Origin of the sequence: Kitasatospora purpeofusca, from assembly GCF_042691725.1 — a bacterium.
Lineage (GTDB): Bacteria > Actinomycetota > Actinomycetes > Streptomycetales > Streptomycetaceae > Kitasatospora > Kitasatospora purpeofusca_B.
Genome location: NZ_CP170483.1, coordinates 4,254,073 through 4,310,643 on the forward strand (window position 1 = coordinate 4,254,073; position 56,571 = coordinate 4,310,643).

At 71.5% G+C, this 56,571-nt stretch carries 52 protein-coding genes, 2 tRNA genes, 1 other RNA gene and 1 pseudogene (2 of these 56 cut by a window edge); 26 read left to right on the top strand and 30 right to left on the bottom strand.

From position 1 onward, the window contains the following. The 4 genes from ACFCLZ_RS17875 to ACFCLZ_RS17890 form a co-directional block, all read left to right on the top strand. Positions 1–831, top strand: the 3' portion of a protein-coding gene (locus tag ACFCLZ_RS17875) for a metallophosphoesterase (RefSeq protein WP_380285907.1). It extends 114 nt beyond the left edge of the window; the window shows 831 of its 945 coding nt (coding positions 115–945); the start codon falls outside the window, past its left edge; its stop codon occupies positions 829–831. Between the two features lie 101 nt (positions 832–932). Continuing rightward, positions 933–1,006 (top strand) — tRNA-Pro (locus tag ACFCLZ_RS17880). 199 nt (positions 1,007–1,205) lie between these two features. Further along, positions 1,206–2,087, top strand: a complete 882-nt coding sequence (locus ACFCLZ_RS17885) for a YDG/SRA domain-containing protein (RefSeq protein WP_380285908.1) — start codon at positions 1,206–1,208, stop codon at positions 2,085–2,087. 251 nt (positions 2,088–2,338) lie between these two features. Continuing rightward, positions 2,339–3,643 (top strand): YDG/SRA domain-containing protein, encoded by a 1,305-nt coding sequence (locus tag ACFCLZ_RS17890; protein ID WP_380285909.1) that lies wholly within the window; start codon positions 2,339–2,341, stop codon positions 3,641–3,643. Positions 3,644–3,647: 4 nt separating this feature from the next. On the opposite strand, the gene ACFCLZ_RS17895 is transcribed toward ACFCLZ_RS17890, so the two are convergent. Then, positions 3,648–5,081: an amidase family protein gene (locus tag ACFCLZ_RS17895; protein WP_380285910.1), complete on the bottom strand. Its 1,434-nt coding sequence runs from the start codon at positions 5,079–5,081 to the stop codon at positions 3,648–3,650. A gap of 97 nt (positions 5,082–5,178) precedes the next feature. On the opposite strand from ACFCLZ_RS17895, the gene ACFCLZ_RS17900 reads away from it, so the two are divergent. Further along, entirely contained in the window at positions 5,179–5,784 is a 606-nt protein-coding gene (locus ACFCLZ_RS17900) for a TetR/AcrR family transcriptional regulator (RefSeq protein WP_380285911.1), read from the top strand. Between the two features lie 7 nt (positions 5,785–5,791). On the opposite strand, the gene ACFCLZ_RS17905 is transcribed toward ACFCLZ_RS17900, so the two are convergent. Beyond that, a complete protein-coding gene (locus ACFCLZ_RS17905; RefSeq protein WP_380285912.1) occupies positions 5,792–6,649 on the bottom strand; it encodes a LysR family transcriptional regulator in 858 nt (285 codons plus the stop codon). A gap of 102 nt (positions 6,650–6,751) precedes the next feature. Between ACFCLZ_RS17905 and ACFCLZ_RS17910 the strand changes: the two genes are divergently transcribed. From ACFCLZ_RS17910 to ACFCLZ_RS17945, 8 genes and pseudogenes are all read left to right on the top strand, one after another. Next, a complete protein-coding gene (locus tag ACFCLZ_RS17910) occupies positions 6,752–6,994 on the top strand; it encodes a hypothetical protein (RefSeq protein ID WP_380285913.1) in 243 nt (80 codons plus the stop codon). Between the two features lie 108 nt (positions 6,995–7,102). Next, positions 7,103–7,732, top strand: a complete 630-nt coding sequence (locus ACFCLZ_RS17915) for a ScbR family autoregulator-binding transcription factor (protein WP_380285914.1) — start codon at positions 7,103–7,105, stop codon at positions 7,730–7,732. Between the two features lie 181 nt (positions 7,733–7,913). Continuing rightward, positions 7,914–8,006, top strand: a pseudogene (locus ACFCLZ_RS17920) (MFS transporter); the annotation flags it as partial. A gap of 77 nt (positions 8,007–8,083) precedes the next feature. Further along, entirely contained in the window at positions 8,084–8,215 is a 132-nt protein-coding gene (locus tag ACFCLZ_RS17925; RefSeq protein ID WP_380286203.1) for an MFS transporter, read from the top strand. A gap of 396 nt (positions 8,216–8,611) precedes the next feature. Further along, positions 8,612–8,956 carry a hypothetical protein gene (locus ACFCLZ_RS17930; protein WP_380285915.1) on the top strand — a complete coding sequence of 115 codons (345 nt, stop codon included), beginning with the start codon at positions 8,612–8,614 and terminating at the stop codon, positions 8,954–8,956. A gap of 185 nt (positions 8,957–9,141) precedes the next feature. Further along, a complete protein-coding gene (locus ACFCLZ_RS17935) occupies positions 9,142–9,786 on the top strand; it encodes an ABC transporter ATP-binding protein (protein WP_380286204.1) in 645 nt (214 codons plus the stop codon). After that, positions 9,783–12,002, top strand: coding sequence for an FtsX-like permease family protein (locus ACFCLZ_RS17940; protein WP_380285916.1), 2,220 nt, complete (start codon positions 9,783–9,785; stop codon positions 12,000–12,002). Before ACFCLZ_RS17935 ends, ACFCLZ_RS17940 begins: the two co-directional genes overlap by 4 nt. A 198-nt stretch (positions 12,003–12,200) precedes the next feature. Continuing rightward, the gene (locus ACFCLZ_RS17945; RefSeq protein ID WP_380285917.1) at positions 12,201–12,848 is read left to right on the top strand and encodes a DUF4937 domain-containing protein; all 648 of its coding nucleotides are present in this window, start codon (positions 12,201–12,203) and stop codon (positions 12,846–12,848) included. Here ACFCLZ_RS17945 and ACFCLZ_RS17950 read toward each other — a convergent pair. Further along, on the bottom strand, positions 12,823–13,230 hold the full coding sequence (locus ACFCLZ_RS17950) for a hypothetical protein (RefSeq protein ID WP_380285918.1): 408 nt from the start codon (positions 13,228–13,230) through the stop codon (positions 12,823–12,825). The genes ACFCLZ_RS17945 and ACFCLZ_RS17950 overlap by 26 nt on opposite strands. Positions 13,231–13,298: 68 nt before the next feature. Continuing rightward, entirely contained in the window at positions 13,299–14,528 is a 1,230-nt protein-coding gene (locus tag ACFCLZ_RS17955) for a serine hydrolase domain-containing protein (protein ID WP_380285919.1), read from the bottom strand. A gap of 247 nt (positions 14,529–14,775) precedes the next feature. Between ACFCLZ_RS17955 and ACFCLZ_RS17960 the strand changes: the two genes are divergently transcribed. After that, the gene (locus tag ACFCLZ_RS17960; RefSeq protein WP_380285920.1) at positions 14,776–15,504 is read left to right on the top strand and encodes a helix-turn-helix domain-containing protein; all 729 of its coding nucleotides are present in this window, start codon (positions 14,776–14,778) and stop codon (positions 15,502–15,504) included. A gap of 449 nt (positions 15,505–15,953) precedes the next feature. On the opposite strand, the gene ACFCLZ_RS17965 is transcribed toward ACFCLZ_RS17960, so the two are convergent. Beyond that, complete coding sequence (locus ACFCLZ_RS17965; protein ID WP_380285921.1) at positions 15,954–18,659, bottom strand: AAA family ATPase; 2,706 nt, start codon at positions 18,657–18,659, stop codon at positions 15,954–15,956. A 151-nt stretch (positions 18,660–18,810) separates the two neighbouring features. Here ACFCLZ_RS17965 and ACFCLZ_RS17970 point away from each other — a divergent pair, with 151 nt between their 5' ends. From ACFCLZ_RS17970 to ACFCLZ_RS17985, 4 genes are all read left to right on the top strand, one after another. Continuing rightward, positions 18,811–19,218 carry a nuclear transport factor 2 family protein gene (locus tag ACFCLZ_RS17970; RefSeq protein ID WP_380285922.1) on the top strand — a complete coding sequence of 136 codons (408 nt, stop codon included), beginning with the start codon at positions 18,811–18,813 and terminating at the stop codon, positions 19,216–19,218. A gap of 80 nt (positions 19,219–19,298) precedes the next feature. Next, positions 19,299–20,717, top strand: coding sequence for an MFS transporter (locus ACFCLZ_RS17975; RefSeq protein WP_380285923.1), 1,419 nt, complete (start codon positions 19,299–19,301; stop codon positions 20,715–20,717). Positions 20,718–20,863: 146 nt separating this feature from the next. Then, positions 20,864–22,756 (top strand): prolyl oligopeptidase family serine peptidase, encoded by a 1,893-nt coding sequence (locus ACFCLZ_RS17980; protein WP_380285924.1) that lies wholly within the window; start codon positions 20,864–20,866, stop codon positions 22,754–22,756. 39 nt (positions 22,757–22,795) lie between these two features. Further along, positions 22,796–23,317 (top strand): hypothetical protein, encoded by a 522-nt coding sequence (locus tag ACFCLZ_RS17985; protein WP_380285925.1) that lies wholly within the window; start codon positions 22,796–22,798, stop codon positions 23,315–23,317. A gap of 22 nt (positions 23,318–23,339) precedes the next feature. Here ACFCLZ_RS17985 and ACFCLZ_RS17990 read toward each other — a convergent pair whose 3' ends face one another. From ACFCLZ_RS17990 to ffs, 10 genes are all read right to left on the bottom strand, one after another. Next, positions 23,340–24,143: an SURF1 family protein gene (locus ACFCLZ_RS17990; protein ID WP_380285926.1), complete on the bottom strand. Its 804-nt coding sequence runs from the start codon at positions 24,141–24,143 to the stop codon at positions 23,340–23,342. Between the two features lie 622 nt (positions 24,144–24,765). Beyond that, the gene (locus ACFCLZ_RS17995) at positions 24,766–26,313 is read right to left on the bottom strand and encodes a hypothetical protein (RefSeq protein ID WP_380285927.1); all 1,548 of its coding nucleotides are present in this window, start codon (positions 26,311–26,313) and stop codon (positions 24,766–24,768) included. After that, complete coding sequence (locus ACFCLZ_RS18000) at positions 26,306–26,860, bottom strand: SigE family RNA polymerase sigma factor (RefSeq protein WP_380285928.1); 555 nt, start codon at positions 26,858–26,860, stop codon at positions 26,306–26,308. The genes ACFCLZ_RS17995 and ACFCLZ_RS18000 overlap by 8 nt, the downstream gene beginning before the upstream one ends. A 291-nt stretch (positions 26,861–27,151) precedes the next feature. Continuing rightward, positions 27,152–28,276 (bottom strand): aspartate-semialdehyde dehydrogenase, encoded by a 1,125-nt coding sequence (locus ACFCLZ_RS18005; RefSeq protein WP_380285929.1) that lies wholly within the window; start codon positions 28,274–28,276, stop codon positions 27,152–27,154. Next, on the bottom strand, positions 28,273–29,553 hold the full coding sequence (locus tag ACFCLZ_RS18010; RefSeq protein ID WP_380285930.1) for an aspartate kinase: 1,281 nt from the start codon (positions 29,551–29,553) through the stop codon (positions 28,273–28,275). Before ACFCLZ_RS18010 ends, ACFCLZ_RS18005 begins: the two co-directional genes overlap by 4 nt. Before the next feature lie 313 nt (positions 29,554–29,866). Next, positions 29,867–30,619, bottom strand: coding sequence for a DUF5063 domain-containing protein (locus ACFCLZ_RS18015; protein WP_380285931.1), 753 nt, complete (start codon positions 30,617–30,619; stop codon positions 29,867–29,869). Continuing rightward, positions 30,612–31,211 carry a recombination mediator RecR gene (recR, locus tag ACFCLZ_RS18020; protein ID WP_380285932.1) on the bottom strand — a complete coding sequence of 200 codons (600 nt, stop codon included), beginning with the start codon at positions 31,209–31,211 and terminating at the stop codon, positions 30,612–30,614. Before recR ends, ACFCLZ_RS18015 begins: the two co-directional genes overlap by 8 nt. A 180-nt stretch (positions 31,212–31,391) precedes the next feature. After that, positions 31,392–31,730: a YbaB/EbfC family nucleoid-associated protein gene (locus ACFCLZ_RS18025; protein WP_350558752.1), complete on the bottom strand. Its 339-nt coding sequence runs from the start codon at positions 31,728–31,730 to the stop codon at positions 31,392–31,394. A 70-nt stretch (positions 31,731–31,800) separates the two neighbouring features. Continuing rightward, positions 31,801–33,978 carry a DNA polymerase III subunit gamma and tau gene (locus tag ACFCLZ_RS18030; RefSeq protein WP_380285933.1) on the bottom strand — a complete coding sequence of 726 codons (2,178 nt, stop codon included), beginning with the start codon at positions 33,976–33,978 and terminating at the stop codon, positions 31,801–31,803. A gap of 60 nt (positions 33,979–34,038) precedes the next feature. Then, an RNA gene (gene ffs, locus ACFCLZ_RS18035) (signal recognition particle sRNA small type) lies at positions 34,039–34,135 on the bottom strand. Positions 34,136–34,265: 130 nt separating this feature from the next. Here ffs and ACFCLZ_RS18040 point away from each other — a divergent pair. After that, positions 34,266–34,350, top strand: a tRNA-Ser gene (locus ACFCLZ_RS18040). 286 nt (positions 34,351–34,636) lie between these two features. After that, positions 34,637–35,914: a hypothetical protein gene (locus ACFCLZ_RS18045; RefSeq protein WP_380285935.1), complete on the top strand. Its 1,278-nt coding sequence runs from the start codon at positions 34,637–34,639 to the stop codon at positions 35,912–35,914. A 118-nt stretch (positions 35,915–36,032) separates the two neighbouring features. Here ACFCLZ_RS18045 and ACFCLZ_RS18050 read toward each other — a convergent pair whose 3' ends face one another. The 3 genes from ACFCLZ_RS18050 to ACFCLZ_RS18060 form a co-directional block, all read right to left on the bottom strand. After that, complete coding sequence (locus tag ACFCLZ_RS18050) at positions 36,033–37,259, bottom strand: tyrosine-type recombinase/integrase (protein ID WP_380285936.1); 1,227 nt, start codon at positions 37,257–37,259, stop codon at positions 36,033–36,035. 10 nt (positions 37,260–37,269) lie between these two features. Then, the gene (locus ACFCLZ_RS18055; RefSeq protein WP_380285937.1) at positions 37,270–37,575 is read right to left on the bottom strand and encodes a helix-turn-helix domain-containing protein; all 306 of its coding nucleotides are present in this window, start codon (positions 37,573–37,575) and stop codon (positions 37,270–37,272) included. A 363-nt stretch (positions 37,576–37,938) separates the two neighbouring features. Further along, a complete protein-coding gene (locus ACFCLZ_RS18060) occupies positions 37,939–38,481 on the bottom strand; it encodes a helix-turn-helix domain-containing protein (protein WP_380285938.1) in 543 nt (180 codons plus the stop codon). Positions 38,482–38,687: 206 nt separating this feature from the next. Between ACFCLZ_RS18060 and ACFCLZ_RS18065 the strand changes: the two genes are divergently transcribed. Beyond that, on the top strand, positions 38,688–38,987 hold the full coding sequence (locus tag ACFCLZ_RS18065; RefSeq protein ID WP_380285939.1) for a DnaB-like helicase N-terminal domain-containing protein: 300 nt from the start codon (positions 38,688–38,690) through the stop codon (positions 38,985–38,987). 701 nt (positions 38,988–39,688) lie between these two features. Here ACFCLZ_RS18065 and ACFCLZ_RS18070 read toward each other — a convergent pair. After that, positions 39,689–40,165, bottom strand: coding sequence for an NUDIX domain-containing protein (locus ACFCLZ_RS18070; RefSeq protein WP_380285941.1), 477 nt, complete (start codon positions 40,163–40,165; stop codon positions 39,689–39,691). 87 nt (positions 40,166–40,252) lie between these two features. Then, positions 40,253–41,170, bottom strand: a complete 918-nt coding sequence (locus tag ACFCLZ_RS18075; RefSeq protein ID WP_380285942.1) for an FkbM family methyltransferase — start codon at positions 41,168–41,170, stop codon at positions 40,253–40,255. A gap of 103 nt (positions 41,171–41,273) precedes the next feature. Here ACFCLZ_RS18075 and ACFCLZ_RS18080 point away from each other — a divergent pair, with 103 nt between their 5' ends. Further along, a complete protein-coding gene (locus ACFCLZ_RS18080; RefSeq protein WP_380285943.1) occupies positions 41,274–41,774 on the top strand; it encodes an ATP-binding protein in 501 nt (166 codons plus the stop codon). On the opposite strand, the gene ACFCLZ_RS18085 is transcribed toward ACFCLZ_RS18080, so the two are convergent. Genes ACFCLZ_RS18085 through ACFCLZ_RS18100 form a run of 4 tightly spaced genes read right to left on the bottom strand, consistent with a single transcriptional unit; the run spans position 41,732 to position 45,706 of the window. After that, positions 41,732–42,622: a hypothetical protein gene (locus tag ACFCLZ_RS18085; protein WP_380285944.1), complete on the bottom strand. Its 891-nt coding sequence runs from the start codon at positions 42,620–42,622 to the stop codon at positions 41,732–41,734. The genes ACFCLZ_RS18080 and ACFCLZ_RS18085 overlap by 43 nt on opposite strands. Beyond that, positions 42,619–43,854, bottom strand: a complete 1,236-nt coding sequence (locus ACFCLZ_RS18090; RefSeq protein ID WP_380285945.1) for a glycosyltransferase — start codon at positions 43,852–43,854, stop codon at positions 42,619–42,621. Before ACFCLZ_RS18090 ends, ACFCLZ_RS18085 begins: the two co-directional genes overlap by 4 nt. Next, a complete protein-coding gene (locus ACFCLZ_RS18095) occupies positions 43,851–44,555 on the bottom strand; it encodes a hypothetical protein (protein WP_380285946.1) in 705 nt (234 codons plus the stop codon). Before ACFCLZ_RS18095 ends, ACFCLZ_RS18090 begins: the two co-directional genes overlap by 4 nt. Then, entirely contained in the window at positions 44,552–45,706 is a 1,155-nt protein-coding gene (locus ACFCLZ_RS18100; protein ID WP_380285947.1) for a glycosyltransferase, read from the bottom strand. The genes ACFCLZ_RS18095 and ACFCLZ_RS18100 overlap by 4 nt, the downstream gene beginning before the upstream one ends. A gap of 143 nt (positions 45,707–45,849) precedes the next feature. On the opposite strand from ACFCLZ_RS18100, the gene ACFCLZ_RS18105 reads away from it, so the two are divergent. Together ACFCLZ_RS18105 and ACFCLZ_RS18110 are read left to right on the top strand one after the other, a co-directional pair. Continuing rightward, positions 45,850–46,821: a multiprotein-bridging factor 1 family protein gene (locus tag ACFCLZ_RS18105; RefSeq protein ID WP_380285948.1), complete on the top strand. Its 972-nt coding sequence runs from the start codon at positions 45,850–45,852 to the stop codon at positions 46,819–46,821. After that, positions 46,818–47,387 (top strand): peptide deformylase, encoded by a 570-nt coding sequence (locus ACFCLZ_RS18110; RefSeq protein ID WP_380285949.1) that lies wholly within the window; start codon positions 46,818–46,820, stop codon positions 47,385–47,387. Before ACFCLZ_RS18105 ends, ACFCLZ_RS18110 begins: the two co-directional genes overlap by 4 nt. Positions 47,388–48,296: 909 nt before the next feature. On the opposite strand, the gene fxsT is transcribed toward ACFCLZ_RS18110, so the two are convergent. The 5 genes from fxsT to ACFCLZ_RS18135 all read right to left on the bottom strand — a co-directional run bounded on the left by fxsT (position 48,297) and on the right by ACFCLZ_RS18135 (position 53,925). Next, positions 48,297–50,831, bottom strand: a complete 2,535-nt coding sequence (fxsT, locus tag ACFCLZ_RS18115; RefSeq protein ID WP_380285950.1) for an FxSxx-COOH system tetratricopeptide repeat protein — start codon at positions 50,829–50,831, stop codon at positions 48,297–48,299. Positions 50,832–50,884: 53 nt separating this feature from the next. Then, positions 50,885–51,337: a hypothetical protein gene (locus ACFCLZ_RS18120; RefSeq protein WP_380285951.1), complete on the bottom strand. Its 453-nt coding sequence runs from the start codon at positions 51,335–51,337 to the stop codon at positions 50,885–50,887. Between the two features lie 488 nt (positions 51,338–51,825). Next, positions 51,826–52,818 carry an ABC transporter permease subunit gene (locus tag ACFCLZ_RS18125; RefSeq protein WP_380285952.1) on the bottom strand — a complete coding sequence of 331 codons (993 nt, stop codon included), beginning with the start codon at positions 52,816–52,818 and terminating at the stop codon, positions 51,826–51,828. Beyond that, positions 52,815–53,720: an ABC transporter ATP-binding protein gene (locus ACFCLZ_RS18130; RefSeq protein ID WP_380285953.1), complete on the bottom strand. Its 906-nt coding sequence runs from the start codon at positions 53,718–53,720 to the stop codon at positions 52,815–52,817. The genes ACFCLZ_RS18125 and ACFCLZ_RS18130 overlap by 4 nt, the downstream gene beginning before the upstream one ends. Before the next feature lie 13 nt (positions 53,721–53,733). Then, a complete protein-coding gene (locus ACFCLZ_RS18135; protein ID WP_380285954.1) occupies positions 53,734–53,925 on the bottom strand; it encodes a hypothetical protein in 192 nt (63 codons plus the stop codon). A 117-nt stretch (positions 53,926–54,042) separates the two neighbouring features. Here ACFCLZ_RS18135 and ACFCLZ_RS18140 point away from each other — a divergent pair, with 117 nt between their 5' ends. After that, positions 54,043–55,185 (top strand): sensor histidine kinase, encoded by a 1,143-nt coding sequence (locus ACFCLZ_RS18140; RefSeq protein WP_380285955.1) that lies wholly within the window; start codon positions 54,043–54,045, stop codon positions 55,183–55,185. Continuing rightward, positions 55,182–55,850 (top strand): response regulator, encoded by a 669-nt coding sequence (locus ACFCLZ_RS18145; protein ID WP_380285956.1) that lies wholly within the window; start codon positions 55,182–55,184, stop codon positions 55,848–55,850. Before ACFCLZ_RS18140 ends, ACFCLZ_RS18145 begins: the two co-directional genes overlap by 4 nt. Positions 55,851–56,306: 456 nt before the next feature. Here the strand turns inward: ACFCLZ_RS18145 and ACFCLZ_RS18150 are convergent, their stop codons facing one another. Then, on the bottom strand, positions 56,307–56,571 hold the end of the coding sequence (locus tag ACFCLZ_RS18150) for an amidase (protein ID WP_380285957.1). The gene runs 1,184 nt beyond the window's last position; 265 of the gene's 1,449 nt are visible here — the last part of the coding sequence; the start codon falls outside the window, past its right edge; it ends in the stop codon at positions 56,307–56,309.

Consider the following 56,571-nt stretch of genomic DNA (forward strand, 5'->3'; position numbering starts at 1 on the left):
GTCCTCCCCCGAGGCGCCCGACCCATCCGGGTACTGCAGGTCTCCGACATCCACATGGTGGCCGACCAGGGCAAGAAGCAGCGCTGGCTGCAGAGCCTCGCCGGCCTGCGCCCCGACCTGGTCGTCAACACCGGCGACAACCTCTCCGACCCGCTCGGCGTCCCGGCCGTCCTGGACGCGCTCGGCCCGCTGATGGAGTTCCCCGGCGTCTACGTCTTCGGGTCCAACGACTACTACGGCCCCGCCCGCAAGAACCCGGCCCGCTACCTCCAGGCCATGCGCAGCGGCGTCCACGGCATGAACAACCCCGACGGCACCGCCGCGCGCGGCATCAGCGGCGCCGTGCACAACCCGTGGGAGAAGCTGCGCGACGGCTTCGACGCGGCCGGCTGGCTCGACCTCACCAACACCCGGGGCCGCCTCACCGTCGCCGGCCTCGACCTCGAGTTCACCGGCCTGGACGACCCGCACATCCGGCGCGACCGCTACAGCGAGGTCACCGGCGGTCCCTCCGCCGACGCCGACCTCTCCCTCGCCGTCGTGCACGCCCCCTACCTGCGCGTCCTCGACGCCTTCACCGCCGACCGCTACCCGCTGATCCTCGCCGGCCACACCCACGGCGGCCAGCTCTGCGTCCCCTTCTACGGCGCCCTGGTCACCAACTGCGACCTCGACGCCAAGCGGGTCAAGGGCCTCTCCACCCACCAGGCCGGCGGCAGCCGCTCCTACCTCCACGTCTCGGCGGGCTGCGGCACCAACCGCTACACCCCCGTCCGCTTCGCCTGCCCCCCCGAAGCCACCCTCCTCACCCTCACCCCGGCTCCCCGCTGACCCTCCCACCCCGCTCGCCGAGATACCGGATTTCGTCTCTCGGCGAGCGTCCGGTAGAGTTCTACTCGTCGCGAAGGAGACGGAGCGACAAACAGAAAGACCGGGGTGTGGCGCAGCTTGGTAGCGCGCTTCGTTCGGGACGAAGAGGCCGTGGGTTCAAATCCCGCCACCCCGACCCACTGCAGAGGCCCTGCCGGAGAGATCCGGCAGGGCCTCTGTCGTTGTGTTTGCCCGGCCGGGTGACTCCACTTCAGCCGGGCGGCTCGTGCCTCGGGCTTGGGGAGCAGCACCGGTGAGGCTGGCGCGGCGAGGGCGAGAAAGGATCTTCGCTGCGAGGCTCAGGGTTTGTCATACCCGCTTGCGAGACTGGGGGCATGGCGAAGGTCTTTGGGCACATCGAAGGTCACCCGGTCGGGTCTCGGTACCAGCGACGCAAGGAGCTCAGCGAAGCCGGGGTGCATGCGCCGCTGAGGGGCGGTATCCACGGCAACTCGCGGGAGGGAGCTGACTCGATCGTCGTCTCCGGCGGATACCCGGACGATGAGGACCACGGCGATGTGATCATCTATACCGGTCATGGTGGACAGGAGAATAAGCGGCAGGTCTCCGACCAGGACATCAAGGATCCCGGCAACGCAGGCTTGGTGCAGAGCGCACTCGAAGGCAACCTGATTCGAGTGATCCGTGGTGCCAGCGGTGACCCAAAGCATTCACCGGCCTCAGGATTCCGGTACGACGGTCTCTACCGGGTCGAATCGCACCGCAGCAAGACCGGCGTGGGCGGGTACCGAATCTGGCAGTTCCGATTGGTCGCGGCTGACGTGTCAGACGAGGACGGTGTCACGCCGTTCCACGGCGACACGACGCATGAGCCTGCACCAAGGCACCCTGTCACCATCCAGCGGGTCATTCGCAAGAGCGCAGTCACCCAGCTGGTGAAGCAGCTCCACAACGGGCGATGCCAGATGTGTGATCAGGTACTCCTGGTTCCAGGCGACTCCCACTACAGCGAGGGGGCGCACATCCAGGCCATCGGGCAGCCGTACAACGGCCCGGACGTGCTGGAGAACGTCCTGTGCCTGTGCCCGAACTGCCACGTCCTCTTCGACTACGGGGCCCGCTACCTGACCGACGATCTCCACATCGTCGACGGGGTCACGCATGAAGAGATCGGCAAGCTGCGGACTCATCGCCAGCACAAGATCGACAGCCGCTACGTTCGACACCATCGGGGCCGGTGGGTCGCCACGGACTGAGCGGTAGCTCCATGTGGTGGTCGAGCATTCGAAGTTGGGTGGGGCCGCCGACCTCTTGGAGTGCTGCCTGGCGTAGGGCCTTCGGCCTGCACGGAACCGAGATCTGATCGCAGGCGTTTCATCACGCGAAGATCGCCTACCGAGCGGAGACTCCGATGGTCCGGGCAAGTCGCACTGATGAGGTCTGCGCTGCCATTGATGCGCTGCATGGCGGCCGTTCCTCCGGGCAGTCTGGTCCCCACCAGCCGATCATGCTGCTCTGGGCGATCGGCTGTGCCGCGTCCGGCAAGGCCCGACTCGCCGACTGGGAGAAGATCCGCCAAGCGGTTGGTCCGCTGCTCGAACTACACGGGCAGCCTGGTTCCGACCCTTCGCCCGAGTACTCGTTCGTCGCGTTGAGCCGATCGGGATTGTGGGAGCTGACCGGCTTCACCGGTGGCATCCCGGCCGCTGACGATTTGGCAGTGAAGCGCTGGGTGCAGGAGCACAAGCCGCGTGGTGGTCTCAGCCCGCAGGTCTACAAGCTCATGGCCACTGACCCCGAGGCGCGGCGGCAGGTGGTCAACCGACTGCTGAATCGATTCTTCGATGATGCAGAAACTGACGAGTTGATGACCATCAGCCTCGCCAACCTTGTCTTCGACGGTTTCGGGCCGGTACCTGGAGTTGCGATCGGGCAGGTCTTCTCCAGCCGGAGGGAGCTCTTCGACGCAAACGTGCACCGACAGCTCCAGGCAGGGATCTGCGGCACCCAGGACCGCGGGGCGGAGTCCATCGTCGCGTCCGGCGGCTACGAGGACGACAAGGACATGGGCAACGTCATCCTTTACACGGGCCAGGGGGGTCGGGACAGCAACTCTGGTCAGCAGGTCGAGGACCAAGAGCTCACCCGGGGGAACGCGGCCCTGGTGACCAGTCTCACCACCGGCATTCCTGTGCGCGTTGTCCGAGGAGTGCGCCGGACCGGACCTGGTTCGTCGATCGACTACCGCTACGACGGTCTCTTCCGTGTGGAGGACTACTGGTCCGAGCCCGGGCACTCCGAGCATCTCGTTTGGCGATTCCGCCTCGTCCAACTCACCGAGGAGGAGCGACCACTGCTGGCGCCGATACCGCGACCGCGGGTGCCGGCGGGCAACGAAACGCCCTCACGAGTGGAGGCCGTCGCCCAGCGGATCGTCCGGAGCACGGCGGTGGCGAACTACGTCAAGAGGATGCACGACTTCCACTGTCAGGTCTGTGGGCTCCGCCTCACCGCTCCCACCCGCCCGTATGCCGAAGCGGCTCACATACGGGGGCTCGGCAGCCCGCACTTCGGCCCGGATCTCGCGTCCAATGTGCTCTGCCTCTGCCCCAACCACCACACCCTGTTCGACTTCGGCATGCTGCTCATCGACGACGACCTGACCGTTACTGACCGCTCTTCGGGAACAGTTCTCGGACGCCTACGAGAAGCATCTGACCATCAGATCGATCGGTCACATCTCGCGTACCACCGGGAGCACCACGTGGGATTGGACTGGCACGGCCCCCTCGACAGCGAGGAGGCCCGGTAGCCCCTCAGCCGCGTGGGGTGATGGGGGTGAGTGGGGGGAGGTGGGATTCGAGGGTGTGGGCGGCGTGGAGGGCGAGGTCCTCGCGGTAGGGGCGGGTGATGAGTTGGACGGCGGTGGGGTGGTGGGGGGCCGTGGGGGTGAGGCCGGTGGGGACGGAGACGGCGGGGAGGCCGGCGAAGCTGGTGGCGGTGCACAGGCCCATGGCGGTGGCGACGCGGTCGCGGGAGGCGGGGTCGCGGGATTCCAGGCCGGGGGCGGGGATGGGGTCGGTGTAGACGGGGGCGAGGAGGAGGGGGAAGTCGGCGAGGAATTCGGCCCAGGCGCGGCGGATGGTGAGCCAGGTGCCCATCAGGGTCATGAACTCGGCGGAGGTGGCCGGTGAGGTGCGGTCCATGACGGGTGCGAGGTAGCGGTCGCCGCCGGGGCCGAGGAGGGGGCGGACGGATGGCCAGGTGGGGGCGAACTCGGTGACGGTGAGCAGGTCGTAGGCGGCGAGGGTCTCGTCGAGGCGCGGGACGTCGGGGACCTCCTGGACGTCGTAGCCGGCGTCGGCGAGGACGGAGGCGGCGGTGGCGACGGCGGCGCGGACGGCGGGGTGGACGCCGCGGCCGCCGGGGTCGGCGACCACCGCGACCTTGACGGGGGCGGGCAGCGGTTCGCCGTCCAGGGGTGCGGGGACGGCGCGCGGGTCGCGCGGGTCGGTGCCGGCGAGGAGTTCGAAGGCGAGCCGGAGGTCGGCCACGCTGCGGGCCAGCGGGCCGTCGGTGACCAGGAACTGGGAGGCGGGGCCGGGGTCGGCGGGGCCGAGGATCCGGTGGTCGGCGGGGAAGCGGCCGTAGCTCGGCTTGAGGCCGGCCACGCCGCAGAAGGCGGCCGGGAGGCGGATGGAGCCGCCCGAGTCGTTGCCGAGGCCGAGGGCGGCCATCCCGGTGGCGACGGCGACCGCGTCGCCCCCGCTGGTGCCGCCCGGGGTGACGGACGGGTCCCAGGGGTTGACGGTGTCGCCGAAGAGCTCGCTGCGGGTGTGCATCCCGGACAGGACCAGGGTGGGGAGGTTGCTGTGGCCGATCGGGATCGCGCCGGCGGCGCGGAGGCGGGCGACCGGGGGTGCGTCGGCGGGGGCGACCAGGTCGCGGAAGCGCGGGACGCCGAAGGTGGTCGGGACGCCCTCGATCGCGGTGGTCTCCTTCACCGTGAACGGCACGCCGGCCAGCGGGCCGAGCGGTTCCCCGGCGGCGCGGCGGCGGTCGGTGTCGGCCGCCTGGGCGCGGGCGCGGTCGGCGAGGAGCTGGGTGATCGCGTTGACCTGCGGGTTCACCTCGGCGATGCGGGCGAGGTGGGCGTCGATCAGCTCGGTGGCGGAGATCGCTCCGGTGCGGACGGCGTGGGCCTGGGCGGTGGCGGTGAGGGACCAGGGCAGGTCGGAGGGGAGGGACACGGGTGGGCTCCAGGGGGAGAGACGTAGTGATGCGGTCGTATCGGAAGCGTAGTGTGTGAAGCGATACGACCGCATCGGATTAAGTGGGGAGCACGGCGTGCCCAGACAGGTGGATCTGGAGGAGCGGCGGCGCGTGATCGCCGGGGCGGTCTGCCGGCTCGCCGACGAGAGCGGACTGGAAGGCGTCACGGTGCGGGACGTCGCCGAGCGGGCGGGGCTCTCGATGGGGGCCGTCCAGCGGTGCTTCCCCACCAAGGAGGAGATGCTGGTCTTCGCGCTCCGGTACGTCGGCGGGCGGATCGAGCGGCGGATGCGGGAACGGCTGGGCGGCAGCCCGGCGCAGTCCCCGGCCAGTGCGGTCGGCTACGCGGCGGAGGAGCTGGCGCTGCTGCGGGCGGAGCACCGCTCCGAGGCGCGGGTCTGGCTGGCGTTCCTGGCGCAGGCGGCGGTGAGCGAGGCCTTGGCCGGGCCGCTGCGGGCGGCGTACGCGGTGTCGGAGGAGTTGTTCCTCAGGCTGCTGGCCGAGGCGGGTACCGGCGAAGGGGACGACGAGGCGGCCGACGAGGGGGCGCGGGCGGTCGAGGTGCGGACGCTGCTGGCCCTGGTGGACGGGCTGACCGCGCACGTCCTGGTCGGACGGCTGACGGAGGGCCAGGCCGCCGAGGTGCTGCACGCGCACCTGGAGCGGCTCTGGGCGGCCTGAACGGCGGTCAGCGCGGGGTGGCGGCGGCGTAGAGGACGTCGCGGACGGCGGGGATGGCCTCGCGGTCGGCGCGCCAGACCAGGCGGAGGCGGAGCGGGGGGACGGGGGTGGCGGGGGCGAGGCGGCGCAGGGTGCCGGCGGCGAGGTGGTCGTGGACGGCGAACTCGGGGAGCAGCGCCATGCCGAGGCCGCGCTCGGCGCAGGCGCGGGTGACGGCGAGGCCGCCGGTGTGGACGCGTTCCACCTCGGGACCGAAGAGGCGGTCGCCGGCGAGCCGGAACGAGCAGGCCGGCGCGTTCACCAGCAGGCGCTGACCCGAGTCCGGGGACGCGGGCGCGGCGACCAGGGCGAGCGGGACGTCCTCCAGGTCGAGGTGGGCCAGCGGGACCGGCGGGAGGGCGAAGCCGAGTCCGCCGAGCGGCCCGGCGGTGTCCAGGACCAGCGCGGCGTCCAGGCTCCCGGCGGCGACACCGTGCAGCAGGCCGTCCCGGACCGCGTCGGTGTGCAGGGCGACGTCCAGTTCCGGGTGGTGTTCGGCCAGCCGGGCGAGCACCCGGGGAGCGTGGGTGGCGGCGACGGTCTCCAGGGCGCCGAGCCGCAGGACCAGGCGGACGCCGGTGACCTCGCGGCGGGCCTGATCGGCCTGGTCCAGCAGCCGGCGGGCCCAGGGCAGCAGCCGCTGCCCGGCCGGGGTCGGCGTCATGCCGCGCGGCGAGCGTTCGAACAGGGCGGTGCCGAGCGAGCGTTCCAGCGTGCGGAGCTGCTCGGAGACGGAGGACGGCTCGAGGCCGAGGGCCACGGCGGCGTCGGTGACGGTGCGGTGGACGACGACCGCCTCGAAGGTGCGGAGCTGTCTGAGTTCCATGCGCGGTCCGTCCCCCTGATGTCCGGCGGGGACCAGGGTACGGCGGCAGCGCGCGGGGGCGCTCGGCCCCCGGGCGTTCGGGTCGGGCGGTGGCGGCCCGCCGTGGGCGGGGTGGCGCTGCTCGCGGGCGGGTGCCTGGTGAGCGCGGCTTCGGTGGCGGCCGGGGCGCCGTACCCGCTGCTGGCGGTGGGACTGCTGGGCGCGGGGTTCGGGGTGTCGTTCGCGCTGCCGGCGCTGGTGCCGGCGCTGGTGCCGGCGGCACCGGAGGGGGCGGCGCTGCTGCTGCCAGCAGTCGCGTGCGCGGCGGCGGGGCTGCCGCTCGCCCGGCGGCCCGGGGCGAGGTGAGAGGTGCGCGCTCGGGGCGCTTTGGGCGCTCCGGTGTCCGGGGCGGGCTGCCCGGGCCAATAACATAGAGGTCGTTCTTTTTGTTTGCCGAGGCGTTTGGAGCTACCCGTGGCAAGAGCCCCGCAGGAACGTGCCGTCCGCACCCGCGCGACCATCCTGCGGGCCGCCGCGCAGATCTTCGACGAGTACGGCTTCAGCGGCTCCAGCGTCAGCAAGATCATCAAGCTGGCCGGGACCACCCAGGGGGCGATGTACTTCCACTTCAAGTCGAAGGAGGACCTCGCCAAGGCGGTCATCGACGAGCAGGCCTCCGACCTGGACCTGCCGGAGCAGCCGGCGGGACTGCACCAGCTCGTCCGGACCACCCTCTACCTGGCCGACGAGTTGCGGGAGAACGTGCTGCTGCGCGCCGGGGTGACCCTCGCCGTCGAGCAGGGGCAGCTCGGACTGCGCGACTTCGGCCCGTACGAGATGTGGGCCGGGCAGTTCCGCGCCGAGCTGGAGGCCGCCCGGCGGGCCGGCGAGCTGCTCGACGACGTCGTGGTCGAGGAGTTCGCCCAGGTGCTGGTCGCGGCCTACACCGGCTCGCAGATCATGTCCCACCTGCGCACCGGGCGCGCCGACCTGCCCGGGCGGATCGGCCGGCTGTGGTGGTTCCTGCTGCCCGGCATCGCGCCCGCGCCGGTGGCCGCCGAACTGCGCGCGTACGTCCGGGAGTACGGGAAGCAGCCGGCGTGACCGCGGCACGGGGGAACGGCGGGGAACAGGCGGACCGCGGCCGGGCGCGGACGGGCCCACCGTCCTGCTGACCGGGGCGGGGGCTTCATCGGCTCCGACGTCCTGGCCGAGCTGCGCGCCCGGCGCCCGCGCCGGCCTGCCCGCCACCGACTCGATCGGCAACGCCGTCGCCCTGGTCGCGATGCCCTCCTACGCCGGCGCCTTCGCCATCGGCCTCGGCCCGGTCTTCTGGATCCTCGCCACCGAGATCTTCCCGCCCGAGTCCCGGGCCCGCGGCACCGACCTCTGCGCCCTGGTCGACTGGGCCGCCAACTTCGTCGTCGGCCAGGCCTTCTCCCGACCGCCGACGCCATCGGCGAGCGCTGGGTCTTCTGGTTCTTCGCGGCGGTCTCCCTCGCCGCCGCCCTCTTCGTCGCCCGCCGCGTCCCCGAGACCAAGAACCGCTCCCTGGACGAGATCCAGTCCGCCCTGGCCGCCCGATGAGGCCCCCAGCCCTCCGCACCCGCCCAAGGGTCGAACCGCCAGGCTACGTCTCAAGAACCACGACCTTGACGATCCATCACTTCTACCAGGATGCAGGAGGAGCATAAAGATCAGATCAACTTCGGGAAAGCTCTTGACAAAGGTACAGATCCAACAAAGTTGCCAAATATTGTCGATTTCGATCGAACGGCACTCAAATAACCCTTGGGGCACTTTTGAGGACTGCCGAGCCGACTTCTTCCCCGGCGCCCATAAGGTCCGTTCGAATATCAGCCGTTCCAGGCAAGTATCCGGCCAGCCGACGAAGTTGACGCTCCATCAGGTTGATGATGCTGTTTGCTTACAACCCAATCACCCGAAGGGGTGGCTTCTATTGGCAAGACAGGGGAGGAAGCTATGAAGAAGACGGCTGCGAGGGTCGCTCTCGCGATCGCGGGGGTGGGCATCGTCATAGGCAGCGCACCGGCGTTCGCCGTGACCGCCTCGACGACGGGGTCGACCGCCTGGTCGAACGACGGGTACACGTTCTACGTCAAGGACACGAAGGCGGACAGCCGCTCGGCGTATGGTCAGTACACTCGCATCGCCAACGTGGGCGAGGTCCGCACGCTCTGGAACAAGAGCGGCTCCGACACCACGGTCTCGACCACCACCGACAGCCCGATCTGGCAGATCCGCGCTTGCCGGCAGGAGCAGTTCGCGTCGGACAGCTGCAGCAGTTGGGTCATCCAGATCGGCTGATACCGCCGCCATAGAACGAACAAGGATTGGTCTCAGCGCCGGGTCGGACGCGACGCGTGTCCGACCCGGCACCTTTCGCGACAAGTGGGGGACACATGATCTCTCGAGCGGTCCAGCCCGCCGGGCCGACTCCGAGGACGGCATCTGACGCACCGGTACTGGGGGTCTACGGCCTGCACCATGCCGTGGGCGGGCGGAGCCTGTTCAACGGAGTCGAGCTCGAGGTCACACGCAACGAGTCTGTGGCGGTGTCGGGGGCCAGCGGCAGCGGGAAGAGTACGCTGTTGATGTGCGTGCTCGGCCTGATCCGGCCCGACGCCGGGGCGGTCAAGGTGGAAGGGGCCGACCTCGCGCGGCTGCGCGGCCGCGCACTGGCCAGGTACCGCAGCCACCACATCGGGATGGTGTTCCAGACCGGCGAGCTGCTACCTGAGCTGTCCCCGCTGGAGAACGTCGCCCTGGCGGCCCTGCTGGGCGGAAGGCGACGTGAGGAAGCGTACCGCCGGGCCGCAAACCTGTTGGAAGAGCTGGGAGTTCCCAATAACGACACCCGCACCGCAGCGCTCTCCGGTGGGGAACGCCAGCGCATCGCGGTAGCGCGGGCCCTGGTGAACGAACCGGCTCTGCTGGTCGCGGACGAGCCGACGGCCGCGCTCGACCCCGACAATCGCGACAGCGTCTGCGACCTGATCTTCTCCCTGCCCAAGAGCCGCGGATGCGCGCTTGTGGTCGTCACGCACGACAAAGCGGTCGCCGCGCACTCGGACCGTCAACTCGTCCTGGAGACCGGGACGTTGACCCATCCGGACCGAACCGGAGGCGGAGCGTGAGCAGTCGGCACCTCGCGCTCCAATTGCTCCGGATCGGTGCCACCTCCGGCCGGTCCTCCCGCTTCGGCGCCCTACGGTTCACCGCGCTCCTGTGCGCAGTCGCCGCACTCACCCTCGCCACCGGTTCCCTGGTTTGCGCCTGGTCCGCTTACGAGGGGCGCGGGTTGCGCAGCGAGGCGCGCAACCCGCAGATGGCCATGGCGCATCCGGCCGAGCAGCCCATCGCACTGTGGTCCGCCGGCTTCGACGTCGTACAGGGCTACCAGTACTCGGTCGTCTCCGTCGTTCCGCTGCACCCCGACGCTCCACTGCCGCCAGGCCTGCCGCGCTGGCCCGGACCGGGCGAGGCGATTCTGTCACCGGCTCTGGTCTCAGCAGGTGCGGACGAGGGAATCACGACCAGATTGGGGCGCGATGCCGGGCGCATCGGTGACTCCGGGCTGAGCGCACCGACCGAGTACCTCGCGTATGTCCGGCCTCCGGATAAGCTCGTCGACCGGAACCGCATGATCCCGATCACCGGATACGGGGCATCCGGTACGTTCTTCGGGGACGATCTCTCCATCGAACCGCTCAGCCAGTTCCTCTTCGCCATCACGGTGCTGATGGTCTTTCCGGCGGGCGTTCTGCTGTTCGTCGCAGCACGGATGGGCGGTGAGGACCGCGACCGCCGGACAGTGCTGCTCGGTGCGCTGGGAGCGACGAGAAGTGCGCGCTTCCTGGTCAACCTCGGCGAGTGCGCCCGGCCGGTCCTCATCGGCGCGGTCGCGGGCGCGGGCCTGATCGCGCTCTGGACAGCCTCGGGGGCGGCGATTCCCTTCGTCGGCACCCCACTGCCCGCAGCCGACATCATGGCTGACTTCGAATTGATCGCCGCGTGCGCCATGGCCTCGGCCGCCGCCGCGGTCATCTGTGTCACCGTGCTCCACCGGGCCGGCCGGCGCTGGCGCCGCGACGCATCGGCGGGTGCCCTGTCAACACCTCGCCGCACGCAGCGCTGGTGGTCCGTGGGCCTGGCTGCCGGTGTTCTTCTGGCCACCAGGGGACCCGACCTGTTCGCGGCGCACAACCCGTTCCTCTACATCGTGGTGTACCTGGCCGGCGTGGTGCTCACCCTGGCGACCCTGCCGTCGGCGCTCGCCGCGCTGACTTCCGCCGCCGGACGGGCGCTCACTCGTGCGGCCCGCCGCAGCGGTGGAACCGGAGCACTCGTGGCCGGCCGTTGGCTGACCGCGCGTCCCGGTGTCACGGCCCGGCTGACCGCCGGAACCGTCGTGGCCATCGGCCTGCTGGGCCAGGTGCAGTTGCACACCAGCCGGATCAGCGAACCGGTGGCCGCCGCGCAGGCCACCGCCGCACGAATCGGTACGAGTGTGCTGACCGTCGCCGCCCCCGCGGACGAGACGCGCGTCACGGCCTTCCTCCAGGCCCTGCCCGCGGACATCCGGACCTTCCGGCTGACTCAGTCGCACGAGGATACGGCGGTACGGACCGTGCTTCAGGGCCCCTGCAACCAGATCGAGAACGTCTTCCGCCGACCGTGCTCCGGAAGCGTATTGGGGACGACCGACCCGGATCCGCGGATCAGAGAGCTGGTCGCGTGGTACGGGCTGGGTTCTGCGATGGAGCTCCGACAGGGACCGGTCGAGAAGGTGTCCACGGATGCCGCCGCGGCGCCCACGAGTCCTGGCTCAAGCGTGCTGGTGATCGTTCCGCCGGGAGGCAGCGCGGACGTTTCGGCCCTCACCAGGACGGCCCGGCAGCACCTCTCGCTCAGCCCGGCCGTCCAACCACCGGGTGGGGAATGGCTGTCGGCCGCCACTTCACGGGGTTCGCGCCTGCCGTGGGTGACGTTCTTCGGGTGCTGCGCCCTGGTGTTCACCGGCCTGGCCATCGGTCTCAACAGTGTGGCGGAGTTCAGCCGGTTCAGCCGGTCGATCGCCCCCGTGGGGATACTGACCGGCCGCAACCGGCTCTTCCTCAGTGTCGCGGCCTGGACGCTACTCGTTCCCCTCGTCCTGGCGGCGGTGGTCGGCATGCTCGTCCATCTCTGGCTGGCCACGCCGCTGACCTCACCGCTCATCGGCGCCCAGGTCTCCTGGTCGGCCATGGGCCTGCTGTTCGCCCTCACCGTCGCCCTGGCCCTGGCCACGTGGACGGGCGGCAGTTGGACCGCCCGACGAATGGCCGCGCGGTGGCGCCCGGGCATGGAGTAGACCGGCTCCGCCCGGTGACCGGACGACCGGGGCCGGACAACTGCTCGACTCCGGCCGAGAGACACGCCTTGGCCTGCCGGGCTTCGAGACGCCTCCCGAAGCCCGGCAGAGCCGTACACCTCGGTGCCAGGATGGAGCAGGACGCAGTCCGGGGTGGTGAACGCCGGCGCCGGGAAGAGGTCGGAGGAATCACTGCGCATGTGGGGCAAGTGGATCGGGTGCGAGGTGCCGGAGAGCGGCCGGGAGCGGTTCTCCGCCGCCCAGCGGGGGTGGGCGGCGATCGGGGACCAGCCAGGGCTGGTCGGGCAGGTGGGCGGGTGGGATCGCGGGTGTGCCAGGGTCCTGGGCCTGTGGGCCGACGAGGAGGCGTACGGGCGGTTCATGCGCGAGCGGCACGACGCCGTCATCGGCGCGAGCGGCCAGGGCGGGACGTACGCCGCGATCGCGACCGCCACCGGGGCCGTCGTCCTGGAGATGGCCGGTGACGCGGCCGAGCTGCCCCGTGCGCTCGAAGCCGCCACCCTGCTGCGCGTCGCCGACTGCCGACTGCGGCCGGGCCGGGCGGCGCACTTCCTCGATGTGCAGCGCCGGGTGTGGGCGCCCGGCATGGCGGCGGCCGGGGGCATGCTCGGCGGCGTCGTCACGCGGCTCGACCCGCACCGCTACCTGGTCACCACCCTGTGGTCCGGGCCCGCCGCCCACCGGCGCTACGCCGCCGAGCGGCTGCCGGCCCTGCGCGAGCATGCGGCGACCGGGGACGACCTGCGCGCGCTGACCGGTCATCTGCTGCCGCTGGAACCGGCCTGGGCCGTGCTGCCCGTCAGGCGACGGCGAGGGCCTCGTTGATCTTGCGGGTCATCTCGGCCATGGCGGGGGTGGGCTCGCCCTTGCGGGACTGGGTGGCGGTGGCGAGGGCGACGTTGACGATGCTGCGGAAGTTGTCGGCCTCGGCCGGGTCCTGGTCGCCGAGCAGGGTCGCGGCCGCCGTCAGGGCCGGGAGGACGTGGTCGGCGAGTTCGGCGACGGACTTGCCGACCAAGCCCTTCACCTTGGAGTTCTCGGCGAGCACGTGCCCGACCGGGCCGGTCCCGGTGGCCAGGGCGATGGAGCCGTTGGTAGCGATCCGGTGGGGCGAGCCGGCGGCGTCGGCGGCGGCCAGCAGGGAGACGGCGCCGTAGGCGGCGGTGCGCAGGGTGGTCTTGTCCTGGTCGGTCAGGGTGAGGGACATGGTGGTGGGTTCCTTCGGTTGTCTGGGTGTCGTGAGTGTCGGGGCTTGCGGGTGTCGGGTTTCGGGCGTCAGGCGTCGAGGGCCTGGTAGACGGTGGTCCAGAAGTCGTGGATCAGCCGGGCCGAGCTCGGGACGGTCATCCCAACCTGGGTGAGCAGGAGACCGGTGATCCCGTTCACCGGGTCGGCGTAGGTCGAGGTGCCGCTGCCGCCGTCCCAGCCGAACTGGCCGACGGGCGCGTAGTCCCCGCGGTAGGTGCGCACCGCCATCCCGAAGCCCCAACCCCCGTGCTGCCCCTGGCCGTGCGACAGGTGGACGTTGTCGCGGGCCAGGGCCTCGCGGGCGGCGGTCTGCTCGGCCGTGAGGCGGTTGGTGGTCATCAGCTGGACCGCGGGGCGGGAGAGGATGCGCTCGCCGTCGTGCGTCCCGTGGTTCAGGAGCATCCGGAAGTAGGCGTGGAAGTCGTCGACGGTGGAGGCCAGTCCGCCGCCACCGCCCGGGAACGCCGGGGGCTTGCTCCAGCGCCCGTCCGCCGGCTCGTCCCACACGTGGAACTCCCCGGTCTGCGGGTCGGGGGCGTAGAGGGGCGGCAGCCGGTCGATCTTGCCGGCGGGGACGTGGAAGCCGGTGTCCTCCATGCCCAGCGGGCCGAAGACGCGCTCACGCAGGAAGGTCTCGAACGGCTGCCCCGTGACCCGGGCGACGAGCACGCCGAGCACGTCGCTGGCGATCTGGTACTGCCAGCGCTCGCCGGGCTGGTTCATCAGCGGGAGCGTGCCGAGGCGGCGCAGCCACTCGTCGGGCTCGGGCATGGGCTGGGGGAGGTCGGGCGTGAGGCCGTTCTCGATGATCGCGGTCATGATCGGGGTGCCGAGTGCCGTGATGTCCATACCGAGGCCGAAGGTGGAGGTCAGCACGTCCCGGACGGTGATCGGCCGGCGGGCGGGGACGGTGTCGTCCAGCGGGCTGTCGATCCGCTTGAGCACCTGGCGGTTCGCGAGCTCCGGCAGCCAGGTCTCGACGAGGTCGTCCAGCCGCAGCCTGCACTCGTCGAGCAGGACCATGGCGGCGGCGACGGTGACCGGCTTGGACGTCGAGGCCATCCGGAAGATAGTGTCCCGCGCCATCGGGGCGCCGCCCTCGTGGCGCATGGTGCCGATCGCCTCGACGTGGGTCTCGTGGCCCCGGCCGAGGAGGGCGACGACGCCGGGGATCGCCCCGGACTCGACGTGCCGGGTCAGTACGTCCCGGACCTTGCGCAGGCCTGCTTCGGAGAAGCCGTTCTTGTGCGTGCCCATGATGAGTCTCCCCGCTCACTTCTGTTCGAGAACTTCTGAACGCTCATGACGCTACATTGCGTTCAGAGATTGGTCAACGCGCAATGAGGCGCACTGAGGCCGCCATCATCAAGGGTCTTCGGCATTCATTGCAATGAATATGAAGCTGAATGCAATGGCCGGAGGCAAGCTCACATTGCAATGAGATGGGCGTGAATGCATACTCGCACGGAGATCGCACGCATCGACGGACGGGAGACGAGGACCCATGCCCGGAGGCAGGCTCACCAGTGAGGACCGTCAGCTCATCGCCACAGGGCTGGCCGAGGGGCTGGGGTACGCCGAGATCGGGCGGCGTCTCGAACGACCCGCCTCGACGATCATGCGCGAGGTGACGCGCAACGGCGGACCGGAGGGCTACGGGGCGGACCGGGCCGCCGAGGCCACCCAGACACGGGCGCGGCGGGCCAGGAAGGCCCAGCCCGAGGCACCGGCGGTCGCCGAGAGCCGGTACGGGCGGGATCCGGGGGCGGTCCAGGACTTCACGGAGGCCTTCACCGCCCTGCTCGCGCAGTCCGGGCTCCCCAGGATGGAGGCCAGGGTGCTGGCCGCCGTCTTCACCACCGACGCCGGCACCCTCACCGCCGCCGACCTGGTCCAGCGGCTGCGCGTCAGCGCCGCGTCCGTGTCACATGCCGTGGGCTTCCTCGAACAGCAGGGGCTGCTCAGGCGGGAACGCGTTCCCGGCGAACGCCGCGAGCGGTACGTCGTCGACGACGAGGTCTGGCTCCGGTCCATCCTCGGTGCCGCCGAGATGAACGAGACCCTGGCCGGCATGGCCCGCCAGGGGGCCGACGTTCTCGGGGAGGAGACCCCGGCGGGTGCCCGGTTCGCCTCGTCCGCCGAACTCTTCGTCCTGATCAGCGAGTCCATGCGGGAGTTGCTGGAGCAGTGCCAGCAGCACCTGGCCGCCAGGAACGCCGAACGGGCGACGTGATCTGATCGCCGGAGTGGGAAGTCGGCCCAGTCGACTTCCCACTCCGTGATCGCAGTGCCGGAAACGATCAGACCTCGCCGAACTCGCCGGCTTGCAGGGCAGTGACGAAAGAACGGCGTCAACTTCGTCTACTGGGGCGGCCGCCTCACCACCGCCCAGGAGAGCATCGTCGCCCGCCACCGCCCGCCCCATACCATCACCACCGTCCTCGAAGCCCTCAACCGCGGCGCCCACCTCCCCCTCCTCCTCCGCGGCACCCCCGCCGAACAGCCCGGATCACTCGATCGGGTGGCTCCATCTCGACAGCCCTTCGCGCCGGTGCAGCGGCAACCGACGTGCGGCTCGACCGAAGCTCACAACCAGCTGGTACACACCCCCAGTAGGGACAAGAGCCGGCCCTGCCGCCCTCCTCACCCCGGGGCGGCGGGGACCTTCCCGTCCTCGTCCGCTCAGAACAGCGCCACCAGCTCCGCCCGCGAGGCGATCCCCAGCTTCGGGTACGCCTTGTACAGGTGGTGCCCCACCGTCCTCGGGCTGAGGAACAGCTGCGCCGCGATGTCCCGGTTGGTCAGCCCCTGCGCCGCCAGTCGCGCGATCTGCAACTCCTGCGGGGTGAGCACCGTGAGCGCCCCTGCGGGAGCAGCCGGGGCCGCGACGGTGCCGGTGGCCGTCAGTTCGGTGCGCGCGCGGTCCGCCCACGGCGCGGCGCCCAGCCGCTCGAAGGTCTCCAGCGCCGCACTCAGGTGCGGCCGGGCGTCCGTCCGCCGCCGCTCGCGCCGTAGCCACTCGCCGTACAGCAACGCCGTCCGCGCCCGCTCGAACGGGCGGTGGGTGCCCTCGTGCAGGTCGAGGGCCGCCCGGTAGGCGGACTCGGCCAACTCGTCCGGCCCCAACAGCGCCTGGCAGCGCAGCCGCAGCGCCTCCGCCCAGGGTGTCCCCGCCGCGCCCGCCCAGCGCGCGAAGCGCTCGTACGGCCCGGCCGCCCGGTCCGGCTCGCCCAGCCGGACGGCCGCCTCGACGAGGTCCGGCACGGCCCGGGTCGCGCCGACGTGGTGCCGGTACGGCCCGGTGGTGAGCGTGTGCAGCCGGTCCGCGGCGGCGGCGACGCGTCCCCGGCCGAGGTCCAGCAGCGCGAGCGCCCACTGCGCCCAGGGTTCACCGGCCGCAGGCGCGGAGGAACCGGAGGCGAGCGCCTCGGCGGCCAACTCGACGCACCGCTCGTCGGCCCCGCCGAGTGCCGCCAAGCAGGCCAGTATGGCCGCGAGTTGGCTGGTCCACTGGTGCTGGCCGGCGTCCCGGGCGAGCGCGTGCCCCTCCGCCGCCGTGACCTCGGCGTCGCGGTGCCGGCCGTGGAACAACTCGGCCTCGGCGAGGAAGAACTGGAGCGTGGGCAGCACCCCGACCGTCCCCTTGGCCCGCGCCTCGGCAGCGAGTTCGGCGGCCAGCTCCAGCGTCTCGTGGTCGCGCCCGAGGACGAGCGCCGCGCCGCACAGCTGCACCAGGTCGACCGGGCTCTCCGCCCCCGCCTTCCGCGCCTCGTCCGCCGTGGCCCGGATGTCGGGCACGGGCTCGACGGGACGCCCCAGGGCCGGCAGTACGGCGGCCGGCAGGTGCCGGGCCAGCGGGGCGAGCGGTTCACCGGGGCCGAGCGGGAGGGCGGCCAGCCGGTCGAGCACGGTGGCCACCGGCTCCTCGCCGACGTACCAGGCGGCGTGGAAGGCCTGGAGCAGCATCCGTACCGCGTGCGCGGGCTCGATGTCGGCGGCGGCGGCGTCCAGCAGCAGCCGGTACGCGGCCGGGTAGGCGCCGCGCCAGAAGTGCGCGACCGCCCGGACCTGGTCGAGCAGGGCGTGCGCGAACACGCTGTCGGTGCGCGCCCCGGCCCGGTCGGCGAGCGCCTCCGCCTGCGCCAACTTGCCTTCCTCGGTGGCTGCTTCGGCGGCGAGCACCAGGCGGCGGGTGGCGCCGTCGCGGTCCGGGGTGAGCCCGGCGGCGCGCTCGTACGCGGCCGCCGCGCCGCCGTGGGCGCCGCGCGCCTCGGCCCGTTGGGCGGTGCGCTCCAGGGCGTCGGCGAGGTCGGCGTCGGGCGCGGTGGCGGCCAGCGCGAGGTGCCAGGTGCGCCGGTCGCCGTCCTCCAGGACTTCGCCGATCGCCCGGTGGACGGCCAACTGCTGTTGCAGGGGCGTTCGTTGCAGAACGGCGGTACGCAGCAGCGGATGCCGGAAGACGAGCCGGCGCCCGGCATCGACGGTGATCAGCCGGCCCCGCTCGGCGGGAGCGAGCGCCCCGGCGTCCACACCGAGCACGGCGGCCGCGGCCAGCACGACGTCCAACTCCCCGTTCTCCTCGGCCGCCGCGACCAGGAGCAGCGTCTGGGTGGCGGGCGGCAGGCCGGTGACCTGGCCGTGGAAGGCGATCTGCAGACGGCTGGTGAGCGCCAGCCCTCCGGCCGCGCAGTCCGCCTCCACCGGCGGGAGTTCGACGAGCGCCAGGGGGTTTCCGGCCGCCTCGGCGAGCAGGCGCCGACGGACCGGTTCGGCGAGCGCCCCGCCCGCGCGGTCGGCGAGCAGCCGGACGGCGTCCGCCTCGGCGAGCCCGGTCAGCCGCAGCTCCGGCAGCCCGGCGAGCGGCAGCACGTCCGCCCCGGCCCCCGCGTCCCGGGCGGCGAGCAGCAGCGCGATGCCCTCCGCCTGGAGCCGGCGGGCCGCGATCAGCAGCGCGTCCAACGAGGCCCGGTCCAGCCACTGCACATCATCGACGACGCACAACAGGGGCTGCTCGGAGGCGAGTTCCGCCAGCAGGCCGAGTGTGGCCAGCCCGGCGAGCAGCCGGTCCGCGCCACCGGAGGCCGCCTCTCCGAGTCCGAACGCGCCCTCCAGCGACCGCCGTTGCGGCCCGGGCAGCGCGTCCAGCCGGTCCAGTCCGGGCGCCAGCAGCAGACTCAGCCCCGCGAAGGGGAGTTCGGCCTCGTACTCGACCCCGGCCGCCCTGACCACCCGGACGCCGCCACCGGCCGCCGCCACCGCGTACTCCAGCAGCGCCGTCTTGCCGATCCCCGGCTCGCCGCGCAGCACCAGCACCCCGCTGCGGCCGCCCCGCGCCCCGTCGAGCAGCGCCCCGACGGCGGCCTGCTCCCGCTCCCGCCCGTACAGCACCCCGGTCCCCCTCCCGATGCCCCGACCCTACTGGCGGCGACGTAGGTACGCCCTACCTATCCGTGACGGATTCGCCCGCCGCCCGCCGTCCGTACCTTTTCGACCAGCGGGAACGGCCCGCCAACCGCCGTACCGGACAAGGGAGAAGACGATGAACGCCACCCAGCCGAACGAACTCCAGTCGAACGAACTCCGGCCGACCGAGCTCCAGCAGCTCGCCGCCCGCTACCTCGCCGCCTGGAACGAGACCGACCCGGTCGCCCGCCGGAAGCTGATCGACGACGCCTGGGCCGAGGACGGCCGCTACACCGACCCGCTGGCCGCCGTCACCGGCCGCGAGGGCGTCGACGCGCTGATCGGCGCCGCCCAGGCGCAGTTCCCCGGCCTGGTGTTCACCCTCGGCCCGGTCGACGCCCACCACGACATCGCCCGTTTCACGTGGAACCTCGGCCCGGCCGGCGAGGAGCCGCTGGTCATCGGCTTCGACGTGCTGGTCGCCGACGCGGAGGGCCGGATCGCCTCGGTGCACGGCTTCCTCGACCGCGTCCCGGGCGCCTGAGCCGGCACCACCCCGACCGACCGCCGGGGCGGGCGACGCCGGCGCCCGCCCCGCTCCACCGCCCCTGAGGAGACGCCGAGTTGTCCAGCACGCTCACCGCCCGCCCGAGCGCCTCCGGCACCGCCGGCGCGCCCGTCCCGCGCGGCCTGCTGCCGGTCCTCCTGACCGCGACCTTCATGACCGCTCTCGACGTCTTCGTCGTCAACGTCGCCATACCCTCCCTCCAGACCGATCTGAGCGCCGGACCGGCCGCCGTCCAGTGGGTGGTCGCCGGCTTCGGCCTCGCCCTCGCCGCCGGACTGATCACCGCCGGCCGGCTCGGCGACCGCTACGGCCGGCGCCGGATGTTCGGGCTCGGCCTGGCCCTGTTCACCCTGGCCTCGGCGGCCTGCGGCCTGGCCCCGACGGCGGGCGCGCTGGTCGCCGCCCGGGCCGCCCAGGGACTGGCCGCAGCGCTGACGAGCCCGCAGGTGCTGGCGATCCTGAGAACGGCGTACAGCGGCGCGGCGCAGGCCCGGGCGTTCGCGATGTACGGGCTGACCATGGGGCTCGGCGCCGTCTTCGGACAGCTGATCGGCGGGGTGCTGATCCACGCCGACCTGTTCGGCCTGGGCTGGCGCAGCTGCTTCCTGCTCAACCTGCCGGTCGGCCTGGCCGCCCTGGCGCTGGTGCGGCGCTGCCTGCCCGAGTCGCGGGCCCCGCACCGCCCGGGCCTGGACCCGGTGGGCGTCGCGCTGGTCACCGTCGCGCTGACCGGGCTGGTGCTGCCGCTGATCCAGGGCCCCGGGGCCGGCTGGCCGCTGTGGACCTGGCTCTGCCTGGGCACCTCGGCCGTGCTGCTCACGGTCTTCGCCGTCCAGCAGCACCGCAGCGGCCGGGCGGGCGGCGCGCCGCTGGTCGACACCCGGCTGTTCGCCGACCGCGCGTTCACCACCGGCCTGCTCGCGCAGCTGGCCTTCTCGCTCGGCCAGGCGTCGTTCTTCCTGGTGCTGGCCCTGTACCTGCAGCCCGGCCGCGGGCTGGACGCGCTCGGCGCGGGCCTGGTCTTCACCGCGATCGGCCTCGGCTACCTGGTGACCTCCACCGTCGCGCACCGGGTCGCCGCCCGGCTGGACCGGCAGACGATCGCGCTCGGCGGGCTGCTGATGGCCGCGGGGCTGGGCCTGCTGGGCCTCGCGGTGCACGCCGCCGGCCCCACCGACAGCGTCTGGTGGCTGGCGCCCGGCCTGTTCGTGGACGGGCTCGGCATGGGCCTGGTGATCGCCCCGGTGACGTCCCTGGTGCTGGCGGGGGTCGAACCGCGGCTGGCCGGCTCGGCGGCGGGCCTGGTGGCCACCGTCCAGCAGGTGGCGGGGGCGCTCGGGGTCGCGCTGATCGGCATCCTCTCCTACGGCGCCGATGACCCGGCCTCCGCGTTCGGGCGCAGCCTCGCGGCGCTGGCGGTGCTGGAGCTGCTGCTGGCGGGCCTGGTCCAGCTGCTGCCGCGCCGCACACGGTGAGCCGGCCGCCGGGCCGGGGGAAGGGGGGAGGGCCGGGGCGCGGTCCTCCCGCTTCTGTTCCGTCCGCCCGTTCCGTTTCGCCCGCCCACCCGTTCCGTTTCGCCCGCCCGTTCCGTTTCCTCCCCCCGATCGGGTTGGATGGGTGGATGAGCGAGGAGAAGAGCGCCGTGCCGGCGTGGGAGCAGCGGTTCAGGGCGGCCCGGGTCTCCCTGCCGGACTGGGCGGAGGACGCCCCCGAGCGGGCGCTGTACGTGTCCAACGCCAGCGGCACCTACGAGGTCTACGCCTGGGACCGCGTCACCGACACCCACCGGCGGGTCACCGACCGCCCCAACGGCACCACCGACGCCGAGCTGTCCCCCGACGGCGAGTGGATCTGGTGGTTCGACGACAACGACGGCGACGAGTTCGGCATCTGGCGCCGCCGGCCGTTCGCGGCCCGCCCCGAGGGCGCCGACGGCCCGACCGGACCCGACGAGGAGGCCGTCCCCGGCCTCGCCCCGTCCTACGAAGCGGGTCTCGCCCTGGGCCGGGACGGCACCGTGGTGGTCGGCCGCTCCACCGACGAGGGCGGCACCACCCTGCACCTGCGCCGCCCCGGCGCGGACCGGGCCGTCGAGATCTACCGGCACGCCGAGTACGGCGGCGTCGGCGACCTGAGCCACGACAGCACCCTGCTGGCCATCGACCACACCGAGCACGGCGACGCCATGCACGGGGCGATCCGCGTCGTGCGGCTGCCCGTCGACGGCGACGCTGTCTCCACCGTGGCCGAACTGGACGAGGTGACCGGCTGCGACGAGCCGCGCGGGGTGGCCTGCCTGGGCTTCGCGCCGCTCGACGGCGACACCCGGCTGCTGGTCGCCCACCAGCGCACCGGCCGCTGGGAGCCGATGATCTGGGACGTCGCGACCGGCGTGGAGACGGCGCTGGTGCTCCGCGACGAGCAGGGCCGCGAGCTGCCGGGCGATCTCTCCGCCCAGTGGCGGCCCGACGCCCGGTCGCTGCTGATCGAGCACGAGTACGAGGCGCGCAGCGAGCTGTTCTCGTACGCGCTGGGCGAGGGTGTGCTCACCCGCCTGGAGACCCCGCGCGGCACCGTCGGCGGCGCCACCCCGCGGCCGGACGGCACCGTGGAGTTCCTCTGGTCCTCCGCCGCCGAGCCGTCCGCCGTGCGCTCCACCGCCGGCACCGTGGTGCTGCGCGCGCCCGGCGCCGTCCCGCCCGGCTCGGTGCCGGTCGAGGACGTGTGGGTGGACGGGCCCGGCGGGCGGGTGCACGCGCTGGTCCAGCGGCCGGCCGGGGCGGGCGACGGGCCGTTCCCGACCGTGTTCGAGGTCCACGGCGGCCCGACCCACCACGACAGCGACTCCTTCGCCGCCGGCCCGGCCGCCTGGCTGGACCACGGCTTCGCGGTGGTCCGGGTCAACTACCGCGGCTCCACCGGCTACGGCCAGGCCTGGACGGACGCGCTGCGCGAGCGGGTCGGGCTGATCGAGCTGGAGGACATCGCCGCCGTGCGCGAGTGGGCGGTGGCGAGCGGGCTGGCCGACCCGGCGCGGCTGGTGCTGTCCGGCGGCTCCTGGGGCGGCTACCTCACGCTGCTCGGGCTCGGGACGCAGCCGGAGCTGTGGAGCCTCGGCATCGCCGCCGTGCCCGTCGCGGACTACCTGACGGCGTACGGCGACGAGATGGAGGCGCTGAAGGCGATCGACCGCACGCTCTTCGGCGGCACGCCGGAGGAGGTGCCCGAGCGCTGGACGGCGTCCTCGCCGCTGACGTACGTCGAGCAGGTGCGGGTGCCGGTGTACATCAGTGCCGGGGTGAACGATCCGCGCTGCCCGATCCAGCAGATCGACAACTACGTCGAGCGGCTGGAGCAGCTCGGCAAGCCGCACGAGGTGTACCGGTACGACGCCGGGCACGGGTCGCTGGTCGTGGACGAGCGGATCAAGCAACTGCGGCTGGAGATCGAATTCGTCCGGCGGCACCTCGGCGGCGCGGCGGTGGGCGAGAATCGGGCGGGCACGGAGAAGTAGGGGACGCAGGGAAACGGGGGGGTACGGGTGAGACGCCTGTTGACGATCGCGGGGGTGGGGGTGGCCGGGGTGCTGGTGCTCACCGGCTGCTCGGGTTCCGACGGTGGCGGCGGTGGCGGTGGGAGCGCGGCTTGTCCGCCGGCTTCCTCGCCGTCGTCCTCGCCGTCGTCCTCGTCGTCGCCGCCGCCATCGTTGCCCACGGCCACTTCCACGGTGGTGAAGGCGGCGTTCCGCACCGCGCCGGTGGCGGGCGGGGAGGACGACGGTGTGGTGGTGCTCGCCAAGTCTTCGGGCTCGAAGGGGTCGTCGTCATCGGGCTCGAAAGGGTCCAAGGGCTCCAAGAGCGGCCGCACGACCCGGCACCACACCGACACGTACAACAGCAACGGCGGCAGCAACAACAGTGGCCGCAAGTGCGACAACCCTCCGCCGACCGCCTCGCCGTCGGCCGGTACGCCATCGGCCGGTGCGCCGTCGCCCGTGGTGCCGGCACCGGCCGTTCCCTCCGTACCGGCCAAGCCGGCCGTGCCACCGGTGCCACCGGTGAAGCCGTCCCGCTGATCAGCGGGACGGCAGTCCGGCGTCAGTCCAGGACCGGGTCCAGTCCGAGGGCCCGGTCCTGCTCCGCCTCCGCCTCGCGGCGCATCAGGCGGAACCACATGAAGACCACGAAGCCGCCGAAGACGAACCACTCCAGCGTGTAGCCGAGGTTCTGGAACGCGCGCAGGGAGAGGCCGTCGCCGCCCTGCGGCTGCACGGTGGGGACGGGCGTGAGGCCGTCCGGCGCGGTGTCGGCGGACACCCAGCCGTCGTACCAGCCGTCCAGCGCGAGCTTGTTGACGAGCGCGGCCCGGTTGATCGTGCCGAGCTGCCCGTCCGGGAGGCCGCCGGCCACGGCGCCGCCGCTGCCGCTGGTCTCGCCGGCCTGGAGGCGGCCGGTCACGGTCACCTCGCCGGCCGGTGCGGCCGCCGCCGGGCTGTCGGCGACGGCCGCGCCGACCGGGGGTGCGCCGGCGGCCCAACCGCGGACGACCGCGGCGGTCCGGCCGTCGGCGGTGCGCAGCGGGGTGAGCACGTAGTAGCCCTGCTTGCCGTCCAGCACGCGGTTGGGGACGAGCAGCTGGTGTTCCTGGTCGAAGGTGCCGGTGACCGTCACGGTGCGGCCGACGGTGTCGGTGGTGACCTGCGGGCGGTCGGCGGCGAGCAGTTCGCCGAGCGGCCGGGGGGCGCCGCCGTCGGCCACCGCCCGGCTGATCTCCTTGTGCGAGGAGACCCGGTCCTCGAAGCGGCCGAGCTGCCAGGAGCCGAGCCAGACGCACACCGCGACGGCCGCCACGGCCAACGCGGTGCCGCTCAGCCAGCGCGGAGTGAGGAGGAACCGGTACACACCCCCCACGGTAACCACTCCTCACACCCCGCCCGCCCCCAGGGCCCCCGCGCGCCCTCCACGCCTGCCTCCTGCCCTCGGGGAATATGCAGACCGGTCTACCTAGTTTGCCGACCTCGCCGACGTCTCCGGAGTGGGAAGTCGGACCCGCCGACTTCCCACTCCCGCCGAGCTGGCCCACGCCTCACGCGGATCCTTGAATATGCCGACCGGTCTACATACTCCGGCTGGCATCAGTAGACCGGTCTACATAATCTGCCCCGCCCCGCGCACACACCGCGCACCGCGCACCTTTGGAGCAGGAAGTCGACCCCGCCGACTTTCCACTCCCGCCAGCCCAACGCCCGCTCCCCGGCTCGCTCCCCGGCCCCGCCCGAGCACCAAAATATGCCGACCGGTCTACATACTCTGCCCGCCCGCCCCACCCGGAGCAGGAAGTCGGACCGGCCGACTTCCTGCGCACATACGCGGCGCACACCAACAAGCCGCCCTGACGGCAGGCACCCCGACGCGGGCACACCGCGCGCCGGCGAGAGCACCGCGCGCGCCGGCACGGCAGCACCCAGCACCCCGCACCCCGGCGCGGCAGCGCCCGCGCCGACACCCCGGCCCCGCCCGCAGGTCACCCCGCCGACGGCGAGGTGCTGGGGGCGGGGGCCGGGGTGTCGGCCGCGAGGAGCTGCGGCACCGTCCGGTAGACCGTGCCCGCGCAGGCGCCGGGCAGCACGGTGCTCGCGGCGGCCGGGTTGCCCGGGGCCGGGGTGTACGCCAGGGTGACGCTCGCCGAGGGCTTGCTCGGGCCGGGTGCCGAGGTGGCCGACGGGCTCGGCGCCCCAGTGGGCGCGCCCGTCGTCGTGGTCGGCCGCGGCTGTGCGGTCGGCTCCCCGGTGGGCTCGGCCGCCGGAGCCGCCCCCGGCACCCCGCCGGTGCCGCCCGCCGCCGTCCCGGCTCCGCCCGGCTGGGTCCCGCCCGCCGAACCGCCGTCCACGCCCGCCGAACCCACCGAGCCCCCACCCGTCCCCGCACCACCCGCGCTCCCACCGGAGCCGGAAACGGCTCCGGACCCGGCTCCGGAGCCGGAAACGGACCCCGACCCGCCACCGCCGCCCGCACCCGGCAGTGAGCCCGAGCCCGTCCCCGGTCCGCCGCTCGCAGTACCGGGACCGGCCGCGCTGCCCCCCGTCGTACCACCGCCGCCGGACGTACCCGGCTGCCCGCTGCCGGCGGACGCGCTCGGCGAGGCCGTGCCGCCGGGGACGGAGCAGCCGCCCTGGTCCGGGACCCAGGCGAAGTCCACCCGGTACCCGGCCCGGGGCTGGAGGACGAGACCGTCGCTCCCCGCGTCCTTGCCGGCCGCGGGCCCGGACGAGGCCCCGGGTGCGGGCAGGTCGGTCGCCGGGTCACCGGCGGTATGAAAGGCGATCCGGATGCGGCCGGTGTCCGCCGCCGCGGCACCGGTGACGGTGACCGACCCGGGACCGCCCAGCTGGCAGCTGCGCCCGGAGACGTTGGTCACCGTGAAGTAGCCGTAGATCCGCCCGTCGGCGTCCGCGGCGCCGAGGCGTGCGGCGCCCTGCCCGAGGTCGGAGCGCGTGCACAGCGCCACCGCCGGGACGCTGTTCCCTCCGGTGGTGGTGGCGGTCGGGGCGGAGGTGCCCTGCGCGGGCCGGCTGGTGCTCGGGCCGACGCCGCTCGGCGAGCCGTCGGCGGTGCCGGACGGACTGCCGGGGACGGCCGGCGCCCCGGTGCCGGAGGCCGGCGGCAGGTCGGGCGCACCGGTGGTGCCGGAGGCGGTGCCCGCGACGGTCGCGGAGGCGTTGCCGCTCGCGGCACCGGCCGAGCCGGGGCCGCCGGACAGGCCGAGGTGGTCCGCGGTGTGCAGGGCCGGCAGCAGGAACGAGGCGGCCGCGGCCACCGCGGCGACGCCCGTCCAGGCCCCGCGCCGAACGGCCCGTCTGCGCGGCACCGCCCGCCGGATGTACTGCAGGCTGCCGGGTACGGGCTGCACCTCGGCCACGGCCCGCTGCATCAGCTCCCGGACCAGCCGCTCCTCGCGCTCACCGGACTCCTCCCCGCCGAGCGGGGCCGCCGACTCGAACGGAGCTCCCCCGCCCGCACCCGCACCCGCACCCGCACCCGCACCCGCACCCGCACGATCGTTCTCAGCCATGCCCGGCCTCCATCTGGACCCGCAGTGCGGCGAGCCCTCGTGAGCCGTACGCCTTCACCGAACCGAGCGAGATGCCCAGGGTCTCCGCCACCTGGGCCTCCGTCATGTCCAGGAAGTAGCGCAGCACGAGAACCTCCCGCTGACGGCGTTGCAGACCCCGCAGCGCGACTTTCAACTGGTCACGCTCCAGCGCATCGTAGGCGCCTTCCTCTGCACTGGCCATGTCAGGCATCGGCTTCTGCAGCAACCGCAGCCCGAGGATCCTGCGCCGCAGCGTCGAGCGGGACAGGTTGACCACGGTCTGCCGCAGGTAGGCCAGCGTCTTCTCGGGTTCACGCACCCGCCGCCGGGCCGCGTGCACCCGGATGAAGGCCTCCTGGACGACGTCCTCGCAGCTCGACAGGTCGTCGAGGAGCAGCGCGGCCAGTCTCAGCAGAGATCGGTAGTGCGCCTGATAGGTCTCGGTGAGCAGGTCCTCGCTGGTCCCGGCGGCGGTGCCGGCGTTACCGGCGCCGGAGTCCGCGGCGCCGGGTGCGACTGCCGTCATCTGGTTATCTTCCGGCCTATCCGCAGGCCACTGGACACGCGACGGAAACGTCACCGCGGCTACCGCCGAGATGCCCGTCCCTGCCCCCACCATCACGTTCGCCACGCCCGTTGGACACTCGATCCCCTGTCATGGTTGCCCAGCCCGGCGGACATTCTTCCGCATGGACGGAAGGGCCCTCCAGAGGATCCGGCGAGGATTCCTCGCACAGTCGGCGAACATCCCGCGCAGAGGCCGGGGCACCGCCCCCACACCCCGTCCGGAACGGGCCACCCGGGGCGTGCGGCAGCCCTACGCCTCGTCGTCGTCGGCCGCCGGATCGTCGGCCACCGGCTCCGCAGCGACCGACTCCGCAGCGACCGACTCGGCCACCAACTCCGCGGCCACCAGCTCCGCGATCTGAAGCGCGTTCAACGCCGCACCCCGACGCAGGTTGTCCCCGCAGAGGAAGAGGTCCAGCGCGTTCGGATCGTCCAGCGCCCGCCGCAGCCGCCCCGCCCACACCGGGTCCGTCCCGACCGCGTCGTTCGGCGTGGGGAACTCCCCCGCCGCCGGGTCGTCGTACAACACCACCCCGGGGGCCTCCGCCAGGAGTTCCCGGGCGTGCTCCTGGGTGACCTCGCGCTCGAACACCGCGTGCACGGCGAGCGCGTGGGTGCGCACCACCGGGATCCGCACACAGGTGGCGGAGACCTTCAGCCGGGGCAGGCCGAGGATCTTGCGGGACTCGTCGCGCACCGTGCGCTCCTCGGACGACCAGCCGCCGTCCGTCAGCACGCCGGTCCACGGCACCGCGTTGAGCGCGAGCGGGGCCGCGAACGGCCCGTGGTCGGCGATCACCGCGCGCAGGTCGCCGGTCTGCTCGCCGACGTCGGTGCCGGCCACCTGGGCGAGCTGGGTGCGCAGCGCGTCCGCACCGGCCCGGCCGAGCCCGGAGGCGGCCTGGTAGGAGGCGACGACCAGCGACTCCAGCCCGTACTCGGCGTGCAGCGCGCCGATCGCCGCGATCATGGTCAGGGTGGTGGAGTCGGGGCTCGCCACGATGCCGCGCGAGCGCATCCGGGCGGCTGCCGCGTTGACCTCGGGCACCACCAGCGGAACGGCGTCGTCCAGCCGGAACGCGCCGGAGTTGTCGACCACCACGACGCCCTTGGCGGCCGCGATCGGCGCCCAGCGGGCGGCGACCTCCTCGGGGACGTCGAACAGCGCGACGTCGATCCCCTCGAAGACCTCCTCGCCGAGCGGGAGCACCTCGACGGACTCCCCGCGCACGACCGCCTTGCGGCCGGCCGAGCGCGGGGAGGCGACGAGTCGGATCTCGCCCCAGACGTCCTGGCGGAGGGAGAGCAGGCCGAGGAGCACCTCGCCGACCGCGCCGGTGGCGCCGACGACGACGAGGTTCGGCCGCCGGGTCATCGCCCGGTGCCTCCGTAGACGACGGCCTCGTCCGTCTCACTGTCCAGCCCGAAGGCGCTGTGGACGGCCTGGACGGCCGCGTTGACGTCCTCGGCGCGGGTGACCACCGAGATGCGGATCTCCGAGGTGGAGATCAGCTCGATGTTGACGCCGGCCGCGGACAGCGCCTCGAAGAAGGTCGCGGTGACGCCCGGGTTGGAGCGCATGCCCGCGCCGACCAGCGAGATCTTGCCGATCGCGTCGTCGTAGCGGAGCGACTCGTAGCCGATGCCCTCCCTGACCCGGTCGAGCGCGTCGATGGCCTTCTGGCCCTCGGTCTTCGGCAGGGTGAAGGAGATGTCCGTCAGGCCGGTCGACGCCGCCGAGACGTTCTGCACGACCATGTCGATGTTGATCTCGGCGTCGGCAATGGCACGGAAGATGCGCGCCGCCTCGCCCGGCTTGTCTGGGACGCCGACGACCGTGACCTTCGCCTCGGACGTGTCATGGGCGACTCCGGAGATGATGGCCTGCTCCATCTCGCCCCCTTCGGGCTGGTTCGGGTTGTCGTTGCTGACGATCGTCCCGGGGAGGCCCGAGAAGGACGAGCGTACGTGAATCGGGATGTTGTAGCGGCGCGCGTACTCCACACAGCGGTCGAGCAGCACCTTGGATCCGGACGAGGCCAGCTCCAGCATGTCCTCGTACGCGATCCAGTCGATCTTGCGGGCCTTCTTCACCACGCGCGGGTCGGCGGTGAACACGCCGTCCACGTCGGTGTAGATCTCGCAGACCTCCGCCTTGAGGGCGGCGGCGAGGGCGACGGCGGTGGTGTCCGAGCCGCCCCGGCCGAGCGTGGTGATGTCCTTGCTCGTCTGCGAGACGCCCTGGAAGCCGGCCACGATCGCGATGTTGCCCTCGTCCAGGGCGGTGCGGATGCGGCCCGGCGTCACGTCGATGATGCGCGCCTTGTTGTGGACGGAGTCGGTGATGACACCGGCCTGGCTGCCTGTGAACGACTGCGCCTCGTGGCCCAGGGATTTGATCGCCATGGCCAGCAGCGCCATGGAGATGCGCTCTCCAGCGGTCAGCAGCATGTCGAACTCGCGGCCGGCGGGGAGAGGTGACACCTTCTCCGCGAGTTCGATGAGCTCGTCCGTCGTGTCGCCCATCGCGGACACCACGACGACGACCTCATGGCCGGCCTTCTTGGCATCAACGATTCGACGGGCCACGCGCTTGATGCCCTCGGCATCCGCAACGGATGAGCCGCCGTACTTCTGCACGACAAGGCCCACGTGCGCTCCTCGACTTGTGTCGTCTTCGGGGGCGATCGGCCCCCGCACCCCCGGGTCGCGGGGGCAGTGCGGTCGGCGCCAGTTTACCGAGCGAGGGCTCTGCGACCTCCGCTTTCCATATGATGAGACACACGTTTCGGCAGGTGAGAGGGGGTGCGGGCGGCGCCACCGGCAGGTCCTGCTGGCGGGCCCCCGCCGTTCCGGAGAATCGGCGGACGAACCGACGGACGCCCCGGGGTTTTCCTCCCCGTGCGGGAGAGTGAGGCCTCCGTCACACTTCGCGGCGCACTCGCCGGCCCACCGCCTCCGGGTCCTACCGCCCGAGGCCCAGCTCCGCCGCCATCAGGTCACCGGCCTGCTGCTCCAGCTGCTCGTCGGTGAGCCCGTCGTTGTCGGTGTCCGCGCCGTCCGGCGCCGCCCCGATCGGGCTGTCCAGCCGGACGTGGGCGATCAGCGACTGCAGCGCCCGCAGGACGGCCGTGCAGGTGGTGCCCCAGTTGGACAGGTACGAGAACTGCCACCACCAGAGCGCCTCGCTGACCCGGCCCTCGCGGTAGTGCGTGAGCCCGTGCTGCAGCTCGCCCACCACCCCGGCCAGGTCGTCCGAGATCCGGAAGGCGTTCGGCTTCTCCGGCGGCCCGTACGGGTCGAAGACCTCGTGGTAGACGTCGATCGGCGCGAGCAGCTCGGCCAGCCGCTCGCGCAGCTGCTCGCCGTCCGGCTCCGGCCCGGCGTCGGGCTCGAAGCGGTCCTCGGGGACGACGTCCTCGATGGCGCCCAGCCGGCCCCCGGCCAGCAGCAGCTGCGACACCTCCAGCAGGAGGAGCGAGACGGCGCTGCCGGGCTCGTCGCCCTTGGCGACCTCGGTCACCGAGAGCACGAAACTCTCCACCGAGTCCGCGATCTGCACCGCGAAGTCGTCCGGCTCCGAGCCGTGCCCGTGCGTGTGCGGGGCCTGCGGCGCCGGTGGGACGTGCGGGGCGTCGTCCTGGGCGGTGCGCCGGTCCTGCTCCGGTCCGGCCTGGTGGGGCGTGTGGGGCTGCTGGTTGATCGTCCGGTCAGACATCGAGCAGTCGTCTCCCTTCGAAGGCACGGCCGAGCGTGACCTCGTCCGCGTACTCCAGATCCCCGCCGACGGGCAGACCGCTCGCCAGGCGGGTCACCTTCAGGCCCATCGGCTTGCAAAGCCGGGCCAGGTAGGTGGCGGTCGCCTCCCCCTCCAGATTGGGGTCGGTGGCCAGGATCAGCTCGGCGACCGTGCCGTCCGCGAGCCGCGCCAGCAGCTCCCGGATCCGCAGGTCGTCCGGGCCCACGCCCTCGATCGGGCTGATCGCGCCGCCCAGCACGTGGTAGCGGCCGCGGAACTCCCGGGTGCGCTCGATGGCGACGACGTCCTTGGGCTCCTCGACCACGCAGATGACACCGAGGTCACGGCGCGGGTCGAGGCAGACCCGGCACCGCTCGGCCTCCGCGACGTTGCCGCAGACGGCGCAGAACCGGACCTTGTCCTTGACCTCCAGCAGCGCGTGCGCCAGCCGGCGGACGTCGACGGGGTCGGCCTGCAGGACGTGGAAGGCGATCCGCTGCGCGCTCTTGGGCCCGACGCCGGGCAGCCTGCCCAGTTCGTCGATCAGGTCCTGAACCACGCCCTCGTACAACGTCGCGCCTTCCCTCGGGTTGGACCGGTGGCACCCGCACGGGGTGCTCCGGTGCCATCATCCAACGAATCGGACGCCGGGCACACCGCCCGACGCCCGACTCCCGCATAAATCACACAGGTCCATTGCCTGAACTCCGGACCGTCACGGCCCGGCGTCCCCCGAACCGTCCCACCGCGCTCAGAACGGCAGGCCGGGGATCCCGCCGCCCAGGCCCTGGGTCAGCGGGCCCATCCGCTCGGCCTGCATCTTCTGCGCGGTCTGGTTGGCGTCCCGGACGGCCGCCAGCACCAGGTCCGCCAGCGTCTCGGTGTCCTCCGGGTCCACGGCGGCCGGGGCGATGGTCAGCGCCACCAGCTCCCCGGCACCGGTCACCGTCGCCTCGACGAGGCCACCGCCCGCCGAACCGGTCACCTTCGCCTCGGCCAGCTCCTGCTGCGCCTGGGCGAGGTCCTGCTGCATCTTCTGCGCCTGCTTGAGCAGCGCCTGCATGTTGGGCTGGCCACCACCGGGAAACACGGCTCACTCCTTGCGTTCGGTCTGCGCCTGGTGCGTCTTCTGATACGTCCTCGACGAGCCTACGTGCTGGTCAGTTCCCACCGTGCCGGATCTCCTCCAGCACCGTGGCGCCCAGCTCGCGGATGATCAGCTCCTGGCCGGAGAACGCCTCCTCGTTGAGATCGGGGTCGTCCTCCTCCGGGATGTCGTCCTCCGGGGCCACCGCCCGCACGGGGCGCGCCGGGGCCGCCGGGGGCGGAGCCTGGACGGGCGGGGGCACCGGTGCGGCCGGCGCCGCCTGCGGCTGCGGCGGCTGTTGCTGCTGCTGCTGCGGTGCGGGCACCGCGACGGGCACCGGAGCGGCGGGCTGCACCGGGGGCGCGGACGCCGCCGGACGCGCCGGCGGAGCACCCCAGCCGCCCCCGCCGGCGCCGCCCCCGCCGGCGCCGCTCCCACCGCCGGCACCGCCTCCCGACCCGCCCGACGGGTCCACGATGCACTCGACCCGCCAGTCCACACCCAGCGCGTCCGCCAGCGCGGACCGCAGCACGTCGTCGCTGTTGCTGCTGACGAAGCTGTCGCGGGCGCCCGCGTTGATGAACGAGACCTGGAGCACACTGCCGTCGAACCCGGCCACCTGGCCGTTCTGGCTGAGCAGGATCCAGGTGAACCGGCGCCGGTTCTTCACCGCCTCCAGGATCTGCGGCCACAGCTGCCGCACCTGCGCCGCACCCTGCTGCGCCGCCGCCGACGGCTGCCCGCCGGGCGCCGCGGCCGGAACGGTCGCGACGACGGGGGCGGGGGCGGGGGCCTGCACGGGCGCGGGCGCCGCGACGGGGGCGGGGGCCGCCGGTGCGGGCGCGGCCTCGGCCGGCTGCCCGGCCGGCGGGAAGCTCCGCTTGATGGGCCAGGCCCCGGGCGCCGGCCCGGACGGCTGCGCGGGCGCGGGGGCAGGGGCGGGGGCAGGCTGCACGGGAGCCGCCTGCGGCGCCGACTGCTGCACCTGCGGCATCACCGCCGGAGCCGCTGCCGGAGCGACCGCTGCCTGAGCGGCCGCTGCCGCCGGGCCACCGGCCATCCCCCCGACCATGCCGCCGGCCATCCCACCGGCCGCAGCCCTGCGCTCCAGCTTGTCCAACCGCGCCTGCAACGACAGCTCGTCGCTGTACGCGCCCGGCAGCATCACCCGGGCACAGATCAGCTCCAGCTGCAGCCGGGGCGCCGCGTTGCCGCGCATCTCCGTCAACCCGGTATTGACGATGTCCGCCGCCCGGCTCAGCTCGGCCGCCCCGAAGGCGTCCGCCTGCGCCTGCATCACCGCGACCCGGTCCGCCGGGGCGTCGATCAGCCCCTTCTCCCCCGCGTCCGGCACTGTGGCGAGGATCACCAGGTCGCGCAGCCTCTCCAGCAGGTCCGTGACGAACCGCCGCGGATCGTGCCCGCCCTCGACCACCCGGTCGATCACCTGGAACACCGTCGCCCCGTCGTGCGCGGAGAACGCGTCCACCACCTCGTCCAGCAGCGCCGAGTCCGTGTACCCGAGCAGCGCGGTGGCCATCTGGTACGTGACCCCGCCCTCGCCCGCACCGGCCAGCAGCTGGTCCATCACCGACATCGAGTCACGCACCGACCCGGCACCGGCCCGCACCACCAGCGGGAACACGGAGTCCTCGACCTGGATCCCCTCCCGGCCGCACACCTCCGCGAGGTAGTCGCGCAGCGTGCCGGGCGGCACCAGCCGGAACGGGTAGTGGTGCGTCCGGGACCGGATCGTCCCGATCACCTTCTCCGGCTCGGTGGTCGCGAAGATGAACTTGAGGTGCTCCGGCGGCTCCTCCACCACCTTCAGCAGCGCGTTGAAGCCGGCCGAGGTCACCATGTGCGCCTCGTCCAGGATGAAGATCTTGTACCGGCTGTGCACCGGCGCGAAGAACGCCCGCTCACGCAGCTCGCGCGCGTCGTCCACACCACCGTGCGAGGCCGCGTCGATCTCGATCACGTCGATCGACCCGGGCCCGCCCGTGGCGAGGTCCCGGCAGGACAGGCACTCGCCGCACGGCGTCGGCGTCGGCCCCTGCTCGCAGTTCAGACAGCGGGCCAGGATGCGCGCACTCGTCGTCTTGCCGCAGCCGCGCGGGCCGCTGAACAGGTAGGCGTGGTTGACCCTGTTGTTGCGCAGGGCCTGCTGGAGCGGAGCGGTCACGTGCTCCTGCCCGATGACCTCCGCGAAGGTCTCGGGGCGGTAGCGGCGGTACAGGGCTAGGGACACACCCCCGACGATATCGGGACGGACCGACAAACGCGGCCTCCCCCGGTCCCGGCCCGGGAACGAAAAGACCCCCCGTGCACCCGCCAGAGCCCTCCTACCCTTGCTGCCTTCCGGCCCTGGGGGGGTTCAGAGAGATAACGCCACACGAGGGGCTGACCCCCACAGTACCGGATCCCGGCCCCACCCCTCCACCACCACCCCACCCCCGGATCCGCAGGCCACCCCCACCCCTCGCCTACGAGATACGTGGTCGCGAGCACCCCTGAACATGTACTAAGCTCTCCCTCGGAGGATTCGCCTAGAGGCCTAGGGCGCACGCTTGGAAAGCGTGTTGGGGGCAACCCCTCACGAGTTCGAATCTCGTATCCTCCGCCTTCGCCCGCCAGGGCAAACGTCGGCCCGGACCGCTCAGCGGTCCGGGCCTTCGTCGTCTCGTGGTCTCAGTTTTGGTCTCAGTCGCCAGCTGGATCCATCCGACTGGCTCCGGCGCCACGACGGAGTAGCCGCGGCGAGTCCAGCAGATCCACCCCCTGGCGCGCCCTCGCCGCCGCTACCGCTGGCCAACTCCACCAGCTTCACGATCAGGGCCGTAGCGACTGTTCGATGTGACCGGAAAATTGTTAGGTGCGTTAAGGGGGGACCCGCCTAGCATCTGTGCATGACCTCAGATGACGCCGCGCAGCCGTGCCCGATGCCCAACGCCCATCGGCGGCTGATGGATTGCCACGCCCAGTGGCACCGGCTGCATGAGGTGTACTTCGACCCGCACGAGTTCAGGTTGACCATGAACTCGTTGGTCCAGAACCTGCGGAATGTGACATGGCTGCTGCAAAAGCAGAAGGCTCAACTCGTCGGCTTCGATGAGTGGTACCTGCGGTTCCAGCAGAGCTCCGGCAGCAATGAGATCATGCGGTGGATCGTGAAGTCGCGTAACCGCATCACGAAGGAGGCTGATCTGGAGCTTCTCAGTGAGCTTCAGGTCGTATGGCATCAAGACTGGCTTCAGCGCACCATTGGCACGTCATCGAAGTATCCGCCCAGGATGTCGATCCGAGAGATCACAAACGACGTCATGCGACGCTACCGGCCGCCCTTCGGGACCATGACTGTCAGGCGACGCTGGGTGGACAAGGCGCTGCCCGCGTGGGAACTCCTGGATGCGACGAGCGAGGCGTATACGCGACTCGAAGAGTTGCTCGCCGAAGGCCACTCGGCGGCTGCCGTGCCCATGTGCGACCTAGAGGCACATGACCGAGAGTGTGTGACGTCAAGCCTTCGGGCATCAGGCACGCGCCCGCACTGCATGGTGGATGCCAAGGACGACCTGGAGGCTCACTTCGACTTGGTGGAAGGTGTCGAGATTGAGTCCACCTCCTTGGTCATCGAGCGCGACGAAGAGCTGATCGCAAAATCCGTTGAGCGTTACGGTAGTCGGGCCGAGATTCCGACCAGCGGACCCATCGACGCCGTACCGGGGTTCATGGCGAATGCTCGACAGCTCATGGAGACGGACGGAGAGCACGGAACCTTCGTATTTCTTTACCGAGGGGACGCACTGATCAAAATGGGTGGGCTCCTCTTCTACAACCAGAACTCGAAGATCCTAGCCTTCGAGAAGCTGGCCAGTCAGGTGAAGGCGATGAACGCTGATGGAGTACTTGTAATCGCGGAGTCGTGGTTTGCGCGTCCCACCAAGAAGGAGGAAGAGCTGGGGACCGTATTCTTCCCGGCTCGGGACCGGCTGGATCGCATGGAAGCGCTGACGGTGTACGCGGCCACTCGCGACGGCAAGACGGCAGGGCAAATCTCGCTGGTCACGCGTGACGCCTCCGGGCGGGCAATCTGCGCAGAGCCAGATGACATGGACGACGCAGTGGTGAACACACTGGCCCCCATCCTCAGAATCTGGGCCGAGATGGACTCGTCGACGAACTGACGCTGCTGGCGAGAGAGCCATATCAGGATGGGCGTGGCCGCCCTGCTCCAGTTGCATATGCAATTGGAGCAGGGCGGCCACGGTCATTCATGCCTTATGGCCTGCCAGCAGTGACTGGTTACCCTGCTCCGCCGCCCCACAACGCCGCGCCGATCTTCTTGCCGACGTCGTTCAGCATCGGCTCGGTGACGTGCTGGTAGCGCTGGGCCATCGAGGTCGAGGACCAGCCCATGATCGCCATCACGATCCGCTCCGGCACACCGAGCAGGAGGAGGACGGTCGAGGCGGTGTGGCGGGCGTCGTGGAGGCGGCCGTCGCGGATGCCGGCCTCGCGCAGGAGCCGCTTCCAGTGGTGGTAGTCGGTGCTGGGGTTGAGCGGCGCCCCGGTCTCTGAGGTGAAGACGTAGCCCTTGTCCGTCCAGAGGTCGCGAGCGAGGGTCCGCTCGCGACCCTGTTCCTCCTTGTGCTGCCGGAGGATCGCGACGAGCTGCTCGGGCAGCGGCACCGCGCGTCGCCCGGCTCGGGACTTGGTGTCCTTGGTCTCGCGGCGGATCGGCTCCTTCTGTGGGCAGAAGCCGGGTTTGCGCCCGCAGCGGTCGCCGCAACCGTGCCGGTACTTGGGCCGCAGCCGGCCGCGCTTGACCCAGGCGACACCGCGCTTGAAATCAACGTCCTTCCACTGGAGCCCGAGCACCTCGCCCTGCCGCAGGCCGAGGGCGAGCGCGAAGATCCAGCGAGCGGAGTTGCGGCTCTTACGCGCCGTGTCAATGAGCGCCTGGACCTCCTCGATCTCGAATGGCTCGACCTCCTCCTCTTCGAGCTTCGGGGCCTTGGCGATCGTGGCCACGTTGCGGGTGAGATGACCGCGCCGCTGGGCCTCGCCGAGGGCGACACGGATGGTGCGGTGGGCCTGGTGCGCGGTTCCGGCGGCGCTGCCAGCGGCCTGCATCTTCTTGTAGAAGCGCTCCAGGTGCTCGGGTTCCAGCTTCTCCAGGCGGTGCGCGCCCAGGCCCGGGACGAGGTGGACGCGGACGGCCACCTCGTATCCGGCGTACGTGTTCTCGCTGACGGTGCCGGGGACGATCTCGGTTATCCAGTGGGTCAGCCACTTGCCGACCGTCCACTTCTGGCCGGCCTTGGGCACGGTGCCGTCGTCGCGCAGCTTCTCCAGCTTGCGGACCTTGGCCGTGACCTCGGGCCGGGTCTTGGCACTGACGTGGCGGCGGTCGGGGGTGCCGTCGTCCTTGACGCCGACCGTGACGCCGACCGTGACGCGGCCGTGCCAGCGGCCGTCGCTACTCTCGTAGATCGAGGAGTCGCCGTTGGGTTTGCGGGTCTTCGCCATCTGCGCCCCCTCAGGCCGCAAGGGCGACGTTCGAAGCGGCGGCGGCCGTGCGGGCGGCCACGTACTCCTTGAGCGCCTCGGCGGGCACTCGGCGGAGGCGGCCGATCGTCACGGACGGGACTTCGCCGGAGGCGACCAGGGCGTACGTGGTCGTCCGGCCGACGCCGAGACGGCGGGCGGCTTCCTCGACGGTGAGGGCGACGAGCGTCGGGTCGGCTGTACCACCGCCCTGATCTGCGATCAGGCGGAGGAGGACGCGCTCGGTAGTGCCGAGAGCGCGGGCCACCCGGGCAAGCTCCAACGATGTTTCGGGCATGGGTGTCCTATCCCGGCGGCGCTTTCGGCTATGCGCCGCCGTTGTCGGTGTTCCAGGGATGGGCGAATCGGTTGTATGGGCCCGCGTTGTAACCCCGGAGTTCGTAGCACCAAGGGGTTGCGGAAGGCATGACGGGTCGAGGCTCCACGGGCGGGCAAAGCCCGTGGTCGGACCGGCGGGAGGGGACGTTAGCGGTTGATTACGGCCGCACCAAACCACCGAACGTCCAGCATGATCTGGTCCTCATCGGATCAGCGGCAGGAGTGACGTGCGGACTCGGCAACGTGCAGCAGGCACCCTCAAGTGGCCAAGGCCGCCGTTGGGGGCGACGGGCTACGTCGCGGCTCCTGGGTCAGCGAGACCCTAGGCGTCGGGCGAGCCGGGCGGAAGGCTCGGCGAGTGGTGGTCGTCACCAGCCTCGTCAGCCACGACCTGGGTGATCATCGCGCTGATGAGTTCGGCAAGGTTCGGGTGGGCTGCGCCGTAGGCATCGAGCGCGTCACGGGCGCGATTCATCTCCTTGCGAGCGGTGACGGACTTCTGCCAGCTCTCGGCAAACTCCGCCAGCAACCGCTTCACGTGGGCGTTGGCAGCGATCTCGGGTGGCCCGACCAGGTTGTCCAGGGAGATGTCGAAGACCTTGGCGAAGCCGATGGCCTCGTCCAGGTTCACCCTGCGACGCGGTTCACCGCTCTCGATGCGCCACACCGCCGACTGGTTGAGCGGGTAGCCGGCCTCGGTCAGACGCTCCGCGAGCGTGGCAGTACTCCACCCGCGCGCCTCGCGCTCCATCTTGATGCGTTTGGCGACGTTCTCCTCCCCTTCCAGTCGCCGTCTCGGATCCGCACCAGCCACGATCAACCCTCCATGCATCGTCGTTAAGCCCATTTGCAATGCGCCGAGCACGACGTTAACGTGATGCAAAGCGAAACGCAACTAAGCCGAACCGCATCGACGAGCCGGGCCAGCCACCCGGCATCGCGACAACACAAAGGCCCCCGGCGCTACGAACGCCGAGGGCCGAAGCAGAACCTCGAAACCGCCCATCCCTGGAACAGTCGACAACGGAGGAACCGGGTAGCCGCCCAGCGCCTCCGAGTGAGGACACCGCTGTGGACAAGCCTACGGCCCCGCCGTCAAAGCCGTCATCCAACGACGGGCGACGGGGCGACGAGTCGAACGCTCACGTCGGCCCCACCTCCGGAGAGCCGCCTCACAACGTCGACGCCGAACAGGCGGTCCTCGGTGCCTGCATGCTGAACCACCAGGCGGTGGAGAAGGCCCGCCGCCACCTGGACCGCCTGGTCAAGAGCGGACTGGCGGTCAAGAGCGAGGGCACCGCGGGTGGTGTCGGAGGCGGCCAGCAGGCCAGGTACCGCCCGTCTGCGCGGCACATCACCGCCGCCTCCTGACCTTGCGGCGGTCACCGAGGTGACCGGGGACAGTGCACTGACCACTGTCTCCGGTCAGTCCGTCGTTCTGACCGGAGACAGTGACCGGCGGGTCGGTCAGTCGCTCACTCCCACTGACCGCGCTGACCGGAGTGACCGCATCGGTCAGCGCCCCTGCGAACCGTGGCAACCGGCTCAGGCGACCGCACCGGTCGCAGCCTTTGCCGCCGGTCAGCGTGCGGATCACCAACCATCCCAGGCGGCAGTGGCGGGACGTGGTCCCGTTCACGGGGCCGTCCACGCAGCCATCTCGCAACAAGCGTGGCGACAACCGCTCACATCGTCCACGCAGAGCACAGAAACCGCAGATAGAGCGATCACGAAGTCGTACACGCCGTCCACCCGACCCAGCGTTCACGCGCGAGCCCCCCTCTAGAAGGGGGCTCGCGTGTACGCACCGGCGTGGACGCCTCATCGTCCAAGCCTCTGTCAGGCCGTCTGGAGCCGGAGCAAGTTGTGGGATAAGCGATGCTTACCCCGGCACCGCCAAGGCGGAGCAAGTTGTGGGGCAAGGAGTCCTTACCCCGCCCGCTCCCCTTGGAGGAGCAGTTGCCCTCGCCCAGGGGTGCGAAGGCAACGCAGCCGGCCGCCATACGGGAGCCCGCATCCTCCCACCCGGTGGCAGCTTCCGAGCGGGAGGATGCCCAACCAACATCGCCCCCTCACACCGTGGCGACCGACCATCCGTACCGGAAGAAAGAGGGACCTCCATCGCGGTAGGCGGCCAGTGCCTGCACGGAGGTCGGGAACGCGGGCTCGGGGAAGCGATCCGCCTCGACCCACTGGGCGGCCAGATGCTTGTCCGGCTCGGTGTTGGTCAGTTCGCCGGTCCACCTGTCGGTGGCGAAGACGAAGAGGACGAACTGCCCGGCCTGGTCAAAGCCCTGCTCGACGTGGATGACATGGACGAGTACGAGATCGGCCGGGTCGACGAGCAGGCCGGTCTCCTCCTTGAGCTCGCGGGCGGCGGCCTCGTCCAGGGCTTCACCGGGCTCGACCTTGCCACCGGGGACGGTCCAGGCCGGCTGGGGGGACCAGTTGCGGGCGGCGTAGAGCACGGCGGCGATCGTGTCGGTGTCCTGGTCGTGGACGATCACGCTGACCGCGTTGCGGCTGTTCATCACGCTGGTGGTGGTCACGGTGCCCACTCCTTGTTGAAGTGCCGGAGGTCCGGTGGTCCGGGCGGGTGGCTGAGGCTGGCTCCGCAGCTAGGGCGGCGTGGGTGCTCAGCGCCCGAGCGTGAGCCGGTCGGCGTCGGTGCGCGAGAAGACCAGGTCGGTCATGTGCTCCGGGGTCTCGGTGCACCGGACGGGCGGCAGCGGTCGGCGCATGGCCTGGGGGTAGGTGGCCGGGTCGTAGTCGTTGGTGAGCGTGTACGGGTGGAAGCCGTGCTCGTGCAGGGCGTCGATGATGCCGGCGGCACTCTCGCCCTGCTTGGCCAGGAGCTTGGGGGTGACTTCCACGACCAGCTCGACGTCCTCGCGCAGGTGCGGCAGCGCGGGCAGCAGTCCCCTGACCGCCGCCGCCTCGGCGCCCTCGACGTCGATCTTGATGACTCGAGCGGTGTCGAGTTCGGCCTGGCCGAGGAGTTCGGTGAGCGGTGCGGCTGGCACGTGGAAGGTGGTGTGGACGTGGCGGGGCCGGATGGCGGTGGTGTGACCGAGGTTGGCCGGGTCCTCCAGGTAGAGGGTCAGCGTGCCGGTGAGGTCGGAGGCGGCGGCGCGGACGGTGCGGACGTTGGTCCGGTGGTTGGCGGTGGCCGCGGTGGTGAGGTCGTCATGGAACTGCAGGGTGGGCTCGATGGCGACGACTCTGCCGGTCGGTCCGACTGCGTGGGAGGCCAGGAGGCTGAACGCACCACGGTGGGCCCCGACGTCGACGAAGGTGTCCCCAGGCCGCAGGCGGTCGCGCAGGAAGGCGCTCAGGTTCGGCTCCCACTCGCCGAAGAGGTACTGGTAGCGCTGGATGACGTCGCTGGTGGTGACGGTGACCAGGTCACCCGAGCGCAACCGGGCAGCGGTGTGGAGGGGACGGGTTCGCAGGTGGTCGTCGAGGAAACGGTCGACGAGCTGGGCCTTGCCGACAGTTCCGGGTGCGTGGCGAACGTAGGCCCGCAGCAGGCGGGCGAGGGCGGAGGCAGACACGCTGTGCTCCTTCGAGTGGCGGCGGGTGCGGGACGCGGTTCCCGGAGCCGCCCGTGGTGGCAGACTTGCCGGTGAACGCTGGTGGCGGTGAGGGGAGTTGTCGGTGACCGAGAGTGGTCCGGTGGTGTTCCTGCTGGTGGGGCTCACCGGTTCGGGGAAGACGACCTACGCCCAGCGGGAGCTGGAGCCGCAGGATGCAGTGCGGCTGTCGGTAGACGAGGCCGTCCACGAGCAGCACGGCCGGTATGGGATCGACTATCCGGAGAACACCTACTTCGAGAAGGAGGCCCCGGTCGTCGCCGAGCTGCACTCCCGGCTGGTCGAGCTGGTCTCCGAGGGCCGGGACGTGGTGTGGGACCACGGACTGTGGCAGCGGAAGGACCGTGACGCGATGAAGCAGCTGGTGGAGTCGGCCGGCGGTCGGTGGCGGCTGCTGTACTTCCCCGTCGATCGGGACGAGCTGCTGCGCAGGCTGGCCGAGCGCAACCAGCGGGGGGACGCGAACGCGCTGATCGTGACCCCTGAGGCTCTGGACGACTTCTTCGCGCGGTTCGAGGCGCCTCAGGACGAGGGCGAGGAGATCGTGGAGCCGGGCTGGCTCTGACGGGGCGGGCGCCAGGCGGCGTGGATCTGGGCGGCTTCGGCGGCCCAGTCGTCGGGCAGGCGGTCGAGGGTGACGTGGCGGAAGGCCAGGCGGGGGTCGGAGACGTCGATCCGGCCGTGGTGGCGGTCGATGTGCTGCAGCAGCCGGGTGGCCTCGGTCCGGACGGCCGGGGTGTGCTCGGTCCAGGCGCCGGAGGTGAAGCGGTCGACACGGCGGCGCAGGTCGTCCAAGACGCCGGCGCGCCACTTGAAGTGGTGGACGCACGCGAGCGTGTGCGAGTCGGGCCTGCGGCCGGGGGCACGGTGGTTGCCGGAGGCGACCGTGACATCGGAGAGCGCGAGGACGATCTTGCGAGGGTCGCCCTGCAGGAGGCGGTGGGTGAGGTGCCCACCGAGCGGGAAAGCACAGTCAAGCCCGCTCTCGGGCCGCCAGAGGGCGAGTCGGCCGTCCGCGCTGACGCGGTCGAGCATCAGCCCGCCCACGACCGCCCGACCGTTCTCCTCGGCCTCCGCCGCCACGTCGCTGAGCGTGGCCGGGTAGGTGTGGAACTCGTCGGAGTCGGCGAGCAGGTGCCAGCCGGGGCCGGCCTGCCGGCGCAGAGCGTCGCGCAGTTCAGTGTTGGTGTGCTCGTGCCACGGCCCGGTGCTGACCTGGCCGGTGGGCAGGTCGAGTTCCCGGGCAGTGCCCAGCAACTGGCGACGCCAGGCGTCGGGGACGTGCTCGGCGAAGTGGAAGGCGAGGTGGAAGCGATCGATGCCGAGTCGGCGGTAGTGAGCGGTCCAGGCGGTCAGCAGGGCCGGTTCGACCGGGCCGATCACGGCGACCAGCGTGGGGGCGGCGGGCGTCATCGGTACTCCTTGATCAGGTCGGTGTAGGTGTCGATGAGGTAGGCGGCCTGCTCGGCTGCCGGCAGCATGTCCAGCGCCGTGGGTGCCTTCGGCCCCGGCCGCTCCGGCGGCCCGTCCGCCAGAGCGTCCAGCGCGGCGGCCAGGGCACCCGGGTCGCCGGCCGGGAACACCTGGGCCCAGGGCTGCCCGACCAGCCGCTCGGTCAGGTCCGGGTCGTGGTCGGAGACGATCAGCGGGACATCGAGCCGGACGGCGTCCATGACCAGGCCGGATTCCTTGCCGGTGCCGGGACGCCGGGCCACCACGGCGGCATCGGCGGCGGCATAGACCAACCGGAGGACGTCCTCGCCGACCGGGCCGGGGACGGTGTGGACCCGGACACGAGGCATGCGGTGCCAGCGTGCGAGTACCGCGTCGTCCAGCGGAGTGCCGCAGACCAGGACGTGTAGCGGCTTGGTGAGGCGGGCCAGGGCGGCATCGATGGTGGCGATGTCCTTGTAGGGCCACCAGCCGCCGACCAGGCAGACCGCCGTCGCCGAGGCGGGGATGGTGAAGGCGGCGCGGGCACCGTCGCGCTCGGCGGCGGTGAGGGGCCGACCGTCGTCGACCGCGAACGCCCGAACCCGGCCTGGGAGGTGGGGGAAGACCGGGGAGAGCCGGTCGCGGACGGCGGTGGTCGGATAGAGGGCGACCACGTGCTTCTCGCTCCGCCGGGCGAGCCGACCCAGCAGACGGACCGGCGAGTCTTCGGTGGTGACCAGCTCGTGGATGAACCGCAGGTGTGGGGTGCCGCCAAGCAGGGCGGCCATGCCGTGCAGGGCTTCGCTCGCGCTGAGGATCACCACGGCCGCCGGCTGAGGGGCGAGGCGGCGGGCGGTACGCAGGCATCCGGCTTCGGTCAGGCAGCGGGCGATCAGGGTGACCTGGTGCGGCAGCCGGCGGAGCGGCAGCGGCCAGCGCCGTGAGCGGAAGGCCCGCTTGCCAGCGGTTGAGACGCGTTCCGCCGCGCGTGCTGCGGCCAACAGGGCCTTCGCCGCCGGACCCACCGGTCCGGCGGCGAAGCAGGAGCCGGCCCTCAGCAGCGGACCGAGTCCGTCCGCGATCCCCTGCGGGGTGATGGCCACGGCACCCGGGCGGGCGGCGGCGAGCGCCGTCAGTGTGCGCTGGTGGTGCCCGCCGCCTAGGTGCGCGTGCGGCTCGATCAGGACCAGCGGCCCGTAGCGGGTGCTCATCCGGCGACCGCCTGCTCGCCGTGCAGCGTGATGAAGTGCCGGTGCAGCCAGGGTGGGTCGTTGAGCGCCTCGAAGCGCTTGGGGTCGCGGGCCGCAGTGCGGGCGAACTCCAGGCCGTCGCGGGCCCCGGCTGCCGCGTAGTCGGCGAAGTCGCCGTCCTTGCTGGCCGTCCAGGCGTCGATGCGTTCCTGGGCGGAGGCGTCAGTCATGCCGTACTCACTGCCGCGCGCGAGCATCGCGCACTCCCGGAAGCCCGCCTTCCAGGCGTGGAACGGGGTCTGGTTGAACAGGGTGGTCCCGGCGGTGTGCGGGCTGAACTCGACCCGGCCGGGCAGCGCGGCCAGCACGTCGACGGCCTGGCCCATCTCCCGCAGTGCGCTGGTGCGGATCAGCTTGAGGCCGCCGTAGCCGTAGGTGAGCCCGTTGACCGGATTGACGGCCCGCCAGACCCGCATCGACACGCCCGCTGCCAGCGGATCCACCGCGCCGGCGGGGAAGGCGGGGTCGATGGCGAAGTCGCCGTCAGCGAGGAAGAACTGGTCGGTGTCGACGAGTTCGGCCGTGAGCCGGTAGGCACGGTGCATCCCGCGCACCCCGTGCAGACGCTTGACGGTTCCGCCCAGCACGCGGGCCAGGCGGGTGTGCAGGGAGTCGGCCAGCGGCTCGTCGTAGGAGAGCAGGACCGCATCGAAGCCGGTCACTTGATCGCCTCCAGGTAGCGTGCAGCCACCGCAACGGGCGTCAGGTCCGTGGTGGAGGCGAGCGCGCGCTGGGCGTGCACCAGGTAGAACTCGGGGTCGGTGGCGAGGCGTTCGGCGATCCGGACGGCCTGGTCGTCGGTGTCGAACACCAGCTCCGGGTCAAGGTGCTCGGCCAGCCAGTCGATGCGAGGGCCGATCACCGGCAGGCCCATCGCCTGGCAGTCGATGACCGACATGGACCAGGGGCAGCCAGGCCGGAACGGCGCGATGCCGAAGTGGGCGCCGGCCAGCAGGTTGCGGTAGCGGACCCGGTCGCCGCGGTCGGAGGCGATGGCGACGCCGTCCACGGCCGCCAGCTCCTCCAGGTTCCGCTCGGGGCTGGGATCCAGGCGGATCCGCTCGGCGCTGCGGGCGCCGAACAGGTCCATCACGGTCAACCGCACCGGGGCCTCGGCGACGAGGTGGCGGGCGAGCTGGGTGAAGCGGGCGGTGCCGTAGTGGGCGTACAGGCGGTGGTTGTAGATGCCGACCGCCCGGCCCTGCGGCGGGGTGATCTCGGCAGGGTCGCGAACCAGGCGCACGTCCCTGGGGGCGGGGACCACGTGCAACTTGTCGGTGAGCTCGACGCCGGTGCGGGCGGCGACAGCGGCCGTCCACGAGGCGGCGGTGCCGGAGTGGACCAGGACGCGGTCGCAGGCCGCGAGACCGGCGGAGAAGGCCAGCAGCACGCTGCGGCCCAGACCGCCGTCGTCCATCGCGGGGTCCAGCTCCAGCTGGCCGGTGTCGGTGAAGGAGAACGGCAGGTAGTGGCAGTAGCCGGCGATCCGCGCGTCCACTCCGGCTTCCAGGAGCGCGGCGCGGATCGCGGGGGCGGCCTCGATCTGGTTGGCCACGACCACTTCGGGCTGCTGGCGGCGGAACAGCCGCACCAGGGCGCCGACGCCCGGGTTGAAGCGGGCCCGGTACTTGGTCGAGGGCGACGTGGTCCGCACGAACTGCACGCGGTCGTCGCCGGCCGGGACGGGAGCGGCCACGGTGACCTCGACCCCGGCGTCGGCCAGGGCCGGGGTGAGCATGTCGGCGAAGGTGTAGCCGGAGTCGGCAGTCAGCTGGCTGGAGTTGGAGACGTTGAGCAGGTACAGCAAGCGCATCGCTTGGGCCCTCCCTCTCTCGGCCCGGGTGTCGACCCGGGCTGGCAAAAGAAGGAAACCGGCGACCATGGCCGTGACAGAATGATGAATCGAGATCACTCACGGTTCATTCATCTCATCCAGCAGCCAGGGCGGGGGCCTTGATGGACGAGCGCGACGACAGCCCGACCGTTGAGCAAGCCGCCGAGGCGTTCGCAGCGGAGGTCTCGTACTGGCGCGAGGTGCGCGGCCTGTCCAAGCGGGGACTCGCCCTCAAGATGGGCTTCGACCCGTCGTACGTGAGCCACGTGGAATCCGGTCGGCACAAGCCGACCGAGGACTTCGCGCGTCGCTCGGAGGAGACCCTCAACGCGGGCAAGGCCGTCTGGAAGCGCTGGCTGGACTACGAGGCCGCCAAGAACCGAGCAGCCCCGGCTGCGGCTCTGCCGGCCCCGCGCCGCCCCGAGCAGCCTTACGCGACGGGCTCAGCGATCATCGTGGCCCACGACGGCGCCCGCCTGGATTTCGACGGCTCCGAGTACCGGCTGACGATGCGTCGGCTGCTGCGGAATACCGGCAGCGAGCCGATCACCCGCTACCTGATCCGTATCAGCGTCGACCGCTACCCCGGCGAGCCGGAGCGCTCCAACGCCCACTACCGCGAGCACCCGCTTACCTGGGACGAGCTCGCGATGACCGCGACCTGCCGAGGCGAGGCGATGAACTGGCAGGCCAAGCACGACCGCGACGCGTTCAAGGAGGTGTGGCTGCTCTTCGAGAACGAGCAGGGCCGCTACCCGCTGTATCCGGGCGAGGAGGTCTGGATCGAGTACGCCTACTCGGTCGGCGAGAAGAAGTGGGGCCGCTGGTTCCAGCGCGCGGTCCGCCTGCCCACCGAGCACCTGGAAGTCGAACTCGCCTTCCCAGCCGACCTCGACCCAGCAGTGTGGGGTATGGAGACGTCCATGACGGCCGAGGCGGCGCCGCTGCGGACCGCCCCGATCCGGCGCGATGAGGACGGGATGCGCGTCTTCTCCTGGAGCACGACCACACCGGCCCTCCACGCCCGGTACCGTCTGGAATGGCGGTTCCGGGCCCGACCCGAACGCGACACCAACCAAGGGGAGTTCAGGTGATCCAGGTGCGGCCCAGCGAGCAGATGCGTGACCTCGGCGTCGTCCAGGAGGGCGAGCCCGTACTCGCCGAGCCCGCCCGAGCGTTCGACCTGCCCACTGAGCGCAGGGCCGCCGAGCAGGTCATTGAGAAGCTGTTCACCGCGATGGAGCGCATCGGCAAGGTCCACCCGTTCGCCAAGGGCATGGGTATCGCGGCACCGCAGATCGGGATCGGCCGGGCCGCCGCCATCGTCCAGCCGGCCGAGCCCGGAGCACCGGCGATCGCCCTGCTAAACCCCCGCATCACCGACCACTCCATCGAGACTGACGAGCAGTTCGAAGGCTGCCTCTCCTTCTTCGATGTTCGCGGTCTGGTCCCCCGACCACTGCGAATCACCGTGGAGACCACCACCCTGGACGGCCAACTGACCGCCACCACCTTCGAACGCGGACTCGCCCGCCTGATTCACCACGAGATCGACCACCTCAACGGTCTCCTGTACGCCGCCCGCATGCGCCCCGGAATTACCCCCATCCCTGTCGAGAAATACCGGCAGACAGGGCAGGCATGGGCCTACGAGCAGTAGTCGACCAGGCCTGCTGCAAACGGGTGAGTGAGGACTCGCGGCCTACTCTGGCCCTCGTCCGATTGACCCCACAGCGGGAGAACCATGCTCACCTTGCTCAAGGATCTTCGTGACCTGAGCCCCTTCGATGTTCCGTACCGCTTGCTCTCGTCGGTAGCCGGGTGCCTAGCCTTGATCTGCCTTCTCGTGGCTCATGCTCAGGGACAGACGCCTCTGGCGTTGGTACACGACGTGGCCGGCTGGCTGGGTGCACCTGCCACGTGGGCAGATGTCTCCGAGCGTTGGATGCAGACGCGTCGCAGGCTGTTGGGGTTCGCAGCCATCTGGCTGATCCTCATCGGCACTATGGCGTCTGGGAGGGCAGCAGAAGGTCCAGGCGAGAGTCGGGCGGCGTCAACTTCAGCACTCGGTCTCGCCGTAGCCGTCCAGGTGAACTACGTCGCGCCTGTGCTCGTCTACTTTGTTGTAGGTGCGCTCACTGGACTGCTGATCAGCGGTCGCGAGTGGAAGGTGGCCCTCCATAAAGGCTTCCTCGCGCTCTTCCTCGCTTTCGCAGAAGCACCGCTCCGCATCGGCTTCTGGCCCATCGGTGCTCCGAACAGACGCGTCGCGGAGTACAAGGCGAACTATCCGGTCTCTACGGCTCAGGCTCGCCGAGAACCGGCACAGCCCCCCAAGAAGGTGAGTTGCCGCCGGCCGAGCCGCCTCGGAGCACCATGACCTTCCGTCCGATGGCTACCCCCATGTCGTCGTCGGCGCTGCACAGGTACAGCAGCAAGGTGCGGCAGCCGCCCCGTCCAGCAGGACCCATCAGTACGCCCGATGCCACCCACAATCAGAACAGATGACCTCAACACTCGGTTCTCAGCGCATCCGTCGCGTCCGTTGAGCCGACTCGTTCTGAAACAATCAGTTACTAGATAGGGGTGACCTAGCAGTACCCGTCTTCCCACGCCACCGGTCGAGGTGGTCCCGAGTGGTGAGGGTGTCGGGATGGTCGGGGCCCAGCACCCGGACTGTGTGTTCCAGTAGTTCTGCGTACGCAGTCACGGCACCGACCGCATCCCCCGCCTCCCCTCGCCAACGCGCCAGGCTGTGCCGGGTGGTGAGAGTTTGAGGGTGGTCGGGGCCCAACACCTGGACTGTGTGTTCCAGTAGTTCTGCGTACGCAGTCACGGCACCGACCGCATCCCCCGTCTCCCCTCGCAACCGTGCCAAGTTGTGCCGGGTGGCGAGCGTGTCGGGGTGGTCGGGACCCAGCACCCGGCCTTTGGTCTCCAACAGCTCAGCGAACGCAATCGCGGCACCGGCCGTATCCCTCGCTTCCCCGCGCGCCCAGGCGAGATTGTGCTGGGTGGTGAGGGTGTCAGGGTGGTCGGGACCCAACACCCGAACCTTGGCCTCCAACAGCTCAGCGAACGCGATCACGGCACCAGCTGCATCCCCCGCCGACCCGCGCCAACGGGCCAGGTTGCCGCGGGTGGTGAGGGTGTCGGGGTGGTCAGAGCCCAGCACCCGAACTCTGATCTCCAACAATTCAGCGAACGCGATCACGGCACCAGCCGCGTCCCCCGCCTCCCCCTGCATGTAGGCGAGATTGCTCCGGAGGATGAGAGTGTGGGGATGGTCGGGCCCGAATATCCGGACCATGCGCTTCAGCAGTTCTGCATAGGCAGTCGCGGCGCCAGCCGCATCCCCCGCCATCCCCCGCCACCGGGCTAGGTTGGAGCGCACGATAAGGGTAGTGGGGTGGTCGGGGCCGAGCACCCGGCCCATGTCCTCCAGCAACTCGACGTACGCAGTCGCGGCGCCGGCCGCATCCCCCGCCTCCCCCTGGGAAGCCGCCAGGTTGCCCCGCGTGGCGAGAGTGTGGGGGTGGTCTGAGCCAAGCACCCGGCCCATGTCCTCCAGCAACTCGACGTACGCAGTCGCGGCACCGGCTGGGTCCCCACCGCGGTTCTGCCAAGCTGCTAGGTTGCCTCGGATGGCTAGGGTGTCCGGGTGGTCTGCGCCCAGGGAGCGGGTAGCCTCGCTGGCGAGGTTTCGAAAGTACTCATGTGCGGCCGCGACCTGTCCAGCATCGCCCAGGCTGTCGCCCGCGCGGCCCAACACCTTGTGCACCTGGGGCCAGAACAGCGCGTCCTCGGCGTGGCCGGTGAGGACTTCGGTGTTAGCCCGCAGAGCCTGAACGAGGCCGGTGTCGGACTCGATGTCGGGCCAAGCGTCCAGCAGAGCGTCGGCGGCAGTGTGGGCGAGGCAGTCGCTGCAGACGGGAGCGGGGGCATCGCGTACGGCGCGCTGGACGAGCTGGTGGATGCGCACCGCCTGGTGGGGGGTGGCAGGGTCGTGGTCGATCAGGCTGAGCCGGTGCAAGGCCCGCAGAGCGAGCACCGCGTGCTCGGAGGTCACCTCGGCAAGGTCGGACGAGCCTGGTCGGCTCGGCGAAGTGGTGAGGTGGTCTAGGGCCGGGGCGCTGGTGAGCACCGTGGTCGGGATGCCGTTGGGGTCCAGGAACGCGGCGAGTTGGAGCATGGGACGGGCCAAGCCCGCCGGGTGCAGGGTGTCGGCCCGGTCGATCGACAGCGCCCAGGCAGCGGCCATCGTGTGCGTCTGGCCGTCGGGCAACGGGACAAGGACGGCATCGGCGAGCGCGCGGGTGCGATCTGCCAGCAGCTCACGGTAGCTGGCACAGGCGGTGCCAGCATCGACGAGGTAGGCGGCAGCCTGCGACAGTGCCAGCGGCAGGTACCCGAGGTCCCTTGCGAGGGCGGCGAGTTCTCGTTCGGGCTCGCGGCGGCCGTGAGCGGCCAGCGCGGCGGTCAGGTAGGCCAGGGCCTCGGCCTCGTTGAACAGACCTACCTCGATCAGGCGACGGCTGACGCCAGCCAAGGCGGCGTCCTTGCGACGGGTCGTCACCAGCGTCCGACCATAGGGACTCTCCGGTGGCCACCATCCGCGCAGGTCCTCCGGATCGGCGACATCGTCTAGGACCACCAACCACCGACACACACGCTCTTGCGGTTTGGGCTCCAGCCAGGCCAGGAAGGCCTGCGCCGCCACCTCCAGCTCAGCGCCCAGAACCTCGACACCCGCTCGCGCGAACCCGTCGGCGATCGCGGCAGCACTGGCCGCAGTGATCCACACCAGCACATCAACGTGCCCCTCGAACCACGCGGTTCGCGCATAGTCGGCCGCCAGCTGAGTCTTGCCGACACCGCCCATCCCACTCAGCACTCCGCCAGCGCGGACCCCACCGGCCGAACCTACAACGGCGGCTCCACCTTCGGACAGCGCTGCTTCGAGGCGCTGTGCCTCGGATCGGGCCTGAAAGAAGCCTGCGCGTAGGGGGATCTGGCCGACCTGGTGCGGCCACCTGACGGGCGTGCGGGGCGGGGCGTACTGATGCTGGTGCACCTCACCGACGCTCTGGGCGGCGACGATCACCGTGCCTTCGGTGCGTGGCTGTTGGGCGGGGACGCCCGGAGAGCCGGGTCCGGTCAGCGCTGGTCCGAACCCGGCGTGGGAGGGTTTGCGGTGCCTCCGATCGTCACCGTACCCATCGTCAATGCGGCGGCAGATCCGCCCTCGGCACGGATGTTCACGTTGCCGCCGATAGCGTGCCCGTGCTCGGAAGCAAACAGCCCATCACCCCCGGCGGCTGTCCGTGCGGTCTGCAACTCCTTGACTACCGCTGCCAGCGCCTGGGCGAAGAGGGTGTCTTGCTCGACCGCGTCCTCCAGAGAGTCTGCCAGCCGGCGTCGCGTACGCTCCGAGGGTTCCCTCAGTCCGGCGTCCGCCTCTTCCCGGGCCCGTTCCAGCGCCGGGTCGTGCCCCAACTTGCGGGAGACCAGGTCGTGCAACTGGTCCATCCCCCCATCCAGGCCCCGATCGACCTCCGCGTCAGCTCGCCCCGCCACGCGCTTGGCCTTGCGCACCAGCCAGGCGAACACGTACCCGACCGCAACCTCCACACCTGGCATCACGGTAACCCCCTCGATCTGGCCGGATGCGACACACCCGGACCGTACTGCGCTTTCTCCCTCCCGCGCTGGGTCTATGACCGACCCTTTACTAACACCTCGTGGCGGCTGCCATTGGCGACTGGCCACGCCGTCTACGCCACGTGACACCCCAGGACCGCCCGCAGGGGAAGCCCTCTCGCAGCCGCAAGGAGGCGCCGAAGCCGATTGCCTGGTCTCAGTTTTGGTCTCATTCACTCCCGTACAGCAGCGTTCAGCTCCTGACCATTGCCTTACTCCGTCGCAGGTCAGAACCCCCGCGAACCCCGGCGGACGGGGTTCGGGAGAATTGGAAAGCGTGTTGGGGGCAACCCCTCACGAGTTCGAATCTCGTATCCTCCGCCTTGATCGAAGGCCCGGACCGTTTCGTACGGTCCGGGCCTTCGTCGTGTTCGAGGGACGAGGCGCGGCGGGTTCCGTCAGACCGGGTGCCTGCGGATGCGCCAGAAGGCGAGGGCGGCCAGGATGGCCGTGAGGGCGGTGAAGAGTGCGGTCTCCAGATACTGGAAGGTCCAGTATCTGTCGGCCGGCTGTTCGGCGATCTCGACGTGGACGTTGCCCTTGGCGAGGCAGGTGGGCAGTTCGGAGAGCGAGCTGTGGTCCATGCAGTCCTGGAACCAGGGGGTGTGGCCGACCTCCTTGCCGGAGGAGTCGAGGATGGCACTGGTCTCGACGACCCAGGGTCCGCCGGGGATACGCAGGCCGCCGATGTCGCCGTAGGTGCCGATCTTGGTGAGGCGGCCGATCAGTTCGGCGGTGAGCGGGACCGAGGTTCGGATCGGCGCCTGGTAGTGGGGTCGGACCAGGGCGGGGACGGCGATCTGGAGGGCGGCGAAGACCACCAGTGTGGCGGCCATGGCCGGGACGGCGCGACGCAGGACCAGGCCCAGAGTGGCGCCCAGGACGAAGGAGAAGGCCGCGTAGGCGAGCGGGGCGAGGTTGCGGGAGGCGAAGAGCACCGGCTCGAAGCGATTGTTGAGGACGGTGGTGACCGGGCCGGCCGCCCAGGTCAGCAGCAGGCTGTACAGGCCAGCGGTGGCCACGCTCAGCAGACCGACCAGTCCGAGTTTGGCGGCGAGCCAGCGGCCGCGGGTCACGCTCTGGTTCCACGCCAGGCGGTGGGTGCCGGCTTCCAGCTCCCGGGCGACCAGCGGTGCGCCCCAGAAGACGCCGATGGCGCCGGGGACGGCGAGCAGCAGGTAGCCGAGCAGGTCGGTCTGGAGGCTGTAGCGGTCGGCGAAGGCTCCGAGCGGTCCCGCGCAGGCGTCTCGGGTGGCGCAGTGGGCCAGGGTGTCGTCGTACGCGTCGTGGATCTGCCCGCCGAGCACGACCAGGTAGACGGCCAGGAGCACGAGTGCCCCGAGGCCCACGAGCGCCTGGGCGCGGAACTGGCGCCAGGTCATCCAGATCATCGGTGAACCTCTGCAACGGTCGGGGAGGGTCGGGGGCCGGGCTGTTCCACCCGGCCGAGGTAGGCGAGGACCAGCTCTTCGAGGCCGACCTCGGCGACGGACCAGGGGCCACCGGCCGGCAGGGCGCGGTCGACGCGCACGACGGCGGTGCTCTCGTGTTCGGTCCGGTCGGTGCGCAGGATGGTCTCGGCGCCGGCGGGCAGGGCCGCGAGGTCGGTACGGCGGGCGGTCACCCGGACGTGGTCGGCGAGCAGGTCCGCGACGTCTCCGGCCAGTTGGACCCGCGAGCCGGCCAGCACGATCAGGTGGTCGCACACCCGCTCCACGTCGGGTAGGGCATGTGAGGAGAGGATGGCGGCGGCGCCGAGCTCGGTGACGGACTCCATCAGGTTGTCCAGGAACGCGTGCCGGGCCAGCGGATCCAGAGCGGCGGCGGGTTCGTCGAGGATCAGCAGTTCGGGGCGTTTCGCGGCGGCGATGGTCAGGGCGAGTTGAGCGCGCTGGCCGCCGGAGAGCCGGCCGGCCCTGTGCCGGGGGTCGAGGTCGATCCGGGCGAGTCGACGGCGCGCGAGGTCCGCGTCCCAGCCGGGGTTGAGCCGGGCGCCCATCCGCAGGTGGTCGGCGACGGACAGGTCGGCGTAGACCGGGGTGTCCTGGGCGACGAAGCCCACCTTGGCCAGGTGGGCCGGCCCGGCGGCGGGGGTGTCGCCCAGCACGCGGATCGTGCCCGAGCTGGGCGTGATCAGTCCGCAGGCCAGTTGCAGCAGGGTCGACTTGCCGGCGCCGTTCGGGCCGACCAGCCCGATCACGCGGCTGGGCGGGACGTTCAGGTCGACATCGGTGAGGGCGTGGTGGCGGCCGTACCGCTTGCCCAGGTTCACGGCTTCGAGGACCGGTGTCATGTCGCTCCCCCGGTCAGCCGCGCCGGGTGGCGCGCTTCGCGCGCAGCGACCGGACGAGGCGGTACACGCCGTAGCCGACCGCGATCAGGACGGCCAGATTGAGCGCCCACCAGGCGTACAGCAGCGGGCTCCGCTCGGTCTTCTCGGCGTGGGCTGCCGCAGCGAACACGATGGGCGCGGTGGGTGCGGAGGTGAAATGAGCCATGCGCCCAGCCTGCGGATCGGCCACGGCCGCCACAGCGACCGAAAGGACGGTCCGCGGCCCGTCGAGTCGTACTTTCGGCTGGTTCGACTCTGGACGGGATCGCCTAGCGTGGTGCAGGTGAGTGGAACGGAACGGCCGGCCCTGCAGCCGGCGACCATGGTGAACGCCGCACTGGGGCTGCTGTTCGCCTTAGTGCTGGTCATCATGGCCGCCCAGTACGCGGCCCAGGGCAGGATCTGGGCATTCGACGTGGTGGTCGGCATCATGGTGTGCCTGCTCGCGCTCGGTCGCAAACGGCACCCGGGCTGGGCAGCGGCCCTCGGGCTGCTGGTGGCAGGCATCGCGGCGGTGATCGCCCGGTTCGCCCACCTACCCGGTGAGCCAGGGGCCGCCGCGGTGCTCGGGCTACTCGTCCTAGCCGGCTCCGCCGTACGAGTGCTCGCCTGGCGGCAGGCCGGAGCCCTCGCGGCGGCCGGACTGGCCCTGATGGCAGCCGGCTTGCTGACCGTCGAGGCGCCGAGCACCCCATTCCGGGTCGGGATCGAGGTCTGGATCCTCGCGCTCGGGGCCGGGCTCGGCCTGCGCTTCCTCGACCACCGCCGCCAGGCCGCCGCCGAGGCAGTACGTCAGGACGAACGACTTGCCCTGGCACGGGAGTTGCATGATGTGGTCGCCCATCACATCACCGGCGTGGTCGTCCAGACGCAGGCCGCCCGGATCTTGGCCAGGCGCCGGCCCGAGAGCCTGGACTCCACCCTCGCCGGCATTGAGGAGGCCGGCGGCGAAGCGCTGGCCGCGATGCGCCGGGTGGTCGGTCTGCTCCGCGACACCGACGATGTCGCCACCACCACCCCCACGGCACCCGGCCCGGACCAACTGGCCGAACTGGTACGGCGGTTCCACGGGCACGGCCCCGAGGTGGAGCTGAGGTTGCCCGCCGAAGCGACCGAGTGGCCGCCCGAGGTCGCCACCACCGTCCACCGGATCGTCCAGGAGGCGCTGACCAACATCGCCCGTCACGCCGCACACGCCCGCACCGCCACCGTCGACATCACCCACGGCACGGCGGACATCACCGTCACGGTCATCGACGACGCCGCGCCCGGGCGCACCCGGCACAAGCACCATGGCGGCTACGGCCTCATCGGCATGCGCGAACGGGTCGAGGCCATCGACGGCCGGCTATCGGCCGGGCCCGGCGAGGACGGCGGCTGGTCGGTCCACGCCACCCTGCCAGTGCCGGAGAGGGAAACCCGTTGAGCATCCGCGTCCTGCTCGCCGACGACCAGGCGATGATCCGCGGCGGCCTGCGCCTCATCCTGGAGGACCAGGACGACATCACCGTGATCGGCGAGGCCGCCGACGGCGCAGAGGCGGTCGAACTCGCCCGCCGACTACGGCCGGACGTGTGCCTGGTCGATATCCGGATGCCGGGCCTGGACGGCATCGCTGTCACGCGCGCCCTCGCCGGGCCCGGCGTCGCCGACCCGCTCAGGGTGGTCATCGTCACCACCTTCGACCTGGACGAGTACGTGCACGGGGCGCTCCACGCGGGGGCGGTCGGCTTCGTCCTCAAGGGCGCCGCGCCCGCCCTGCTCATCGAAGCCGTCCGAGCCGCGCACGCCGGAGACGCCCTGATCTCCCCGGCCGTCACCCTGCGTCTGCTCCGGAACCTCGCCCCCGCCCGAACGGCCTCGGCCGCCTCGCCCGCCCAGCCGCTCTCCGCGCGGGAGACGGAGGTCATCAGGGCCATCGCCAGGGGCCGCACCAACCAGGAGATCGCCGCCGCTCTCTTCATCACACTCAGCACGGTCAAGAGCCACCTGGCGACCATCCAGAACAAGCTCGGCGTCCGCAACCGCGTCGAGATCGCCGCCTGGGCCTGGGAGAGCCGGCTGATGGACTCCCAGGGGGGACGCGCCTGAACTCCTTCCGCGGTTGCAGTTCTGGTTGCGTTCACCCCCGTCCAGCACCGTTCAAAGCCCAGCTGGCGATTCGCTCCGTCGCAGGTCAGGATGCCTACGACCGTCCCCGGACGGCCGGACGGACATTTGGAAAGCGTGTTGGGGACAACCCCTCACGAGTTCGAATCTCGTATCCTCCGCCTCTGCCAGCCATGGCAGCACGAAGGCCCCGACCGCCCAGCGGTCGGGGCCTTCGTCGTACCGTGCTCTCCGTTCCGGTCCCGGTCGGGCTTCCGGGCCTTGCCATCAGCAGCCCAGGTTGCCCTGTCACGGACCGCAGACTGCACCTTCCCTGCCGGCGGGCCGGGCGGGGCACCCCCGCCGGGGCCGCCGGCAGGGAAGCGCTCCGCACACGACGAGAACGCGGCGGCCGGGCCGCCCGCCTCTACGCCGCGGGCCGGCGGCCCGGCGCGGCTCTCAGAATCCCGGCGGCCGGCGGAACCCGCCGATCACCTCCGCGAGGCGCCGCACGAACTCGACCGCGGTGCGGTCGTGCAGGTAGGGAGCGATCACCTGGATGCCGACAGGAAGCCCGTCCCGGGTCGCCCCGACAGGCGCCACCGCCGCGGGCAGATGGTTGACCGCCGACGGCGCCATCCACGTGAGCATCTCGCGATACGGCCGGTCGGCGCCGTTGACCCGCAGAGTTCGGACCGACCAGCCGGGGTCGGGTCGGTGGTCG

What these genes read in the sequence shown, in the direction of transcription:
- ACFCLZ_RS17930 (WP_380285915.1), top strand. Translation starts at nt 8,612, where the DNA reads ATGAAGAAGACGGCTGCGAGGGTCGCTCTCGCGATCGCGGGGGTGGGC.
- ACFCLZ_RS17955 (WP_380285919.1), bottom strand. Translation starts at nt 14,528, where the DNA reads ATGGGCACGCACAAGAACGGCTTCTCCGAAGCAGGCCTGCGCAAGGTC.
- ACFCLZ_RS17890 (WP_380285909.1), top strand. Translation starts at nt 2,339, where the DNA reads ATGCTGCTCTGGGCGATCGGCTGTGCCGCGTCCGGCAAGGCCCGACTC.
- ACFCLZ_RS17980 (WP_380285924.1), top strand. Translation starts at nt 20,864, where the DNA reads ATGAGCGAGGAGAAGAGCGCCGTGCCGGCGTGGGAGCAGCGGTTCAGG.
- ACFCLZ_RS17885 (WP_380285908.1), top strand. Translation starts at nt 1,206, where the DNA reads ATGGCGAAGGTCTTTGGGCACATCGAAGGTCACCCGGTCGGGTCTCGG.
- ACFCLZ_RS18015 (WP_380285931.1), bottom strand. Translation starts at nt 30,619, where the DNA reads ATGTCTGACCGGACGATCAACCAGCAGCCCCACACGCCCCACCAGGCC.
- ACFCLZ_RS18000 (WP_380285928.1), bottom strand. Translation starts at nt 26,860, where the DNA reads ATGACGGCAGTCGCACCCGGCGCCGCGGACTCCGGCGCCGGTAACGCC.
- ACFCLZ_RS17995 (WP_380285927.1), bottom strand. Translation starts at nt 26,313, where the DNA reads ATGGCTGAGAACGATCGTGCGGGTGCGGGTGCGGGTGCGGGTGCGGGT.
- ACFCLZ_RS18050 (WP_380285936.1), bottom strand. Translation starts at nt 37,259, where the DNA reads ATGGCGAAGACCCGCAAACCCAACGGCGACTCCTCGATCTACGAGAGT.
- ACFCLZ_RS18045 (WP_380285935.1), top strand. Translation starts at nt 34,637, where the DNA reads ATGACCTCAGATGACGCCGCGCAGCCGTGCCCGATGCCCAACGCCCAT.
- ACFCLZ_RS18135 (WP_380285954.1), bottom strand. Translation starts at nt 53,925, where the DNA reads ATGGCTCATTTCACCTCCGCACCCACCGCGCCCATCGTGTTCGCTGCG.
- ACFCLZ_RS18100 (WP_380285947.1), bottom strand. Translation starts at nt 45,706, where the DNA reads ATGCGCTTGCTGTACCTGCTCAACGTCTCCAACTCCAGCCAGCTGACT.
- ACFCLZ_RS17905 (WP_380285912.1), bottom strand. Translation starts at nt 6,649, where the DNA reads ATGGAACTCAGACAGCTCCGCACCTTCGAGGCGGTCGTCGTCCACCGC.
- ACFCLZ_RS18125 (WP_380285952.1), bottom strand. Translation starts at nt 52,818, where the DNA reads ATGATCTGGATGACCTGGCGCCAGTTCCGCGCCCAGGCGCTCGTGGGC.
- ACFCLZ_RS18130 (WP_380285953.1), bottom strand. Translation starts at nt 53,720, where the DNA reads ATGACACCGGTCCTCGAAGCCGTGAACCTGGGCAAGCGGTACGGCCGC.
- ACFCLZ_RS17950 (WP_380285918.1), bottom strand. Translation starts at nt 13,230, where the DNA reads ATGTCCCTCACCCTGACCGACCAGGACAAGACCACCCTGCGCACCGCC.
- ACFCLZ_RS18105 (WP_380285948.1), top strand. Translation starts at nt 45,850, where the DNA reads ATGGACGAGCGCGACGACAGCCCGACCGTTGAGCAAGCCGCCGAGGCG.
- ACFCLZ_RS17960 (WP_380285920.1), top strand. Translation starts at nt 14,776, where the DNA reads ATGCCCGGAGGCAGGCTCACCAGTGAGGACCGTCAGCTCATCGCCACA.
- ACFCLZ_RS18090 (WP_380285945.1), bottom strand. Translation starts at nt 43,854, where the DNA reads ATGAGCACCCGCTACGGGCCGCTGGTCCTGATCGAGCCGCACGCGCAC.
- ACFCLZ_RS17970 (WP_380285922.1), top strand. Translation starts at nt 18,811, where the DNA reads ATGAACGCCACCCAGCCGAACGAACTCCAGTCGAACGAACTCCGGCCG.
- ACFCLZ_RS17945 (WP_380285917.1), top strand. Translation starts at nt 12,201, where the DNA reads ATGTGGGGCAAGTGGATCGGGTGCGAGGTGCCGGAGAGCGGCCGGGAG.
- ACFCLZ_RS18055 (WP_380285937.1), bottom strand. Translation starts at nt 37,575, where the DNA reads ATGCCCGAAACATCGTTGGAGCTTGCCCGGGTGGCCCGCGCTCTCGGC.
- ACFCLZ_RS18085 (WP_380285944.1), bottom strand. Translation starts at nt 42,622, where the DNA reads ATGACGCCCGCCGCCCCCACGCTGGTCGCCGTGATCGGCCCGGTCGAA.
- ACFCLZ_RS18005 (WP_380285929.1), bottom strand. Translation starts at nt 28,276, where the DNA reads ATGACCCGGCGGCCGAACCTCGTCGTCGTCGGCGCCACCGGCGCGGTC.